The 57,671-nt window shown below is 57.9% G+C and carries 45 protein-coding genes and 3 tRNA genes; 28 read left to right on the top strand and 20 right to left on the bottom strand.

The genetic code is table 11. The features are described from left to right. Positions 1 to 499: 499 nt before the first annotated feature. The 7 genes from E1J53_RS06860 to E1J53_RS06830 all read right to left on the bottom strand — a co-directional run bounded on the left by E1J53_RS06860 (position 500) and on the right by E1J53_RS06830 (position 8,213). A complete protein-coding gene (locus E1J53_RS06860) occupies positions 500 to 1,486 on the bottom strand; it encodes a hypothetical protein (protein WP_134270965.1) in 987 nt (328 codons plus the stop codon). 489 nt (positions 1,487 to 1,975) lie between these two features. Continuing rightward, positions 1,976 to 3,724 carry a BatD family protein gene (locus tag E1J53_RS06855; RefSeq protein ID WP_134270966.1) on the bottom strand — a complete coding sequence of 583 codons (1,749 nt, stop codon included), beginning with the start codon at positions 3,722 to 3,724 and terminating at the stop codon, positions 1,976 to 1,978. Between the two features lie 46 nt (positions 3,725 to 3,770). Continuing rightward, positions 3,771 to 4,580: a tetratricopeptide repeat protein gene (locus tag E1J53_RS06850; protein ID WP_134270967.1), complete on the bottom strand. Its 810-nt coding sequence runs from the start codon at positions 4,578 to 4,580 to the stop codon at positions 3,771 to 3,773. Then, on the bottom strand, positions 4,577 to 5,602 hold the full coding sequence (locus tag E1J53_RS06845) for a VWA domain-containing protein (RefSeq protein WP_134270968.1): 1,026 nt from the start codon (positions 5,600 to 5,602) through the stop codon (positions 4,577 to 4,579). The genes E1J53_RS06850 and E1J53_RS06845 overlap by 4 nt, the downstream gene beginning before the upstream one ends. 45 nt (positions 5,603 to 5,647) lie before the next feature. After that, positions 5,648 to 6,199, bottom strand: coding sequence for a hypothetical protein (locus E1J53_RS06840; RefSeq protein ID WP_134270969.1), 552 nt, complete (start codon positions 6,197 to 6,199; stop codon positions 5,648 to 5,650). A 32-nt stretch (positions 6,200 to 6,231) separates the two neighbouring features. Continuing rightward, positions 6,232 to 7,239, bottom strand: coding sequence for a VWA domain-containing protein (locus E1J53_RS06835; protein ID WP_134270970.1), 1,008 nt, complete (start codon positions 7,237 to 7,239; stop codon positions 6,232 to 6,234). Beyond that, positions 7,236 to 8,213, bottom strand: a complete 978-nt coding sequence (locus E1J53_RS06830; RefSeq protein WP_134270971.1) for a hypothetical protein — start codon at positions 8,211 to 8,213, stop codon at positions 7,236 to 7,238. The genes E1J53_RS06835 and E1J53_RS06830 overlap by 4 nt, the downstream gene beginning before the upstream one ends. Before the next feature lie 269 nt (positions 8,214 to 8,482). On the opposite strand from E1J53_RS06830, the gene E1J53_RS06825 reads away from it, so the two are divergent. After that, positions 8,483 to 9,676 carry an AraC family transcriptional regulator gene (locus E1J53_RS06825; RefSeq protein ID WP_134270972.1) on the top strand — a complete coding sequence of 398 codons (1,194 nt, stop codon included), beginning with the start codon at positions 8,483 to 8,485 and terminating at the stop codon, positions 9,674 to 9,676. A gap of 85 nt (positions 9,677 to 9,761) precedes the next feature. Then, entirely contained in the window at positions 9,762 to 11,423 is a 1,662-nt protein-coding gene (locus tag E1J53_RS06820) for a serine hydrolase (protein ID WP_134270973.1), read from the top strand. Between the two features lie 422 nt (positions 11,424 to 11,845). Here the strand turns inward: E1J53_RS06820 and E1J53_RS06815 are convergent, their stop codons facing one another. The 6 genes from E1J53_RS06815 to proS all read right to left on the bottom strand — a co-directional run bounded on the left by E1J53_RS06815 (position 11,846) and on the right by proS (position 15,918). Beyond that, positions 11,846 to 12,694 carry a mevalonate kinase gene (locus tag E1J53_RS06815; RefSeq protein WP_134270974.1) on the bottom strand — a complete coding sequence of 283 codons (849 nt, stop codon included), beginning with the start codon at positions 12,692 to 12,694 and terminating at the stop codon, positions 11,846 to 11,848. A 44-nt stretch (positions 12,695 to 12,738) separates the two neighbouring features. Continuing rightward, a tRNA-Trp gene (locus E1J53_RS06810) sits at positions 12,739 to 12,814 on the bottom strand. 28 nt (positions 12,815 to 12,842) lie between these two features. Then, a tRNA-Tyr gene (locus tag E1J53_RS06805) sits at positions 12,843 to 12,953 on the bottom strand. 231 nt (positions 12,954 to 13,184) lie between these two features. Next, a tRNA-Pro gene (locus tag E1J53_RS06800) sits at positions 13,185 to 13,258 on the bottom strand. Positions 13,259 to 13,773: 515 nt separating this feature from the next. Continuing rightward, the gene (locus E1J53_RS06795) at positions 13,774 to 14,295 is read right to left on the bottom strand and encodes a class IV adenylate cyclase (RefSeq protein WP_134270975.1); all 522 of its coding nucleotides are present in this window, start codon (positions 14,293 to 14,295) and stop codon (positions 13,774 to 13,776) included. Positions 14,296 to 14,448: 153 nt separating this feature from the next. Further along, on the bottom strand, positions 14,449 to 15,918 hold the full coding sequence (gene proS / locus E1J53_RS06790; protein WP_134270976.1) for a proline--tRNA ligase: 1,470 nt from the start codon (positions 15,916 to 15,918) through the stop codon (positions 14,449 to 14,451). Positions 15,919 to 16,339: 421 nt separating this feature from the next. Between proS and E1J53_RS06785 the strand changes: the two genes are divergently transcribed. From E1J53_RS06785 to E1J53_RS06760, 6 genes are all read left to right on the top strand, one after another. Next, positions 16,340 to 17,617 carry a hypothetical protein gene (locus E1J53_RS06785; protein WP_154640151.1) on the top strand — a complete coding sequence of 426 codons (1,278 nt, stop codon included), beginning with the start codon at positions 16,340 to 16,342 and terminating at the stop codon, positions 17,615 to 17,617. A 370-nt stretch (positions 17,618 to 17,987) separates the two neighbouring features. Continuing rightward, complete coding sequence (locus E1J53_RS06780; protein WP_134270977.1) at positions 17,988 to 19,487, top strand: hypothetical protein; 1,500 nt, start codon at positions 17,988 to 17,990, stop codon at positions 19,485 to 19,487. Positions 19,488 to 19,567: 80 nt separating this feature from the next. Beyond that, the gene (locus E1J53_RS06775; protein ID WP_134270978.1) at positions 19,568 to 20,809 is read left to right on the top strand and encodes a metal-dependent hydrolase; all 1,242 of its coding nucleotides are present in this window, start codon (positions 19,568 to 19,570) and stop codon (positions 20,807 to 20,809) included. A gap of 155 nt (positions 20,810 to 20,964) precedes the next feature. Next, on the top strand, positions 20,965 to 22,680 hold the full coding sequence (locus E1J53_RS06770; protein WP_134270979.1) for a GMC oxidoreductase: 1,716 nt from the start codon (positions 20,965 to 20,967) through the stop codon (positions 22,678 to 22,680). A 137-nt stretch (positions 22,681 to 22,817) separates the two neighbouring features. Continuing rightward, on the top strand, positions 22,818 to 23,684 hold the full coding sequence (locus tag E1J53_RS06765) for a hydroxypyruvate isomerase family protein (protein ID WP_134270980.1): 867 nt from the start codon (positions 22,818 to 22,820) through the stop codon (positions 23,682 to 23,684). Further along, positions 23,681 to 24,256 carry a hypothetical protein gene (locus E1J53_RS06760; protein ID WP_134270981.1) on the top strand — a complete coding sequence of 192 codons (576 nt, stop codon included), beginning with the start codon at positions 23,681 to 23,683 and terminating at the stop codon, positions 24,254 to 24,256. The genes E1J53_RS06765 and E1J53_RS06760 overlap by 4 nt, the downstream gene beginning before the upstream one ends. Before the next feature lie 392 nt (positions 24,257 to 24,648). On the opposite strand, the gene lgt is transcribed toward E1J53_RS06760, so the two are convergent. After that, the gene (gene lgt / locus E1J53_RS06755) at positions 24,649 to 25,452 is read right to left on the bottom strand and encodes a prolipoprotein diacylglyceryl transferase (protein WP_134270982.1); all 804 of its coding nucleotides are present in this window, start codon (positions 25,450 to 25,452) and stop codon (positions 24,649 to 24,651) included. Between the two features lie 66 nt (positions 25,453 to 25,518). Next, a complete protein-coding gene (lysS, locus tag E1J53_RS06750) occupies positions 25,519 to 27,078 on the bottom strand; it encodes a lysine--tRNA ligase (protein ID WP_134270983.1) in 1,560 nt (519 codons plus the stop codon). Positions 27,079 to 27,591: 513 nt separating this feature from the next. Between lysS and E1J53_RS06745 the strand changes: the two genes are divergently transcribed. Further along, positions 27,592 to 28,146 (top strand): 2OG-Fe(II) oxygenase, encoded by a 555-nt coding sequence (locus tag E1J53_RS06745; protein WP_134270984.1) that lies wholly within the window; start codon positions 27,592 to 27,594, stop codon positions 28,144 to 28,146. A gap of 315 nt (positions 28,147 to 28,461) precedes the next feature. On the opposite strand, the gene E1J53_RS06740 is transcribed toward E1J53_RS06745, so the two are convergent. Continuing rightward, positions 28,462 to 29,220, bottom strand: coding sequence for an MlaD family protein (locus E1J53_RS06740; RefSeq protein WP_134270985.1), 759 nt, complete (start codon positions 29,218 to 29,220; stop codon positions 28,462 to 28,464). A 320-nt stretch (positions 29,221 to 29,540) separates the two neighbouring features. After that, complete coding sequence (locus tag E1J53_RS06735) at positions 29,541 to 30,887, bottom strand: aminopeptidase P family protein (RefSeq protein ID WP_134270986.1); 1,347 nt, start codon at positions 30,885 to 30,887, stop codon at positions 29,541 to 29,543. A gap of 376 nt (positions 30,888 to 31,263) precedes the next feature. On the opposite strand from E1J53_RS06735, the gene recG reads away from it, so the two are divergent. The 8 genes from recG (at position 31,264) to E1J53_RS06695 (ending at position 41,454) form a co-directional block, all read left to right on the top strand. After that, positions 31,264 to 33,396: an ATP-dependent DNA helicase RecG gene (recG, locus tag E1J53_RS06730; RefSeq protein ID WP_253930909.1), complete on the top strand. Its 2,133-nt coding sequence runs from the start codon at positions 31,264 to 31,266 to the stop codon at positions 33,394 to 33,396. Positions 33,397 to 34,287: 891 nt separating this feature from the next. Beyond that, positions 34,288 to 34,572: a hypothetical protein gene (locus E1J53_RS06725; protein WP_134270987.1), complete on the top strand. Its 285-nt coding sequence runs from the start codon at positions 34,288 to 34,290 to the stop codon at positions 34,570 to 34,572. Positions 34,573 to 34,671: 99 nt separating this feature from the next. Beyond that, on the top strand, positions 34,672 to 34,935 hold the full coding sequence (locus E1J53_RS06720; protein WP_134270988.1) for a hypothetical protein: 264 nt from the start codon (positions 34,672 to 34,674) through the stop codon (positions 34,933 to 34,935). 28 nt (positions 34,936 to 34,963) lie between these two features. After that, entirely contained in the window at positions 34,964 to 35,719 is a 756-nt protein-coding gene (locus E1J53_RS06715; protein ID WP_134270989.1) for a GLPGLI family protein, read from the top strand. A 286-nt stretch (positions 35,720 to 36,005) separates the two neighbouring features. Then, positions 36,006 to 38,588, top strand: a complete 2,583-nt coding sequence (locus E1J53_RS06710; RefSeq protein ID WP_134270990.1) for a hypothetical protein — start codon at positions 36,006 to 36,008, stop codon at positions 38,586 to 38,588. A 33-nt stretch (positions 38,589 to 38,621) separates the two neighbouring features. Beyond that, positions 38,622 to 38,843: a hypothetical protein gene (locus E1J53_RS06705; protein WP_134270991.1), complete on the top strand. Its 222-nt coding sequence runs from the start codon at positions 38,622 to 38,624 to the stop codon at positions 38,841 to 38,843. A gap of 324 nt (positions 38,844 to 39,167) precedes the next feature. Beyond that, the gene (locus E1J53_RS06700) at positions 39,168 to 40,754 is read left to right on the top strand and encodes an aryl-sulfate sulfotransferase (RefSeq protein WP_134270992.1); all 1,587 of its coding nucleotides are present in this window, start codon (positions 39,168 to 39,170) and stop codon (positions 40,752 to 40,754) included. Between the two features lie 7 nt (positions 40,755 to 40,761). After that, positions 40,762 to 41,454: a sulfotransferase family protein gene (locus E1J53_RS06695; protein ID WP_134270993.1), complete on the top strand. Its 693-nt coding sequence runs from the start codon at positions 40,762 to 40,764 to the stop codon at positions 41,452 to 41,454. A 166-nt stretch (positions 41,455 to 41,620) separates the two neighbouring features. Here E1J53_RS06695 and E1J53_RS06690 read toward each other — a convergent pair whose 3' ends face one another. Beyond that, positions 41,621 to 42,280, bottom strand: a complete 660-nt coding sequence (locus E1J53_RS06690) for a hypothetical protein (RefSeq protein WP_134270994.1) — start codon at positions 42,278 to 42,280, stop codon at positions 41,621 to 41,623. A gap of 307 nt (positions 42,281 to 42,587) precedes the next feature. On the opposite strand from E1J53_RS06690, the gene E1J53_RS06685 reads away from it, so the two are divergent. From E1J53_RS06685 to E1J53_RS06660, 6 genes are all read left to right on the top strand, one after another. Beyond that, a complete protein-coding gene (locus E1J53_RS06685; RefSeq protein WP_134270995.1) occupies positions 42,588 to 44,117 on the top strand; it encodes a T9SS type A sorting domain-containing protein in 1,530 nt (509 codons plus the stop codon). Positions 44,118 to 44,192: 75 nt separating this feature from the next. Next, a complete protein-coding gene (locus E1J53_RS06680; protein WP_134270996.1) occupies positions 44,193 to 45,032 on the top strand; it encodes a purine-nucleoside phosphorylase in 840 nt (279 codons plus the stop codon). 194 nt (positions 45,033 to 45,226) lie between these two features. After that, the gene (tsaE, locus tag E1J53_RS06675; RefSeq protein WP_134270997.1) at positions 45,227 to 45,673 is read left to right on the top strand and encodes a tRNA (adenosine(37)-N6)-threonylcarbamoyltransferase complex ATPase subunit type 1 TsaE; all 447 of its coding nucleotides are present in this window, start codon (positions 45,227 to 45,229) and stop codon (positions 45,671 to 45,673) included. Then, the gene (locus tag E1J53_RS06670; RefSeq protein ID WP_134270998.1) at positions 45,663 to 46,898 is read left to right on the top strand and encodes an alanine dehydrogenase; all 1,236 of its coding nucleotides are present in this window, start codon (positions 45,663 to 45,665) and stop codon (positions 46,896 to 46,898) included. The genes tsaE and E1J53_RS06670 overlap by 11 nt, the downstream gene beginning before the upstream one ends. Positions 46,899 to 46,995: 97 nt before the next feature. Continuing rightward, on the top strand, positions 46,996 to 48,321 hold the full coding sequence (locus E1J53_RS06665) for a helix-hairpin-helix domain-containing protein (RefSeq protein WP_134270999.1): 1,326 nt from the start codon (positions 46,996 to 46,998) through the stop codon (positions 48,319 to 48,321). A gap of 106 nt (positions 48,322 to 48,427) precedes the next feature. Then, a complete protein-coding gene (locus E1J53_RS06660; protein WP_134271000.1) occupies positions 48,428 to 49,114 on the top strand; it encodes a Crp/Fnr family transcriptional regulator in 687 nt (228 codons plus the stop codon). On the opposite strand, the gene E1J53_RS06655 is transcribed toward E1J53_RS06660, so the two are convergent. Next, positions 49,111 to 49,773 (bottom strand): MBL fold metallo-hydrolase, encoded by a 663-nt coding sequence (locus E1J53_RS06655; RefSeq protein ID WP_134271001.1) that lies wholly within the window; start codon positions 49,771 to 49,773, stop codon positions 49,111 to 49,113. The two genes, E1J53_RS06660 and E1J53_RS06655, sit on opposite strands and share 4 nt — an antisense overlap. A 102-nt stretch (positions 49,774 to 49,875) precedes the next feature. Beyond that, positions 49,876 to 51,786, bottom strand: coding sequence for a transcription termination factor Rho (rho, locus tag E1J53_RS06650; RefSeq protein WP_134271002.1), 1,911 nt, complete (start codon positions 51,784 to 51,786; stop codon positions 49,876 to 49,878). 503 nt (positions 51,787 to 52,289) lie between these two features. Between rho and serS the strand changes: the two genes are divergently transcribed. The 5 genes from serS to E1J53_RS06625 all read left to right on the top strand — a co-directional run bounded on the left by serS (position 52,290) and on the right by E1J53_RS06625 (position 57,502). Continuing rightward, positions 52,290 to 53,570: a serine--tRNA ligase gene (gene serS / locus E1J53_RS06645; RefSeq protein ID WP_134271003.1), complete on the top strand. Its 1,281-nt coding sequence runs from the start codon at positions 52,290 to 52,292 to the stop codon at positions 53,568 to 53,570. Positions 53,571 to 53,604: 34 nt separating this feature from the next. Continuing rightward, positions 53,605 to 54,279, top strand: a complete 675-nt coding sequence (locus E1J53_RS06640) for a zinc metallopeptidase (protein ID WP_134271004.1) — start codon at positions 53,605 to 53,607, stop codon at positions 54,277 to 54,279. Positions 54,280 to 54,416: 137 nt separating this feature from the next. Next, positions 54,417 to 54,980, top strand: coding sequence for a ribosome recycling factor (gene frr, locus E1J53_RS06635; RefSeq protein ID WP_134271005.1), 564 nt, complete (start codon positions 54,417 to 54,419; stop codon positions 54,978 to 54,980). Positions 54,981 to 55,377: 397 nt separating this feature from the next. Then, on the top strand, positions 55,378 to 56,877 hold the full coding sequence (locus E1J53_RS06630) for an amidase (protein WP_368671735.1): 1,500 nt from the start codon (positions 55,378 to 55,380) through the stop codon (positions 56,875 to 56,877). A 19-nt stretch (positions 56,878 to 56,896) separates the two neighbouring features. Continuing rightward, positions 56,897 to 57,502, top strand: a complete 606-nt coding sequence (locus tag E1J53_RS06625) for a hypothetical protein (protein ID WP_134271006.1) — start codon at positions 56,897 to 56,899, stop codon at positions 57,500 to 57,502. The last annotated feature ends 169 nt before the right edge of the window (positions 57,503 to 57,671 follow it).

Genomic DNA, 57,671 nt, shown 5'->3' with positions numbered 1-57,671 from the left:
TGCACCCACCGGAAAAGGCTTGCTCCGCAAGCCGGTCGTCCGGAAGGAGAAGAAGACTGAAGCCGAGGCGAAGTAAAACTAGGCGACCGCTGGCAGTGTAGCGACGCCTACCTGCGTCCGGGAAAGAAAAACAGCAGCTCCTCGAAGTGTGCCGGTCTGCCGCAGGCGAACGGTTCCTTTGAGTGTGCCGTCGGGAGGCCAAGAGGTTAAGGGAGAAGAATGAAGAAGGAAGTGGGAATGGCGATGAGCGCTCGGAAAGAATCCGCAACACATCGGATCAGCTCGCTGCACGCCGTCGCCTTCGGCTAGTCGCACAAGCGCTCGACGGATCCGATGAGCACTCATTCACTCCTCTACATTGCATCCCGGCAGAGCGCGAGGATTCCGTTTCACTGCACCTGCGGTGATCGCCCAAAATAGCCGCCAAGCCGGTCGTTCTCGTCCTCTCCGCTTCCGTCTTCTCCCTTCCTTCTTCCTTCTTCCTTCTTCTTTCTCCCCCCTACACCACCGACCACCACCGGTACACCATCAGCAATACCGCGGCCACCATCAAGAGGAAGTGATAGAATTCCGAGCGGCGGGTACTCTGCCGGATCATCACCAGGCCTACCAACATGCCGAGTGGGAGTACGGCCGCCTGCGCGTCGGCCGCCACTACGGGACCACCGATCACCACGACGAGGGAGGAAACCAGCAGCACCCAGAACAGAATGTTCACGTTTTTCTTGCCCTCGATGTTGAGCAACTGGGTGGACGCTCCGTAACTGAGCAGACTGACGACCACCAGCAGCCCCAGGACGCCCAATCCAAAGAGCTCGGCCGGGAGGGTGGGGCTTATGGTTAGGAGGCCCAGTTCCCCCAGCTGGGCGTCGATCAACTCCGGGAACCACCCCCGGAAGTAAGCGTAGGACCCGACGAGAAAAAAGATGATGACGGTACCCACGATCACCCGCATCAGATTGGTGGGGGAGGGCGTACTCAGGATGCCGACCCCGGCCACCACGGCGACGATCATGACCACGTAACTGGGTACGGCCAGTGCGGCCAGCGCCAGCCAGGCACCGGCGTTGAAGAGGGCCACGGCGGGCTCGTTGCGTTTGTAAATGCGACCGATGGACATCAGCGCGAACAGCAGAAAGATGTTGCCCAGCTGCAGGGGCGAAAGCCAGTGAAAGGCGGGCACCATCGCCCAGCAGGTAACCAGAAAGAAGCCGGGGAACTGCGAGGGGGTACGCGACAGGCGGTAACGATCCGCAATGACGTTGGCCAGCAGCGCCTGAAGGCCGACCAGCAGCGCCGCCACCGAGAGGTTCAACCATTTGGGGGCGTGGAAAAAATAGAGCAGCAATTCCCCGAGGACGCCCGCATCCGCCGCCACGGGCGGCGGGGCCGCCGGCAGCAGGAAAAGGGGAAGCTGGAAGGCCAGTGCGTACAAAAAAAGCAGCGGACTGGAATAAATCTGATTGGTACGGAAGAGTGATAGCACGGATACGGGGAGCGTAAATACGGGTGGTAACGGCCGGTTGCGAAGGATAATAGCCAGTGGAGTAAAGGTAGGGGAAGGATTTTGCCCGAAAAAGAAGATTTTTTTTCGCCGGATGTCCTAATCCGATAATCCGCCCGTCTTAGGGGTGAAAACCGGTCCTGGGAATAAGCGCACCTTATTAACGATTTGTCTTGCGCTTCTTCCTCTGAAGGCGGGTAACGGTCCTCACGCCGGTGAAATTGCCGTTAATTTTTTGCCCCCACCTTACAGAGGTCTATTTGCATCAATTGAATGTCTCGAATCAAGAACCAATAGTATTCTAGTTGTTGAATTTGTATCACCCATTAAACTTACCCTAGAAACATCCCTGGATATTCCCTCATCCCTCAAAGTGAACACCCAACTAAACCCTATTGCCATCTACGCCCGCGGCCCTTCCCATGAACCGCGGGCTTTTTTTGTGCCCACTGGGTCCAATCCGCCGGATCACTAGCCCCGCAACTCTTTTTCGGTATCCGTGATCACGGAGCGGGCCATCTGATAGGTCTCGGCCAGGTCGTCGGCCTTGTCCTGCCCGGCGTAGAGGGCCATCTCACAGCGCTGAAGCAGCTGGTTGTAGCGTTCGATCAGCCCACTCTCCGCGCCGGCCTCCCGTAATTTCTCGCCAATGACGCGCCGACTCAGGTCGGAGGCGGGCAGGTTGAGCTTGTCCCGCAGATACCCCTGGAGCGCATTTTCGATGGCGTCATAGAAGGACCGGGCGGCCACCTGCTCCTGATATTTCTTTGCCTCCTTGAGGTGCTGCCGCGCCATGGCGGCGGCCCGTTCCCGGGCAACTTCCACGGGATCGCGGTTCTCCTGCAACTGCCGGTAACGGTCCCAGCCAATGGCCCCGCCACTGAGGACAACCGGCAGCAGCAGCAGTAACCAGAACCAGGACTTACCCGTCAGGTCGCTGCCGTAGCGGCGGCCGCGAGGTAGCTCCGTAACGGACAACAGGGTAATGGCCGGCACCTCTACGGCGGAGGTGTCGATGTCGTAGGTGGGGGTTCCCGTACCGCCGGTCACGGCGACGGTAAACTCCGTAGGTGCTTCCAGCACGTAGGCGGCACTGTCGACGTTGAAGTAGCTCAGGCCGGGCTTGATGGTGAAGGTGCCCCCGCGCTTCGGGACGACCTTATACTCAAATATCTTTCTGCCCAGCATTCCCGTCGGACTGTCGAGAAATTCTTCCTGCAGGATCACCGGATCGTAGATGTCCCAGTCGTCCTCACTGACGGGCGGAAAGGACTCGATCCGCTCAATGTCGCCCTCCCCGGTGATGGCCATGCGCAGCGTCAGGGCGTCATCGGTGGTCATCTGATCCCGGTCGGCCTGTACCTGCAATTTGTAGCTGCCCACGCCGCCGCTGAAGTCATCGGGCCGGGGGGAGGGGAGCTCACTTACGTCGATGTAGAGCGTGTCGGTGTTCAGCGGCACCTGCTCCGTGAAGCGCCGACTGAAGCTGCTGTTACTGCGGTAGCGCACCGTCCCCAGCACCATGCGGTAGGGCTCGATCATGATCCGTCCGCTCTTGGTGGGGAAGAGGGCCAGGCTGCCCAGCGTCCGCTTCTGGTATTCGCGCCCGTTTTCAATGACGGGGCGCGGCCGTCCGTCGTACTGCCGGCGGGGGCGGGCGTAGAATCCGGAGAAGTCCGGCTCCTTCATCAGGTTGCGCGAAATGACGTTGGTGCTGGAGTAGAGGTTGAGGTCCAGAATGACTTGCTGCCCCACGAAGGCCGTGGTGGTGGAAAGCTCCGCGCGCAGGAAATTTTCGGGGGCGAGGGCGCCCGCCTCGGAGTCGGCGGGCAGCACCGTGACCTTCTTGGAATTTGTCCGGTAGGTGCGTCCCGAGGCCCGGATGCTGGCCGATTCGATGGTGAGCTCTCCCGTCCGCTTCGGCTGCAGCAGCCAGTTGAAGGTCAGGTAGCTGGACCCCACGCCGTTCACGATCGAGGTGCCCATCAGGCGGTTCGGACCGCTGAGGACGATGAAGTCGTTGAAGGCCGGGGCCTTCAGGTCCGCACCCTGGGCGTTGTTGAGGGTCAGACTGAATTCTACGGTACTGTTTTCCAGGGTCCGGGACTTATCCACTTTCGCGACGAAGCTGATGTCCTGATGTTGGGCGTTCAGCAGGGCGTCACCGCAGGTGCAGAGTAGTACCAGAAAAGCCAGCTTGGTCCAGATCGTTCGTGTCATCAATCCTTGGGTTAGGGGCGAAGATAAGCGTCTCCAGGTCCTCCGCCTACCAGTCTTTGTCGCCCGTGCAACCCGAGCGTTCTCCTTTTTGCAGCTTGCGCATGGTTTCCTTTTCCGCTTCGGCGGCAATGCCGAGCTGCCGCTCGGCCTCCTCCCGGCTCATCTTGGGCTGGTTGGGGTTGGCCTTCGGCTGCCCCTCGCTTTCCTGGGGCTCCCCGGCCTGCTGCTGCTCTTCGTCGGAGGGCTGACCGTTCTGTTGCTGCTGCTGCTGGTTTTGCTGCTGCTGTTGGTCCTGGTTCTGACTCTGGCCCTGCTGCTGATTCTGTTGGTCCTGCTGGTCCTGATTTTGCTGGTCCTGCTCGTCCTGCTGCTGCTGATTTTGTTGCTGTTGCTGCTGCTGTTGTTGCAGGCGCCGGATGGCCTTGCTCAGGTTATACTTGGTTTCGGTATCGTCGGGGTTGATACGGAGACTTTCCTTGTAAGCCTCAATGCTCTCGTCGTACTTCTCTTGCCGGTACTTGGCGTCGCCCAGGTTCCGGTAGGCCCGCGAGGTGATGGTGGGGTCATCGCTCAGGCCGGCGGCCTCCTCGTAGCGCTTGGCGGCCTCCTCAAAGTCGCCGCGCTCGTAGAGGGCGTTGCCCAGGTTGTAGTTGCCCTTGGCCGTATTGTCGTTCTCCAGCGCCCGGTTGTATTCCTGCTCGGCGGCGGAATAGTTCTTGTCTTTGTAGGCCTTGTTGCCGCGCCGCAGGGCGCGGTGGCTCGTCTGGGCGTCCAGGCTCACGGCCACGACCACCAGCACGGCCAGCAGTCCGAGCCGCACCGCGAGGCGGTGCCCAAAAAGTTTACCCTGCATCATAACTCAAAGTTTTTGGCTTTCCGTCGGTCTTTGCGTCCCAGCCCGAAATCCAGCAACAACAACAGAAAGGCCGGGGCCAGGAAGTAGTAGAAAAAACTATCGTAGGTAGAGAAAGCCTGGCTTTCAAATTCTTGTTTTTCGATCAGGTCCACCCGCTTGCGGATCGCCTCGGCCAGGGCCTGGCTGTCGCCGCTGAGGGGGAAGTAGGTCCCACCGCCACTGGCCGCTACGCGCTCCAGGGTGGCCGGGTCAGCGTTGGTGGTGGCGGGGCCACCACCGGGCGTTCTCACGTAATCCTTGCGCCCGTTGTTCAGCGTCACGGGCATGAAACTCCCTTCCTGCTTGCCCACCCCCACGGTGTAGATCAGCAGGCCGTCACCGTGGGCGGCCGCGGCCGCCGCGGCCGCCGAGCCGTCGTGGTCCTCTCCGTCGGAGATCAGGATCAGGGCCCGGTGGTTGGCGCTTTCTTCTTCGAAGGCCTGCTCGGCCCGGTCAATGGCCTCCCCGAGGTTGGTGCCCTGGGCGCTGATCTGGTAGGGCCCCGCCGCGCTGATGACGGACTTGACGAAGGCGTAATCCGTCGTCAGGGGCGCCTGCATCAGGGAGGTGCAGGTGAAAAGCTCCACGCCGATGTTGTTGCCCACCAGCTCGTCCACCAGGGCGGTGGCGAAGTAGCGGGCACGTTCCATCCGACTTGGCTGCACGTCTTCGGCGAGCATGGAATTGGAAATGTCCAGCCCGATGATGACGTCAATACCCCGCCGTTTGATCTCCTGCCGTTCGGCCGCCCACTGCGGGTTGGCCAGGGCCACCGCCAGGAGCGGGAAGCTGGCCAGCAGCAGGAAAAATTTTGTCCACGGCAGCCGCCGGTTGATGCCCGGAGCGAGGTGATCAATGAGCTCCCGGTCGCTGAACCGGTCCAGAGCCCGCCGCCGGCGGTTCCAGTACCAGAGGAATACCCCCGTGATCAGCGGGACGGCAAGGAGTAACCAGAGGTATTCGGGGCTTTGGAATCGAAACATAGCAAGCAATATCTGTGCGCTAAAATAAGGCGTGATCGGTCAAGCTTATTGTCTTCGCTTGATGTTCTCGATGATGCCCATGATCGACGGCGTCATTTCCTTGGGCATCTCGAAGGTCTCCCGGCGGTACTGCGACCAGGCTTCCTCCTCGGCCAAGCGGTGGTCGACCTCCTGCCGTAACCGCCGCACGTAGCCGCGCAGCGGCGGGAAGCGTTTTTTGATCTCGTCGAGAATTCGCTGACTTTCCTCCATGCTGTTGCTGGGATAGATGTCCGCCTGCAGCGCGATCTCCACCCGCCGGCGCTCCCGGCGGTAGAACCACTCCTGCAGCACCTCCGGGTCCACCCCGGCATTGTTCTCCGCCGACCACATTAGCACGTTGTACAGGGCGGCCACCCTGACGGTGTCTACGCCCTCCGACAGGCGGTAAATCAGCTCGGTGCGGTCACCATCCGGCGTCATGGCCAGGAAGGTCAGCAGGTCGTTGAAGGTATTTTCCCCGAAGGCCACTTTCTCGTAGCCGGGGCGCCCCTCCACGATCATCTGCTCGTAGACCAGCCGGAGTTGTGCGCGGGCTTCTTGGGGGGTAAAGGACATTGCGTAGCTTTTTACCCAGGTGATTAACTAACCTAGGGCACCGTTTTCAACACCGTATACCGCAGGGTGGTTTCGAGCAGCAAGACCAGGAAGCCGATCAGCAGGAAGCGCGCAAACTGTTCCTCGTAGCGCTTGAAGACCGTCGTCTCGATCTCGGTTTTTTCCAGCTCGTCGATGTAGTCGTAGATGCTGGCCAGCTCCTCCGTGTCGCGGGCCCGGAAGTAACGGCCGTTGGTGGTCTCGGCGATGTAGCCGAGCAGCTCGTCGTCCACCGTTCCGCGGGTGGGTTTGAAGCGGTAGCGCCCACCACCCAGCGGAGCACTGGGCATCAGGGTTTCCCGGCCGCTGCCCACGCCGATGGTGTACACCCGGATGTCAAATTCCTTGGCCAGTTCAGCGGCCAATTCCGGACTGTGATACCCGGCGTTGTTCTCCCCGTCGGTGAGCAGGATGATGATCTTACTGGCCGTTTCGCTGTCCTTGAGGCGGTTGACGGCCGTGGCCAGTCCCGTCCCGATGGCCGTCCCGTCGGTAATCTCGCCCATCTCCAGCTCGGCGATGAAGCGGTCGATGATGTCGTGGTCGACGGTCAGGGGAGACTTGGTGTAGGCCTCTCCGGCGTAGACGACCAGACCGATCCGGTCAAATTCTCGGCGGGAGACGAAGTCCCGCGCCACCTGTTTGGCTACCTCCAGCCGGTTCGGCTGGAAGTCGGTGGCGCCCATACTGGTGGAGAGGTCCATGGTCAGCACGATGTCGATGCCCTCGGCGGTCACGGATTCCTCACTGAGGTCCAGCCGGGGGCGGGCCAGGGCAAGGACGAAGAGGCACAGGGCGGCCACCCGCAAGAGCGGGAGGAAGGGGCGGATTCGGCTGCGCCAGCTCTCCAGTCCGCGAACCGACTGGGTACTCGGCAGGCGGAGACTGACCTGCCGGTCGCGCTCCCGCCGCCATTGCCACAGCCAGAGGAGGGGCGGCACGACCAGGAGGGGGAGCAGCCAGGGATAGACGAATTCAAACTGATTCCACCAACTGATCATTCTTCTTCGTTTTGCACTTCCGCAGCCGTGGGGGCCTGCTGCGCAGCGAGGACGGAGGGAAGTTCACCGGTGGTTTTAACGAATTCCCGCACGCGGGTCATGCCCGCCGCGTGGAGATTCTCCGCGGGCTCGGCTTTGGCAAATTTTACCAGATCCGACAGCTGGAGCAACTGACTGAGTTCCGCCCGCTGGTCTTCCCGCAGCTCGGCACGCTCCCGCAGCTTGTCGGTGATCTGCCGGGTGGTCATCTCCATGGCCGCCAGGCTGAAGCGGCCCTCCAGGTACTCGCGGAGAATGCGGGTGAGTTCGCTGTAGTAATGCTTGACGTCCCCCTGTTGCCAGAGGTTTTTGGCGTCCAGGGCGTCCAGTTCCCGCAGGGCCAGCACGTGGGCCGGTGGCGGCGGTGGTGGGGGCGGCGCGATCCGGGTTTTTCGTTTGTGGTTCAGCCAGAGGGCGTAGCCGATGCTGCCCAGGAGAACGGCCAGGTAGAGGGGCCAGAAATCCCAGACGTTCAGGGGCTCCTCGATGATGGGCTTGATCGGCCTTAGCTCGTCGTCTTCCGTAACGGGAAGGGCCCGGACGTGCAGGAGCAGGTCGTTGGTGTAGGCCGTGTCGCGGCGGCCATCGGCCGCCCGGAAGGAGTAGGCCAGGGGCGGGATGGCAATGTAGCCGGTGTCGAAGCTGGTCACCAGAAAGCGCTGCTGCAGCAGGAGTTCCGGCGTTTCGGCTACGGTGTTCAGGTCGCCGGGGGTGACGACCTCAATGCCGGGCAGGCCGTTGATGGCCTCGGGATCGAGGCCGACGACCTCGGTGGCCGGCGGCGCCGAAACGTTGACCTCCAGGTACAACTGGTCGCCAATGGTGATTTCCTTGCGGGCCAGTTCAGCGCGGACCAGCACTTGCTCGTTGGTGGACTGCTGCGCCAGCAGTACACCTCCCAGGCAGAAGCAAAGCATCAAAAGGATTCGGGGCATGGGGCTAAGGTCGGAATTTTGGGGGGAGTGTACAAAGGTAGGTGGCCACGGCAAATTGCCGAAATCTCCCCGATGATCAATGACCGCGGAGGCCCTGGCCGCTGCTGCGCATCGGCTGCAGACCCCGCTCCAGTAGGAAGACCCCTCCGGGGCCCTCCCCAAAAAACACGGCACCCCGGCTGAGCACGAGGGTTCCGTTTCACTGCACCCGCGCCCCGCCGCCAAATAAAAATTTGACCGTCTTTACCTACGCCATTTACCTTTATCCCATGGACTTCACCCTAGGTTCCAAGACCGCCCTATTGTCCCTATTTTTTATCCAGGGTCTCCTCTTCGCCGGCCTGTTGCTGGCCAAGGGATTGTCTTACCAGCACCGCCCCAGCTACTGGCTCAGTACGTTTCTGCTGCTGTGCTGCGGCTACATCACTCCCTTCATGCTGGGCTATAGCGGATGGTACGGCCGGGAGGGCTACGCGGACTTCCTCTTCTTCGTACCCTTTCAGCAACTCTTCTTCCTGGGGCCGGTGATTTACGGCTACACGCGATCCCTGCTCGGCGACGACGTCCGCATTCGCGGGAAGGAATGGTGGCATTTTCTGCCCGGAGGGCTGTACCTGCTGTACACCATCGTGATTTTCGTAGTCGATTACTGGGTGCTGGAGGAGTACTATTTCTACGCCGACGGACGGGATAAGGACCTGGCCGACTGGTACCAGTATTCGGGGCTGATTTCGGTGGCCGTTTACTCCTACTTCAGCCTGCGGCGGTACAATGAGTACCGGAAGAAAATTTTCGAAGAACTCAGTTACGCGGATACGGTGGTCTACGCCTGGGTGAGGCAATTTTTGGTCGTTCTCCTGGCCATCCTCCTCTTGCGGATCACCTTCATGATCCTCCTGCCCAACTTCGGCAGTTTTGGGGCCTGGTTTTGGTACTACATCGTGTTCTCCATGCTGTTCACCTTCATCGGCGTGGCGGGCTACACCAACGTCGTCAAGACCATGGCCCCCCTGCGCTGGCTGCGCGAGAAAGTACCCGCCGTGGAGGCCGTAACTCCGGAGCCACCGGCCGCTGCTTCCGGATCGGAACTGGATCTGGACAACTGGAAACCCCGCGTGGAGGCCCTCATCCGGGAAGAAAAGATGTACGAGAATCCGACGCTGACGTTGCAGGACCTGGCCGAGCGGCTGGGCGTCACCACCAAGCAGGTGTCGGGCATCATCAACCAGGGCTTCGGGATGAATTTTAACGACTTTGTCAATCACCACCGGGTGACCGCGGTACTGGAGAAATTCGATCGCGGGGAGCACAAGAAATTTACCATTCTCAGCATCGCATTGTCCTGTGGGTTCAATTCCAAGACCACCTTCAACCGGGCCTTTAAAAGGCAGATGGCGCGGACGCCGGTGCAATATTTGTCCGAAAAGGAGCAGCGCGAAGCCGGAACCGACCCCAAGCGGTAATCCAGACCCAAAACTGCGTGCCAGATCGTGATTTGGCCCGACGGAAGCCCGTCGGGGACCCCACTTTTGGGTCAAACCAAATGAAATGACGCACGACATGCTCCGCTTTCTCTTTCTTTTTCCCATCCTCCTGATTTCCCTACTGGTCTCCGGCCAGACCCTGAGTGACGACCAGCGGGCCGCCCTCACGGAGCGGCTCATGAAGTACATCCCCGAAGGCGGCCCCGGCGGGGCCCTGGGCGTGGTCATGGGCGGTGAGGTGGTCTACGCCGGCTACGGCGGACTGGCCGATCTGGATACCGAGACGCCCATCGGTCCCGAAACCCACTTCAACATCGCTTCCTGCGCCAAGCAGTTTACGGCCCTCAGTGTCTTGCGGCTCGCCCGGGAGGGTAAGCTGAAGCTGACGGACGACATCCGCCAGTACTTCCCCGAACTGTACCCCGAGGTCCGGGAACCCATTACGGTCAATCACCTGCTGACCCACACCAGCGGCATCCGCGACATGAACAGCCTCTGGAGCCTTCAGGGCGTCACCTGGTGGCAGCAAACCCTGAACAATCAGGACGTCCTCAAGCTGTTGCGGAGCCAGCAGGAGTTGAACTTCCCGCCCGGCAGTCAGCACAACTACAGCAACTCCAACTACGTCCTGCTCGCCGAGCTGGTGGCCCGGGTGTCCGGCCAAAGCTTCCGGGAATACACCACCGAACTGTTCACCGACCTGGGCATGACCAACACGGTCTTCATGGACGACCACACCATGAAGCTGCCCAACCTGGCCCGCCCCTACTTCAGCTTCGATACCTGGACGACCTACGAATGGCTCTCCGACATGGTCGGCGACGGCGCCCTGTTCTCCACCCTGCCGGACCAGTTGCGCTGGGAAGCCACCCTCATGCGGGGCCAAAGCGAGGGCGTGGCGAAAGAATTACTGGCGACCAGCCAAGCGGCCATCTTCCCGGAAGTAACGGGATACGGCTACGGCCTGGAACGCGGAAAGTACCGGGGCCTGCCAATCACCTACCACGAGGGGAGCACTGGTGCCTGGAAGGCGTCCTTCATCCGGTTCGTCGACCACGACCTCACCATCGTGGCCATGAACAACAGCGGTAAGTTTGGTACCCAGCGCCTGGTGTACGACGCAGCGGATATGCTGCTGGAAGAGGCGTTCACGGCTCCCCGCTTCCTGCAGGAACCCGCCAGCGTCGCGGAGGAAATTCCGGTCGACGACCTGCTGGGCACCTATCGCCTCCCCAGCGGCTTTTACTTCCGCTTCGCGAGCCGTGACGCTAAGGTTTTCCTGGAGCGCCACGAGCGTAATCCGGTGGAAATTGAACTGGAACGCGGTAACGTCTACCACGAAATTGCCGATCCGGCCTTCAAGCAGGAATTTACCCGCAACGAGCGGGGGGAACTCCAGGTTACGGCCTACTACTGGTCCCACGCCCCCTACACCCTCACCAGGTCCGAGATTGACCTTACGGACTACGACTTCCGGGCCATGAACGGAAGCTTCCAGAACGAGGAAACCGGACTGGCCTTCTCCGTCCAACATCAGGCGGAGGGCAAATACCAGATTCACCTGGGTGGCGAGAAACTAAAGGGGCGATTGCTGGGCCCGGATGAGTTACTCGTGCAAAACTACAAGCTGCGGGCCGTGCGGGCCGCAGACGGCAGCATTACCGAACTGCGCCTTGGCGACGGCAACCGGATCATGAACCTCCGCTGCGTGCGGGTGACTAAATAGTCGGACCAGGAAATAGGCTAGGTAATGCGTGAAACATAAGTCGTCAAGAATTTCCGTGATGGCCCAGTTGCCCGGAAATAATGCCTCTGCAAGTAATGGAGGTGTAGGGGAATAGGAGGACTGATTATAGGGCAAAAAAGTAGCGGCAAGGCATGCCTTGCCGCCTACTGAAGCCCCTAAGATGCCCGCGCGATTCCCCCGGAATCGCTGATCATCCTCCACGGCGCAAGCGGGAAATAACCAGAGCGGTACCGAGGCAACTCGGTACCGCTTTACGGATGTAGCGGGGCCATCATTTAGCCTCACATTGTTGTGGGCTCAAACTTCGGGATGGCGCATATTTCAGGGGTAATCAGCTCAGACTTTCCCGGAGCGGCGTGCGTGACCCGGAGGTTTTCATCCGGCGGACGAAGCCGATTGCGCTACATCCAGCGGATCTGGCCGGGGAGCTGCCGTACTGCATGGCGGTCGGTGGTGTAGCCCAGCATCATCCCGCCGCCCCCCGCGCCACAGATTTTGAGCACGTAGTCGTCGTGAAGCCAGTGGGCACGTAAATCCGGCGGGATGAAGGACGGCAACTCCCGCAACTGAAAGGCGCTCATGCGGCGGATCTGCCGCTCCAGCGCCGGGCGATCGGAAGACAGGATGGCCTCGATGGCGGCGTCGGCCGCGCCGCGCCATTCCGCGTCCGTGGCCGTGCGGAAGGCCGCTTCGTGGTCGTAGCGGTGGGTGAAGTGATCGATGAAGGTGGAGGCCTTGCGCTCCTTGCCGGTATCAAGGAGAAAGAAGCCGGAGGCCCAATGGTTGGGAAGCTTTACGGGTTCCGGTGCGCTGCCTCCCCCGAGCAAAACGGGCAAGTTGAGGTAACTGATCAGCGGGTCGGTGCCGGAGCTCGTGCCGTGGAAATACTTCTCCATCTTGGCCAGTTGGTGGCGCAGCGCATCCCCGGAAAGGGCTTTGCCCGTCTCGGTGGCGTAGACGTCCCAGATGGCGGCGCATACCGCGCCGCTGCTGCCCAGGCCGTAGCCGGTGGGGATGTCGCCCACCAGCCGCCAGTCGTTGAGCAGCGCGTCGGCCAGCCCTTCGACGTCCAGCAATTCCGGAGGGATCATGACCCGCAAGAAGTCACTGAACTTCAGCAGCCGCTCGTCGGGCCGCTGCTGCTGCCAGCGGAGGCTGAACTCCGGATAGGGGACCGCGAGCCCCCGACCACCCCGCAAGACGGTGTGCTCTCCGAACAAGAGGACTTTGGCGGGGTAGGTACGGCTCATGGTGGGTAAACTGTGAAATCAACCGTAAAGTTCCCTTTTTTATCTGGCACCTCCCGTAGGAATCGAACCCACAACGCAACGGGTTTGGAATCCGTCGGCAACCCCACTTGCTGGGGAGGTGAGGGGTAGCGCAAAAACGCTACCGGTGTTGATCGGGAGGGACTCGAACCCCTGTCCGACGGTTGTCAGGCCTGGCGGGCCCAAGGCCGAAGCACCTGATCTACAGTCAGGCCCGCTACCCGTTACGGTCTACCGATCAATTACAATAAAGTATCTATCAACGCTATCCTTAAACAGACCGGACGCTCGAAGGACCGCTTCGCGGACGCTTCGAGATCCTTCCCACTACCGTTATTTTTTGCCCTTCTCTTGCGTCAGCACCCCAACCTTAAAAGCAACCTATCCTACTACCCGCTCAACCGAAGCGGCCTGTACCTCATAACACCAATAATCATCAATACCACCCCTATTCACTCCTCCTCAAAATTTGTATGGGTAGTCCGATTCGAACGAACACCTCCTGCGGTCCAAGCGCAGCGCTCTGGCCAGTTAAGCTACACCCATAGAAAAAGGCCCTCCGGAACATCTCCGACGGGCCTTCGCTTACGCACAGCTGAGCACGCAAGATTCGTTACCGTCGGGTCGGCGGAGGATAAATGGGGTAGTTGGGAGTCCAGACGATGGCGGACATGGCGTTACATTTTTTTGTCGAGAAGAGAATGCGCCGACGTGCAGGAAAAGTTCCCAAAGGATGAGGCTAGCCGGAAAATTCTTGCCTGCCATTGCGCTAAATTCATCCGGCAACGGAATCCGCCGAGGATTACTTCCTGCCCCGACCGGACGCTCGAAGGACCGCCTTGCGGACGCTTCGAGATCCTCCTCGCTGCCGTTGTTTTTTGCCTTTCCTCCGGCGTCTGCGGCTCTAATCCCTTCACCTCAAGAGGCTCACTACCCACTACCCACTACTTGCTACCATTCTACCCTACTACCCGCTACCGTACTACCCCCCTTCCCCGCAGCAGGATCAACTTTCGGCGACTAGCCATCACCGCTAACCCCCTGATTGCTCCCTCAAAAAACTACCCCTCCCCCAGTAAATCACTATAACTGCGGTCAATCAAATCCTCCGCCTCCACCCCGAGCAGGGCGATGTAGTGATCACACTGCGTCCGCAGGGCGTCCTGTTCTGCCGCCGAATCGCCGATGGCTTCGATTTCGATGAATTCCCCGAGGCCTTCCACCCGATCGAGGTGAAACTTGACGTTGCCGATGAAGTAGATCTCGCGGTGCTTGTCCACGGTCACCCAGGTGCCGAGGGCGCGGCCCAGGGTACTGGCGAGGCTGTCGGCCACCGCCTGCCCGTCCAGGCGGGTAAGGGTAACCTCGCTGTTCTTGGGACCCGCCTGGTTGTGACGGCGGTAAAAGATCAGGCTTTGCTCGATGTTGCCGCTGCGGAGCTTCAGTCGCCCCTCCGGCACCCGGAAGTAGTGGTCAACCTGGTGGTCCGTACCCCGAAAGTCGGCACCCTGCGCCAGCAGGATTTCCCGCTGGGCGTCCGCCCGACGGGTACGTGCCTTTATCTCAACCAGATGCTTCTGCATGCTCCACCATTTTTATGACCAGCAATGGCGCCACGGCGCCACCAGCAACTTCTCCAATATCCGGTCGGCAGACGAACCAGCTCATGCCTCGCGTTTCGGCGGACGACCTGGCATCTTCCAGCAACCAGCAACCAGCAACCAGCAACCAGCCAACTAGTACGCCTTCGCAAACACCACCCGGCGCTTGCTCGGCTTACCCGTCAGGATGCACTTGCCGTCTTCTTCCGGCGCGTCGTTGGGGATGCAGCGGATGGTCGCCTTGGTCAGTTCCTTGATCTTGAGTTCGGTCTCGGTGGTACCGTCCCAGTGGGCGTAGATGAAGCCCGGGATGTCGCGGTTGAGGACTTCCTGGAACTCCTCGAAGGTGTCCACGTGGGTAGTGTGATCCTCGCGGAACTTCACGGCCGTGTCGAAGAGGTTCTGCTGAATCTCGTCGAGGAGGTTGACGACGTGGTCAACGATGCCTTCCAGCGGCTGACTTTCCTTGGTCTTGGTGTCCCGACGGGCCACCTCGATGGTGCCGTTCTCCAGGTCGCGCTTGCCGAGTCCGAGGCGAACGGGAATACCCTTGAGTTCGCTTTCGGCGAACTTGAAGCCGGTGCGCTTCTTGTCGTCATCGTCGTAGCTCACCCGCACGCCGCGGGCCTTCAGCTCGGCCATCAGCTCCTGGGCCTTGGCGTCCAGCGCTTCGTTGGGCTTGGGGATGGGTACGATGATCACCTGAATCGGGGCCAGCTTGGGGGGCAGTACGAGGCCTTCGTCGTCGGAGTGGGTCATGATGAGCCCGCCGATCAGGCGGGTGGAAACACCCCAGCTGGTGGCCCAGACGTATTCTTCCTTGTTTTCCTTGTTGGCGAACTTCACGTCGAAAGCCCTGGCGAAATTCTGGCCCAGGTTGTGGCTGGTGCCGGCCTGCAGGGCCTTGCCGTCCTGCATCAGGGCCTCGATGGTGTAGGTGTTGTCGGCACCGGCGAAGCGTTCGTATTCCGTTTTGTAGCCACGGATGACGGGCATGGCCATGTATTCTTCGGCGAAGGTGGCGTAGACCTCCTGCATCCGCAGGGTTTCTTCCTGCGCTTCCTCGGCCGTGGCGTGGGCGGTGTGCCCCTCCTGCCAGAGGAATTCGGCGGTGCGGAGGAAAAGGCGGGTACGCATCTCCCAGCGCACGACGTTGGCCCACTGGTTGACCAGCAGGGGCAGGTCGCGGTAGCTGGTGATCCAGTCGCGGTAAGTGTTCCAGATGATGGTCTCCGAAGTGGGACGTACGATGAGCTCCTCTTCCAGTTTGGCTTCGGGGTCCACCACCACGCCGCTGCCGTCATCGGCATTCTTCAGGCGGTAGTGGGTGACGACGGCACATTCCTTGGCGAATCCCTCGACGTGATCGGCTTCTTTGCTCAGGAAAGACTTGGGGATAAAGAGCGGGAAGTAGGCGTTGACGTGGCCCGTTTCCTTAAACATGTCGTCGAGCTGGCGCTGCATCCGCTCCCAGATGCCAAAACCATAGGGCTTGATGACCATGCAGCCACGCACGGCGCTGTTGGCCGCCAGGTTGGCGTTTTTAACGATGTCCAGGTACCACTGGCTGTAATCTTCTGTTCTCGGGGTTACGGCGCTGGCCATATAAACTATCGGTTGAGGTTCAACGTTTTAAATAGTAGATAAGGTGAACTACCAGCAGTAGTTGACCTTGGGCGCCGCAGCGCGGGTGCAAAGAACGCCGGAAAGGAGCAAAAAAGTTACCTTTTCACCTTGCTTTTCGTCATAATAATGCACCTGCGCTTCGTCGCAATATCAGAGCAAGCCCACAACGGTGGGAAAGCTCCCGTGCCAAAACTTGCCAAATCCGGGTTCACGAACCCGGAGAAACGAGTTTTAATTGTCATCCTGGGATCAGGAAAGCCCCAAAAACCGTCCGCAAGCCGCGATTTAACGCGCTTTTTAACGGCTTTAAGGCCACCTTAACCAAATGGAAGGCACAAAAATACTACTTTCGACCTTGTAATAAGTGGCAGACTCACGGATTACATCAAACTTATACATCATGCCCAATCAAAAGCTTTACTCGGCGGTCTTTGGTCTTCTGGCCCTACTCTTCTTCGCCGTGCCGGTAATGGCACAGTATGACGACGTGTATTATGACCCGTCTGATTACCAAAACGATGAGTATTCCAGCACGTACTATTCCTCAGATGATGGATACTACGATGATGACTACTACGAAGATCAGGCCGGTTACGATTACGATGATGACTACTACGATTACGAGTATACCAGTCGCATCCGCCGTTTCCGCCGCCCCCTGTCCGGCTTTAACTACTACGACCCCTTCTACGTCGACGTAGCGTACTACGATCCTTTCTTCCGTCCCTTCGGCACCACCGTGCTGATTTACGACAGTGGATTTGGTTTCGGCCCCCGACTGGGAGTTGGCTTCAACTCCTGGAACCGTTGGAATCGCTTCAACCGTTGGAACCGCTGGAACCGTGGCTTCAACAACTTCGGCTGGAACTCCTGGAATGCCTGGGGACCCAGCTGGAACCGCGGCTTCAACTCCTGGAACGCCGGTTGGGGTAACGGATTCAACCGCTTCGGTGGCTTTGGCGGCGGCTTTGCCGGTGCCGGTTTCGCCGGTGGTTACGCCTGTCCTCCTCCCTTCGGTGGTGTAGGCAGCAACTTCCAGTTCAATACCGTCAACAACGTAAACAACGTTGTCGTCAACAATCGCAATACCTCCACGCGTCCCCGTGGTGCCACGACGTCGATTGCCGATCGCATCAGCCGCACGAGTGCTCGTCAGCAGCAGACGGCCGGCACGCCCTCGAAGTCCGCATCACGCTCCGCTACCCGCAGCACGGCCACGCGCAGCAACCGTCCCACGGCCACGCGCACCGCTACGACCGGTCGCACGACCCGTTCTTCCGCCGGAAGCCGGATCGACCGCAGCCGCACTACGGTACGTCCCGCCACGGGAAGCCGCAGCCGCGCCGTAGCCCCGAGCCGCACCGGAACCAGCCGCAGTGTTAGCCCCAGCCGGAGCAGCACCCGCAGCTACACGCCGAGCCGCTCCAGCAGCCGTGCCGTAGCTCCGAGCCGTTCCAGCCGCAGCTACACGCCGAGCCGCTCCAGTAGTCGTAGCCGTAGTGTAGCTCCCAGCCGGAGCAGCACCCGTAGCTACACGCCGAGCCGCTCCAGCAGCCGTAGCCGTAGCGTAAGCCCCAGCCGCTCCAGTGGCAGCCGTAGTGTTAGCCCCAGCCGGAGCAGCACCCGCAGCAGCGCTACCCGCTCTTCCAGCAGCCGTAGCGGCCGCGGAGGTGAATAAACCGAACACGCCACCGATCGCGGGCAGCGGTCGGTAAGCTGATACCTTGAAGGGGAAGTGCCACGGCACTTCCCCTTTTCTTATGTCCGGTAGGCAGCGAAGGGGAATCCTCTTGCGCTGCCGGGGCCTAACCTGACGTTACCTATTTTCCAATTCTTCGCCGCTCATGATGGCGAGCATGATCGTGCGGTCGGGCCTGCCGGAAGCGTTCCGTGTTACGGAGCGGTCACCCCTGGGGCAAACGTCAACACCCTACCCGGGGACATTAGGGGCAGAATTTTCCTACCAAAACGTTACCGTTCCCCTCCCCGCTGAACTCCGTTGCCGGATTTTTCTTTTCTTGAGTACTACTTCCCAGCTTCACATGACCATGACCAGATTATTTGCCATTACCCTGCTGACTTTCCTGGCCTTTTCCGGCGACCTGCTCGCTCAGGTGCTACCCGCCGTTTTACCCGCGCGGGTGGAAGACGCCCTGCGCTTTTCCACGACCTTCCCCGTGGGTACCGCCCGCTTCATGGGCACCGGAGGCAGCATGAGTTCCATCGGCGTTGACCACAGTACCCTGAGCACCAATCCGGCGGGTATCGGTTGGAACCGTTACAACAGTTTTCAGCTGAGTCCGGGGCTGTCCTTTTCCTCCACGGAAACTACCCTGACGGGCGACGGCTCTACGGCGCCCCTGTCGGAATCCGTCTTCACGCCGGCCCTGCCCAGCCTGGGCATCGTCTGGGCGGGAACCACCCGGTCGCTAAACTGGCCCACGCTGAACTTCGGGATTGCCGTGAACCGACTGGCCGACTTCAACGAAACAATTGCCTTTGACGGCAGGGGAGAGGGCGGCGTCATCGACGCCATCGTCGAAGACCTCAACGACAACATCGGCGACCCCTTCCGCGCCGACCTCATCTTCGATATTCCCGGAGCGATCCAGGAAGACGACCTCGGATTTTTCTCCGATTTCGACCTGGCCGAAAGTGCCGGTGGCCAAATCCGCCGCCAGGGACGGGTGGAGCGCAGCGGAAGCATCAACGAACTGAGCCTGGCGCTGGGCGGCAACTACCAGGATAAGGTTATGTGGGGCTTTAGCCTCGGCATTCCCTTCCTCAATTTCGAAGAAATTAAGGTCTACGACGAGGTGGACGACCGGGACGAAATCATCTTTTTCGATGATGCCGGATTCGACGAAACACTGGAAATGAGTGGGAGCGGGGTTAACTTCAAGTTCGGCCTGATCGGCCGGCCGACCGAGCAGCTGCGCATCAGCGCAGCCGTCCACAGCCCCACCTTCTGGAGCCTGGATGAGGTGTACTTCACCACCCTGGAATACAATTATACCGACGACGGCCAGGCCCTCGGTGGCGTGGGCCTCAGCCCCCGCAGTGAAAGTGTGGTCAACCTGCAGACGCCCTGGCGATTCATGGGGGGCGTTGGTTACCTGATCGGCCGCAATGGCTTCGTGACGGTAGACGTAGACTACCAAAACTTCGGCAGCAATAAGTTCAGCTTCGATGATTTTGCGACCCTGGACGAGGCCGCCAACTCCGATATCGAAAACTCCCTCGGCGGGGCCCTGGGCCTGCGTGCCGGCGGAGAGCTTAATCTCAAACCCGTCCAACTCCGGGCCGGCGTCAGTTACCGCCAGCTGCCGATGACGGACTTCCGCTTCGGCGAAGACGAAGCCATCCTGGGCTTCTCCGCGGGTGCGGGCTACAGCAAGGGTAAATTCTTCGCTGACTTCGCCGCCCGCTACGAGGGCTACCAGTCCTTTTACGCGCCCTACCGCACCTTCGCTTTCCAACCCCAGGTGGTGGAGACCAACCGTACCCTCGTGACGGCCGTGCTGACGGTGGGCTTCCGGGGCTTTTAGAAATTAACCGTAATTCTAGCCCGCCTACAGAACTACCCTACTAAAATCCAACCATCCACCCTGCCGCGCGTTCCCGGCGTATGGACTCATTAACCCAGATCGTTTTAGGGGCCGCCGTCGGGGAAGCGGTACTCGGCCGGAAAGTTGGAAATCGTGCCATGCTCTGGGGGGGTATTGCGGGTACCCTGCCGGATCTGGACGTGATGGCCAACGTCGTCAGTGACCCGATGAGTGCCCTTGCCTACCACCGGGCCTTCACCCACAGCCTTCCCTTTGCTTTCCTGGCCGCGCCGCTCATCGGCCTGGCCATCCACCGACTGTATGGCGGAAGTGCCTGGAAGGATAAGGTGAATAACCTTGCGTTGTATCCGCTGCTCATCCTGGCGTTCTACGTCATGCTCACCGTCGGTTCCTTGCTGATGCCGGTAGAGATCAGGAACATTCCGGCCATCACGGCGGCGGTGACGGCCGCCTTCGTGGGGATTTGCCTGGTCATCGCCCTGCTGCGTTGGATCCGGGGCTTCCCGAAAAAGAACGCCAACGCCGACTGGCGGGGCTGGACGCTACTCTTCTTCTGGGCCATCGTCACCCACCCCCTGCTGGATTGCTTTACGGCCTACGGCACCCAGCTGTTGGAGCCCTTCAGTAAAACGCGGGTCGCCTGGAACACCATTTCCGTGGCCGATCCTCTCTACACCCTCCCGTTCCTGATCTTGTTAATCTGGGCGCGGACGCAGGTGCAGGGTTCGGCCTGGCGGCAGCGTTTGAATCGGGCGGGACTGGTGGTTAGTTCGGTCTATCTGGGCCTGACGATCATCAATTACTTCAACGTCGATTACGTCTTTGAGCACAGTCTGGAGCAGGCGGGTATCACCGCTGAAGACCGGGTGATCTCGCCCAGTATTCTCAATAATGTCCTCTGGTCGGGGACCGCCCGCAGTGAGGGAGATCAGTACCACTTCGGTCAGTACAGCCTCCTGGACGAGGAGCGGATATTTGATGAGTTTACGCCTATCAACGGTCATCACGACTGGCTGGCGCCCTACGGCGAAGACCGTGACGTAGCCATTCTGCGGTGGTTCACCCAGGGCTATTATGGCGTGGTTGCCCGGGATAGTGGCTACCTGCAGGTCAATGACCTGCGCTACGGCCTCATCAACGAAGATCCCGAAGACCCGGCCAGTTATATCTTCAGCTGGAAGGTGGACACCTCGGTGCATCCCGTGCGGGTTGTCCGGGAATTTGCCGGCCCGCAGGAAGACGAGAATGACCTGTTCGGTCGCCTCTGGGAACGGTTGAAGGGTAGGAAACGCGATTTCTGAGGAATCATGGCCGGTAAATTGGTGACAGGGCATGCAGCAGAGACAGGGCATGCCCTGTCTCTACCGTTATGTTTTGACGGACAAATCATGGCGTTGGCCGATGGTCAACGTCCTATTTGGGGTACCTTGGACGTTTACCCCGGATAAGAAAAATCATGCAAGGAAAAGAAGCGGATACGTACGACGCCATCGTGGTGGGCACGGGCATTAGTGGTGGCTGGGCGGCAATGGAACTGTGTCGGAAAGGACTGAAAACCCTCGTGCTGGAGCGGGGCCGACTGATCAAGCACGGCGACTACCCCACGGCTACCCTCGACAACTGGGAGCTGCCCCACAACAACCAAATTCCCGAAGAGGTGAAGCAGCGGGATTATCCCGTCATCAGCCGTAAGGACTACATCACCCGGCAGAGCGACATTCACCACTTCGTGAAGGACCGGGAATACCCCTATGAGGAAAAGCAACGTTTTGACTGGATTCGGGCCTACCAGACCGGCGGACGAAGCCTCGTCTGGGGGCGGCAGTGTTACCGACTGACCGACCTGGACTTTGAGGCCAACGCCCGCGAGGGCATCGGGGTAGACTGGCCGATCCGCTACCGGGACCTTAAGGACTGGTACGACTACGTAACCCGCTTCGTGGGGGTCAGCGGCCAGGCCGAAGGCCTGGCGCACCTGCCCGATGGCCCCTTTCAGCCGGCCATGCCCCTGAACTGCGTCGAGGAGGTACTGCGCGACCGGGTGCACGCCCGCTTCCCCGACCGGCGGGTCACCCCCGGGCGGGCGGCGCACCTGACGGCCTACGACCCCGAGGTGCATCTGGGGTCTCGGGGAAACTGTCAGTACCGCGATCGCTGTCGGCGCGGCTGTCCCTACGGCGGCTACTTCAGCAGCAATTCGGCCACCCTGCCGGTGGCCGAAGCCACCGGAAACATGACCCTGGTGCCCGGGGCGGCCGTGCGGGAAATAATTTACGACGCCGATGAACGGCGCGCCGCGGGCGTGCGCGTGAAGATGACCACTACGGGGGAAGAAGTGGAGTTCTTCAGTCGGGGGGTAGTTTTCTTGTGTGCTTCCACGCTGAATTCGGCGGCGATTCTCCTGGCGAGTAAGTCTGCGGCCCAGCCGAACGGACTGGGCAACGACAACGACGTGGTGGGCCGCAACATCATGGACCACCACCACCGAATCGGGGCTAGCGCCCAGTTTGAGGGCTTTGAGGATAAGTACTACAAGGGGAGGCGCCCCAATGGCTTCTACATTCCCCGCTTCGTGAACATGGGGCCAGATAGCCAACGCGACTACCTGCGGGGATTCGGCTACCAGGGCGGTGGGTCCCGGGAAGGGTGGTACCGCACGGTTCGGGAACTGAGTATCTCGCCGGGGCCGGAGCTCAAGGCGGCCCTGGCGGAGCCGGGCGGCTGGAGCATGGGCATGACGGGCTTCGGAGAATGCCTGCCCAACCCCAACAACCGCGTCACCCTCAACGAAGATCGCCTCGATCAGGACGGACTGCCCACCCTGATCATGGACGTGGCCTTTGGGGAAAACGAACGGGCAATGCGCCAGGACATGAAGGCCTACGCCGCCGAGATGCTGGAAGCCGCGGGAGGAAAGAACGTTACGCCCTACGAAACGGAAGCCCATCCCGGGTTCTCCATCCACGAAATGGGGGCGGCCCGCATGGGCCGCGATCCGAAGACCAGCGTGCTCAACAAGCACAACCAGGTGTGGAACTGTCGTAACCTCTACGTCACGGACGGCGCGGCGATGGCCAGTGCGGGATGCGTGAACCCGAGCCTGACCTACATGGCCCTGACGGCCCGGGCGGCCGACCACGCCGTGAAGGAATTAAATAAGCGGAATCTCTAGTCGGCATGGCCCTCCGGAAAATTCTCGGCACCTGCGGCTCGTCGCATTCAATTTGAATCGACGATCCCGACGAGGTTCGGAACTCGGGACTGGCACCGCCGCAAAATTTCCTAACTTACCCCTAAACCAACGTGTCTATGAATCGTCGTAAAGCGCTACAATCGGCTGCCCTCGGACTGGGCGCCATCTCCATGAGTCGTCAACTCCGGGCAACGGAGGCGGCCGACCGGCTGGTCAGCCCCACCGCCCAAACCAACCACAGCGCTTGCTACTGGTGCTACAGTGATATCCCCTTTGAGGCGTTCTGCGAACGGTCCAAGGAAGTTGGCCTGAAAAGCGTGGAACTGACCACCGTTGACCAGTGGCCCATCCTGAAAAACTACGGCATGACCTGTGCGATGGGTACGCTGAGCACCTTCAGCATCGATCAGGGCTGGAATGACCCCAAGAACCATGCGTCCCTGCGGGAGAACTACACCCAGGCCATCAAGGATGCGGCCGACCACGGAATCCCCAGCCTGATCGTGATGAGCGGTAACCGCCGGGGCATGAGCGACTACGACGGGATGCGCAATTGCGCCGTGGGCCTGCGGCCCATCGTGAAGCTGGCCGAAGAGGCGGGCATCCTGATCCAGATGGAACTGCTCAACAGCAAGGTGAACCACCCCGACTACATGTGCGACCGCACCTCCTGGGGCGTGGCGCTGGCGGAAATGATCAACTCCCCGAACTTCAAGTTGCTCTACGATATCTACCACATGCAAATCATGGAAGGGGACGTCATCGCCACCATCCGGAAGTACGCCGACTACATCGGGCACTACCACACGGGCGGCGTGCCCGGTCGCCACGAGATTAACGACAGCCAGGAACTGAATTACCCCGCCATTATCCGGGCGATCCACGAAACGGGCTTTACCGGTTACGTGGCCCAGGAATTTATCCCCACTTACGAAGACAAAATCCAGGCCCTCAACGAAGGTCTGCGGATTTGCGAAGTATGATGAAGCACCTGGCACCCTACCAAAAGATTGGCATCGTTGCGGCCCTCCTGGTCGTGATCCTGGTGATCTGGATGTACCAGTTCCGGACGGAGCTTCCCGCGTCCTGGATGCTCTGGACGGCGGGCATCCTCTCCGGCATGGCTTTCCTCAGTGGTGCCCTGGAAGCGGGCGTGTTGTACCGGGATTATCGGCGGGGGCACCTGTTCCCCATGCGCAACGCCACCTTCTTCATGGCCGCCTTCACTCTGGTAGCCTATCCGGTGGTCCTGATCTACCAGCAAGTTGGCCCCCAGCTGCTGCATCCGGGGAACCTGCTGTTGGTCCCCGTGTTGTTTCTGTTCCTGCTGCGCGGCCTCTTCAAGATTCGCCTGGACGACGTGCAACTGGAAGCCAAAACGGGCTTCCGGGCTCCCTACCGCGTGCCGCTGTTCCGCATCGCTTCCGTAGACGCCACCGACCGCCGGATCGTGGTTACGTCGGACGAGGGCAAGGAAGTACACCTACTCCGGCCCTTCTTCTTTGCGCAGCACTGGGCGGTGTTGCGGGAGCGGTTGGAAGGGTTGGGGAAGTAGGAAGAATGAAGATGGAAGAATGAAGTGAAAAGAGTAGCGCTCCTCGGCTGTCTCCGGAGCGAAGCGCCGGGTCATCCGAGGTGTCGCGGGATTAGAAAAACCTACCCCGACGCGACGCTCAAAGGTCCTGCGGACGCTTCGAGGACGCAGGGAGTCGCTGGCCAATGATCATTGTCGTTTCAGTAGCGCCGGATTTATCCGGCGAAAGGCATCCGGTCAACGGATACGGCCGTTGCTACGGAAATGATGAACCGGGTGAGGTGCTGTGATAATTTTTATTCAGCGATCAGGCATACTATTGCAACAAGGCATGCCTTGTTGCAACGGCCACGCCCAACAATCAGCCGCGATTCCTCAGGAATCGCCTCCCCTTGATCCTCAATCCTAAAACCTCAAACCTCCGCATACCCCCGGTCCTTACTGGAGTACATCATCCAGGCGCCGATGAGGACAAGGGGGATGCTGAGCCACTGCCCCGTGGTGAGGGCCACGCCGAAGCCGCCCTGGTCGCTTTTGAAGTATTCCCAAACGAAGCGAGTGCCGAAGATGCCCACAAACCAGAGGCCGGTGAGGTAGCCGGGCGCTTTCCAGGCGTCCCGTTTCCAGTAGAGCCAGAGCAGGAGGATGAAGATGCCAAAGTAGCCCAGTAGTTCGTAGAGCTGGACGGGGTGGCGGGGCACGTCGGCGAGGCTTTCGCGGGCGGCGTTGACGAAGTGGAAGGCCCAGGGGGCGTCGCTGGGCGTGCCGACAATCTCGGAGTTCATCAGGTTACCGAAGCGGATCATGGCGCCGACCAGGGCGATGGGGGCAGCGACTTTGTCGCTGATCCAGAAAAAGGATTTTTTACTAACGTATTTGCTGAATACCCACAGGGCGGTAACGACCCCAATGACGCCGCCGTGACTGGCGAGTCCACCCTCCCAGATTTTGAAGATGTCGCCGGGGTTATTGAAGTAGTATTCCGGCTGGTAGAAGAGGACGTGACCGAGGCGGGCGCCGAGGATGGTGCCGGCGATGAGGAGGTAGAATACGTAGTCCAGCCACTTTTCCGGGGCGCCTTCGGCCAGAAACATCCGTCGCACCAGACTGAAGCCGATCATGAAACCAAAGGCGAACATGAGACCGTACCACCGCAGGGAAAGGGGGCCGAGCTGAATGATTTCGGGGGAAACGTCCCAGGTAATGTAGGCTAGCATAGGCGTTACTTGGTGCAAAAGCAACCGCCCGACTACTCGGGGCAATCGGGCGGCTCGGGGAAGTAATTAATCGTCGTCGTTGTCGTCATCGGCTTCGGCCTGGCCGTCACGTTCGGGCTTCATCTGGGGGAAGAAGAGTACTTCCTGGATACTCGTCTGGCCGGTGATCATCATGACCAGGCGGTCAATGCCGATACCAATGCCCGCCGTGGGGGGCATGCCGTATTCCAGGGAGCGGAGGAAGTCTTCGTCCATGGCCATGGCCTCATCGTCGCCGCGCTCGGCCAGCTTGAGCTGGTCTTCGAAGCGTTCGCGCTGATCGATGGGGTCGTTGAGCTCCGAGTAGGCGTTGGCCACCTCCTTGCCGTTCACCATCAGTTCAAAGCGCTCCACGAGCCCTTCTTCGCTGCGGTGCTTCTTGGTCAGCGGTGACATCTCGATGGGATAGTCGATGATGAAGGTGGGCTGGATCAGGTGCCCCTCCACCTTTTCGCCGAAAATCTCGTCGATGAGCTTGCCGCGGCCCATGGTGTCGTCCACCTCGATGTGCAGACGCTTACAGATGTCGCGCAGGGCGGCTTCATCCGCTCCGCGGATGTTTTCGCCGGTGTACTCCATGATGGCGTCCGCCATCGTCAGCCGGCGGTAGGGCCCCTTAAAGTCGATCTCGTTCTCGCCCACCCTTACCTTGGTGTTGCCGTCATTGACGGCACCCACGGCGTGTTCCAGCAGGTTCTCGCAGGTGGTCATCATCCAGTCGTAGTCCTTGTAGGCCACGTAGAATTCCACGGCGGTGAACTCGGGGTTGTGGGTGCGGTCCATGCCCTCGTTGCGGAACATCTTGGCGAACTCGTAGACGCCGTCGAAGCCGGCGACGATGAGCCGCTTGAGGTAAAGCTCGTTGGCGATGCGCAGGTACATGGGCACGTCCAGCGTATTGTGGTGCGTCTTGAACGGCCGGGCGGCGGCACCCCCGTGGATGGGCTGCAGGATGGGGGTTTCCACCTCCATCAGCCCGAGGTCATCCAGGAAGGAGCGCATGGCCGTGATGAGGCGACTACGCTTGCGGAAGATTTCCTTGTACTGGGGGTTGACCGTTAGGTCAACGTAACGCATCCGGTAGCGCAACTCGGGGTCCGAGAAGGCATCGTAGACGTTGCCCTCGTCGTCGGTCTTCACCACCGGCAGGGGGCGCAGGCTCTTACTCAGGAAGGTGAATTCCTTGACGTGCACGCTGATTTCTCCGGTGCGGGTCTTGAAGACGAAGCCGGAGACGCCGATGAAGTCACCGAGGTCCAGATACTTCTTGAACAGGTCGTTGTAGAGGGACTTGTCCTCGCCCGGAGCGATGTCGTCGCGGGAGACGTAAAGCTGGATGCGTCCGGAGCTGTCCTGCAGGTTGGCAAAGCTGGCCTTTCCCATCACCCGACGGCTCATGATGCGGCCGGCCAGGGTAACCTCCTGGAAGTTAGTCACCTTACCTTCGGCGTCCTCCTGGACGTTGGCTTTAATGTCGGCGGCCAGATGGGTGACGGGGAAAGTAGCCGCGGGATACGGCTCGATGCCCAGGTCACGAATCTTTTGCAAGTTTTCCCTACGGACGAGTTCCTGCTCGCTGCGTTCCATACAATTTTGCGTTTTAGCACCGCGAAGGTAAGCCATGCGGCGGTAGTACGGGAATATCTCCGGTCACCAGCATGTCTGGATGGATCAGGGCGACGGGGCGCGGGTGCCGAAAACATGTCCAAGGGCAATGGTTGGCGGGGAGAAAAAGTTTCGGCCGATGGCCGAAAGGAGAGGTTTGAGGATTTAGGATTCAGGAGGGCGATTCCTTCGGGAATCGCGGGGGAGAGAATTGGTGTGCCCCGCAGAGACAAGGCATGCCTTGTCTCTGCGGTATTCACGAAAATGGTTTCAATAACCCACCAGCGCTCATCGAATCCGTCGAGCACAGCGAGCTGATCCGATGCGTCGCGGTCATTGATGGAATTAGCTTTTGCGGGGAACCCGCGATGCCTCGGATGACCCGTCGCGTGGCTCCGGAGACATCCGAGGAACGCTTCGCTGGTCAGGCAACCAATTGACCTTAACGGGACGTTATTTTTAGGCAACTCTTTATTACCGATTAAAACCTTTTCCATGACACCTACCCTAAAAACCATCGCTCCGGGAATCTGGACGGTCAAGGATTTTTTCACCCCCGAAGAATGTCAACACTGGATTGATTTCAGCGAGGCGCGGGGCTACGAAAAGGCGAAGATCGGACCGGGTAGGGTGCAGCACCTCAACCTTAGTGTCCGCAACAACGATCGGGTGATTTATGACGCCCCGGATTTAGCCGATGCGCTTTGGCAGCGCGCGCAAGATTTCGTGCCCGCGGAGTTGGATCGGGTTGTGGCAATGGGCATGAATACCCGTTTCCGTTTTTATCGTTACCATCCCGGTCAACAGTTTCGGATGCATCAGGACGGGTCCTACATCAAGAACACCAACGAGTGGAGTGAATTCACCTTCATGGTCTACCTCAACGAGGGCATGAAGGGTGGGGCCACGCGATTCCGGGAGTATACCATTGTTCCCCGAACGGGAAAGCTGCTCATCTTCAATCACCAGTTGTCCCACGAAGGAGAACAACTTCGGGAAGGCATTAAATACGTCCTGCGTTCCGACGTGATGTACCGGAGGAAACGGTGAAGGTCTGGGTTGTAGGCTTGAGGATTTAGGCTCCAGGATTTAGGTGGGCGATTCCCTCGGGAATCGCGGGGGATTGTTGGGTGCGTCGCGTAGAGCCAAGGCATGCCTTGGCTCTACGGGGTATTCACGAAAATGGTTTCAATAACCCACCAGCGCTCATCGGATCCGTCGAGCGCAGCGAGCTGATCCGATGCGTCGCGGTCATTGGTGGAATTAGCTTTTGCGGGGAACCCGCGATGCCTCGGATGACCCGTCGCGTTGCCCCGGAGACATCCGAGGAACGCGACTTCCCTCTTTATTCCTCCTTCTTCCCACTTAGTTCCGCTCCTTCAGTTCCCGCAGTGCCTTCCGCACTTCTTTCTTCCAGCGGTTGGAACCCACTTCGTGTTTTTCGGAAATCCGCTCCAGTTCCTGGCCGAAATCTTCCATGTCTCCTTCGAAGTCTTCGGCCCACTCTTCCATTTCGCGACCGAACTCTTCAAATTCTTCCTCGTTTTCCTCGGCCCACTCTTCGAGTTTTTCTTCGAGTTCCTCAAAGGTTTCTTCGTGCTCTTCGGCCCACTCTTCGAGGCTTTCGCCGAGACCTTCCAGCATTTCACCCAGTCCCTCAAAAGCCCTTTCCAGGCGGTTACCGGTGCGCTCGGAGAACAATTGGTCGCGATCTTCGTCGTCGAGCTCAAAGGCGGCCCCTAAAGATTCTTCCAGTACTTCCCCCAGACCATTCAGTAGGGCTCCTTCCACTTCCCGCTCCCGAAGTGTGCCGCCGTTGGGCAGGGCTTCGGCCTTTACGTTGGGTGGCCCGAACTTGACCACCGTTTCTCCGTCCTGGCGCCCGAGGTGGAATCGCTGGCCTTCGTAGACTTCTTCGTCCACGGAAACCTCAATGGCCACCATGTCGTCGTCAAAATCCACGTCCTTGACTTCTCCGATGATCACGCCCTGGCGTATGACGTCGGCACCGGGGCGGATGCCCTCCGCATCACTGGTGTTCAGGTAATAGGTCTTATTGCCCGAGCAGGCCACGAAAACTAGAGCCAGGCAGACCAGAAGGCCATAATTGAGTACGCTACGCATGGTGCATCTTTTGTTACGCTGGCGAAGGTGGGGGAAGTACGAAGGCCGGGAAACTTCCTTCGACTGAATGGGGGGAGGGATCGACTAATTAAGTTTACTGTGGGGTTAGGCTCTTCCATCAACGATGCCATGTTTTCGCGTGAAAGGATGTTTTGTCTGGTGAAAGCTCGCCAGTCACGGAGATGGTTAATATTCCTGCTTCATTGATTAAATCCGTCTAGAGAGCCAAAAAGGCTTTCAATTTTTGCCAATAGATCTTGCGACCGGCTTGCGGAGCAAGCCTTTTCCAAAGTATTTTCCCCAGCCTACCAAATGGCAAATTACCCCAGCACCCGGTGACCACCCTCCGTCACCGCCACGTTGTCTTCGAGGCGGATGCCGCCGAAGTCGCGGTAGGCGTCCAGGGCGGCGTAGTTGATGAAGTTGGTGAACTTGCCCTTCTCCCGCCAACGATCGATGAGGGCGGGGATGAAGTAGATGCCGGGCTCAACGGTGACCACGAAGCCGGTCTCCAGCTTGCGCCCCAGGCGCAGGCTGCGGGTGCCAAACATACAGCTGCGCTTGACCTCCTCGTCGTAGCCGACCAGGTCCTCCCCGAGGTCTTCCATGTCGTGAACGTCAAGGCCGATCATGTGGCCCAGTCCGTGGGGGAAAAACATGGTGTGGGCGCCGGTGGCCACGGCGCGCTCGGGGTCGCCGGTCATCAGGCCGAGGTCCGTCAGGCCCCGGGCGATGATGGTGCTGGCCAGGTCGTGCACCTCCCGGAAGGTGATGCCGGGACGGAGGGCCGCAATGGCCTCGCGCTTGGCGCGATCAACGATGTCGTGGATTTCCCGCTGCTGATTCGTCATTGGGGCGCCTACGGCGAAGGTGCGGGTGATGTCGCCGGCGTAGCCGGTGTCGCTTTCGGCCCCAGCGTCGATGAGCAGTAGATCGCCTTTTTTTAGCACGTTGCCGTGGTAGTGGTTGTGGAGGATTTGCCCGTTGCGGGTGACGATGGCGGGGTAGGCCAGGCGGCCGTTGGCCTGGATGGCAATCCCCTCGATCAGGCCGGCCACTTCGGCTTCCAGCATGCCCGGAGCGGCGTGTTCCTGGGCGGCCCGGTGCATGGTCATGCTGGTGGCCACCGCCCGGTCCATCTCGGCCAACTCTTCGGCGCTCTTGACGGCGCGCAGGGCAATGACGGCCCGGATGAGGGCCTCGCTGGGGGTAGCTTCCGGACCAAGGTGCTCGCGCAGGAAGGTGCGGCGCTCTTCGCGGTAGGGGGGCAGATGCAGCACCGCATCGGCGCGGAGTTTCAGCAGGTCGGATAACTCCCGGCGGGTGCCGCCGCGCTTCGCGCCGATGCGTTCGGCCAGCTCCGCGACGCTGGGTTGCTCGCCCATCCAGACGATGTGGTCGATGCTGATGTCGTTGCCCCACAGGAGGCTGTCGCCGGTAGCGGTGTCGATGGTCAGGGCCAGTCCGGGCAGGTTGTGGCCGGCGAAGTAGCGGAAGTTGCTGTCCTGACGAAAGGGGTAAATATTATCCGCGTAGTTCATCGGCGCGTCGTGGTTGCCCGGCAGAAACAGTAGCGGCGCAATATTTTGCGTCTCCGAATTTTGGGCTTCGGCCAGGCTGGCGGCAAGACGTTGACGGCGTTGTGCGTAGGTGTCGGCGGAAAACATGGTCAAAAATTTTGGGTAGGGCGACGGTCCCGAATTCCGTTTACTCGTCGGGATCGTCGATTCTATTAGCAGGCGACGGGGCGCAGGTGCCAGGGAGATTAGGATCAAGGATTTAGGATCAAGGATTCAGGATCAAGGATTCAGGATCAAGGATTCAGAATTTAGCAAAATGGATAATTCCTTAAGCCTAAATCCTAAGACCTCAATCCTAAATCCCCGCTCCACGGCACCTGCGCTGCGCGCCCAAACGGGCGAACGGAAATGTACGCACCAAACCCCAACGCCCAAAATGATGGCATCGGATTATTTTCCTACGAAAATTTTCCAAAGAGGTAATATCTTGCGTCTCTGCCGCAAATTGTTTGAAAACCACGTTTTGCCTACGCCACCCTCACCCGCTGTTTCGGTCCTGGACCGCCCGGTTGCCTTCCTGAAGGGGATTGGCCCGGCGAAGGCGAAGCTGTTGTCCGAAGACCTGCAGATTCATTCCCTGGGCGACCTCCTGCATGCCTACCCCTTCCGCTACGTGGACCGTACCCAATTCCACCGCATCATTGAGATCATGCCCAACCAGGGCGCGGTGCAGGTGAAGGGCAAACTGACGGTGCTCAACGTGCGCGGCGACGGCCGTAAAATGCGGCTGACGGGCCGGTTACGCGACGACAGCGGCGCCGCGCTGGAGCTGGTCTGGTTCCGGGGCATCAACGTCCTGCAGAACATGCTGGTCGTGGGCGAGGAGTACGTGGTGTACGGGCCGGTGCAGGAGTTTAACGGCCGCCTGAGCATCACCCACCCCGAGATGGAGCTGGCCGCCAAGGCGGCCACCGAGGAGGCGGCCACCTTCGAGCCGGTGTATTCCAGTACCGAAAAGCTGAACCGCCGCGGGCTCGACGCCCGCGGGCGTCGCAAGCTCATCCGGGCACTCTTCGCGCAACTCTCTCCCGCCGACCTGCCGGAAATCCTGCCTCCCTACCTGATGGAGGAGCTGCGGCTCATGCCGCGGGCAAAGGCCCTGCACGCCCTGCACCTCCCCCCGAACCAGGAAGTGCTCGACGCCGCGCGGCGGAGAATGAAGTTCGAGGAGCTGTTCCTGCTACAATTAAGGTTGTTGCAGCTTAAACTGGTCCGGGAAAGCCAGATCGCCGGTTACGCCTTCGGAGCCATCGGGGAGTACTTCAACCGCTTTTATCGCGACCACCTGCCCTTTGAACTGACGGGCGCCCAGAAGCGCGTGTTGAAGGAAATCCGCCAGGACCTGGGGCGCGGCATACAGATGAACCGTCTCCTGCAGGGAGACGTGGGCTCGGGCAAGACGATGGTGGGACTGATGTCCATGCTCATGGCCCTCGACAACGGCTTTCAGGCCTGCATGATGGCGCCCACGGAGATCCTGGCCCAGCAACACTACGAATCCATTCAGGAATACGTGGAGGGGATGGAGCTGCGGGTGGCCTTCCTGTCCGGAAGCATCAAGGGAAAGGCCCGGAAGGAAATCCTGGAAGACCTGGCCAACGGGGAGATTCACATCCTCATCGGTACCCACGCCCTGATTGAGGCCCCGGTAGTTTTCCAAAACCTCGGACTGGCCATCATCGACGAGCAGCACCGCTTTGGGGTGAAGCAGCGGGCCAAGCTGTGGAAGAAAAACAAGCCGTATCCCCCGCATATTCTGGTGATGACCGCCACGCCCATTCCCCGGACGCTGGCCATGACGGCCTACGGAGATCTGGACGTGAGCGTCATTGATGAACTTCCTCCCGGGCGTAAACCCGTCACGACCGTGCACTTTACCGAGCATCGTCGGGAGCGGGTCTTCGGACGCATCCGGGAAGAAATTGCCAAGGGGCGGCAAGCCTACGTCGTATATCCCCTCATTGAGGAAAACGAGAAGCTGGACCTGCTGGCGCTGGAGGAGGCTTATGACGAAATGCTGCAGCGCTTTCCCCGCCCGGACTATCAGATCAGCGTCGTGCACGGAAAAATGAAGGCGGAGGTCAAGGACCAGGAAATGGCGCGCTTCAAAAATGGGGATACGCAGATCATGATGGCCACGACCGTGATTGAAGTGGGCGTAAACGTTCCCAACGCAACCATCATGGTGATCGTGCATACGGAGCGTTTTGGCCTGAGTCAGCTGCACCAGCTCCGGGGTCGGGTGGGCCGCGGGGCGGAAGAGAGCTTTTGTATTCTGCTGTCCAGCGTGAAGCTGAGTAAGGAAAGTCGGGAGCGCATCAAGACGATGGTGGACACCACGGACGGCTTCAAGATTGCCGAAGCGGATTTACGCTTACGCGGGCCGGGGATGATTGATGGTACCCAGCAGTCCGGTCTCCTTCAGATGCGGATCGCTGATCTGGCCAACGACGGTAAAATTCTGGGCGTGGCCAGGGATCGGGCCAAGAATTTACTGAGCCAGGACCCCCGCCTGCAACGTCCCGAGCACCACGCGCTGGGAAATCATCTGGCCAAATACATGCAGGGCATCAAGGGGTGGGGGAGAATATCCTAGGTTATGCAAGGGTAAAAGGTTGTTTGCCAGTGGGTTGAGGATCATTGGGTGGCCAAAAATTCAATTTTGGCGGGAACAATGAATGGATATTCGTCTTTGGTGAGGACGAGGGAAGGCCGGACATTTGAATTGTCAATAGTTAATACCGAATCACATGAAATACTATAATCCAGATACGGAGAATTAATAGAAATATCCACGGTAAAGTATATATACCAGAATATTCAAAAAAAATAGGTGATAGTTGGAATAGGTGAAATATAGTAAGCATTTAATTCCATATTGATGAAGAAGCGCACGGCCCCCCGGTTGTGCGCTTTTCTTTTGGGTCCAGGCTGCCGGAAAGGCAAGTGGGGAATCGTGAAGAATGGCCCGGAAAATAGCGAATAAAACTCCTGTATGCTGGTGAATTTCGCTTGAAAAGAGGGTGTGTACTTGCTTAAGATTAAATTAATAAAATACTGTAAATCAATTATTTAAAAATAAGTTGTGCTGGTTAAAAGGGTTTTTATGGTAGAACAATGGCTTTTGGCTTGTCCTTTGAGTGCCCTGGCTGATCCCCCCATATTTGAAGTGTCAACAACGGGAAAGGAATTTTCCAATCCTGGTTGACGAACCATTTTATCATTTATTTAAATTTTTTCACCATGAAGATCCAACATCTTCGCCTTCACCAGGTCAAAAATATCATTGGAGGAAACCCTGATTGCTGGGATGATCCTAACGACGATGATGACGGATGGCCAATCGGTGGCTCTACGGGTCCTTATAACCCCTTTCCGGATACCATTCTGGGAGGCAAAGGATAATCCTTTAGAGTAATTCGAACTGGATGGTTCGCACGAAGTGGAGGTCAATCATTTCTTCATTTCTTTTTTAAATCCATTTATTATGAAATTCAAAAATTTCTTTCTCGCACTCGCACTCGCTCTCGTTTCCACTTTCGCTTTTGCCGGCGACGTAGCTCCTCTGGAGGACACTCCCAAGGACACGGTAGTAGTATACGACAGCAACAACGTTCCTCACACCATCACTTTCATCAGCACCACCCTGGGTGACGATGCCGAGTGTACGGTTACGGCTACCATCAGCATTCTGGGCCAGGAGGCTACGGTTTCCGCTACGGCTGAGACCTGCTCCGAAGCTCGCCGCATGGTACAGGAGGTCTTTGAATAATCAGAATTTCTCAACCACTTTAACCACACGACTTCGGTCGTAAATCACCGACCATAAACGACGTGTGGACCATCCTTTCATCGCTAAAAAAATATAATCATGTACAATTCTTTCTTCGCCGTGGTAATCGGGTTTTTTACGGTATCTCCCATGGCTTCCACTGAGTTGCCCACCACCGAATCGCTAAGCACCGAAACCGTGGAGGTGCTGACCCTCGAATACACCCAGGTCAATAGTGATTTTTCGGTTACCGTCAACCTGCAGATTGACCAGTCAGTCCACGCCGTAACGTCTACGGCCAACTCCTACTACGAAGCCACTCAGCAGTTGAAGCGCGCCGTAGCAGAATTGACGGAAAAGTAATATCGCACACCAATAATATCTGATAGTCATGAAAAACTTTATTCTTACCGTATTTAGCCTGGTCTTTTTTGCCGCCAGCATATTCGCACAATCGGGCGTTGAGGTTACCTATCTACAGAAAACGAACCCCCGCCCGAACCAACCCAACGGAGATTTCTTCAGCACGGATTACTACGCTCAACTGGTATCCAATGGTGTGGAATCCACCTACCGATTCGGACAGGGCGGCGAAGGCAAGCAGGTTTTCCGGGGAGACAACAACTCCGTAAAGATCATTTACAGCGACGCTCGGGGATACGTCTTTTACCGTAATCAGGACGATAAATCCATCGTCTCCCGGGACATGATCAAAGACCAACCCTTCATCATCAAGGAGGATATTCCCCAGATCAGCTGGGAGATCAAAGAAGAAACGAAAGAAATCGGTGGTTATCAGTGTCAGCTGGCGGTTACCACCTTCCGCGGCCGCGTATACGACGCCTGGTTCGCTCAGGAAATTCCCCTCAACGTCGGCCCCTGGAAACTCGGCGGACTGCCCGGCCTGATCCTCGAAGCGAAGGCCCGTGACGGAATGATCCAGTTCATTTTTGCCGGACTGAAGCAGGTTGACCCTGCCACCATCGCCTGGAATAAAGCCCCCCGGAACGGGATGAACATCAGCTTTGAAGGCTTCTTCGATACCCGCGTGCGCAAGGACGAAGAATGGGTGAAAAAGATTTCTGCTCACCCGGGGGTAACCGTACGCCCCGCGAAGAAGAAGAGTTACTTCGAGATCGCTAAATAATCAAATAGTACGATCCTTACCTGATGGTATCATCAGTAACCTAATGAGTAGATTTTAATAGATAAATATCCAATTCTTTCGGTGCGTAATAATGAACCGGATAGTATATAAACCGGCTGAACAGCGAGGGTTGTCAATGGACAAAAGGACAACCCTCGCTGGGAGCCACAAAGAACATATCATGTGGCCTCGAAATAAACAATTCAATTTAGTTAGCTGCTCTCTTATATTAGTTTTTAGCTTTTTCGCCGGAAGTGTTTTTGCGCAACAAGCGCTGACTGGAATCGTGCAGGATGAAGAAGGAACCCTACTGGCCTCCGCACAAGTCATCCTAAAGCAGGGAGACGCCATCAAGGGATATTCCCTTGCGGATTTAGACGGAAATTTTTCCATTGAAGTACCCGAGGAGCCCGCGGAATCCATGAACATCGAAATCAGGATGTTTGGCTACGCAAATTATACCCTGCCATTATGGACGCCAGGAGTCTCCAAAAAGATCGTCCTGAAAAATGCGGCCATTGAAATTGAAGAAATTGTGATTTCAGCCGAGGCGCTGCCCCTGGCCATGAAACAGGATACCCTCATCTACGATACGGATTCTTTTACGGACGGGACCGAAGAAAAAGTGGAAGACATGCTGAAAAAGCTTCCCGGGGTAGAAGTAGACGAGAAGGGACAAATCAGCGTCCAGGGAAAATCCATCGACCGGGTACTGATCGACGGCGAAGATGCCTTCGGGTCGAATTACCGACTGGCCACCCAAAACATTAATGCCGGCTTCATTGACCGGGTAGACGTCATCAGTAATTTCAAGGAAGATGACCTGACGGGAGACCTGAGTAATGACGAGGAACTGGTGCTGAACCTCAATCTGGAAGACTCCAGAAAGAAACTGATCTTCGGCGAGCTTACCCTGATCCACGGCACGCCGGACGTCTCCATGAACGACGCCAACCTCTTCATGCTGTCCGGTAAAACAAAGTCGATTCTCTTCGCCCAAAACAACACGGCCGGATTTGAACCGACCAGCGGACTCGATCTCGCCTACCAGATGGATGGAAACATCAGCGCCTTTTCTGGTCAGCGGACGGGGCTTCTGTCTTCTCCTCGTGGTAGCCGTCCCAAGTCAATCGGCTCTCAGGAGTATCTGCAGAACGAGGTGTACGCCACCGCCGGCTCGCTGCTCTTTAATCCCAGCAAAAAGGTGAAGAGCCGGACGATATTCTCCCTGGATAACAATTTATTCCGGCTGGATAACCTGGAACGGCTGAATTTCTTTAACCAGAATTTCCCCGTTACCGTGGATAACTTCAAGCTCTACCGTGAATCCCTGGGCAGTGCGTGGATCGATAACGAAAGTAAAATCGTGTTGGGGAAGAAGAGTCGCCTGGACCTGGACCTCAACGCCATGCTGAGCAGATCGGATCTTTCGGCGGAGTTGAGCTCCCAAACCGCGGAGCGGGTAAACGCCCTGGGCACCTCCCTGGAGGGGACGCCCGTCGCGCTCCAGGGAGACCTTCGGTATACCCTGCGGGCCACCGACCTGCTCGCCTTTCGGTTCATCCTGACCGGTAACCTGAACACCAATGACCAGGTGGCGGACTACGAAAGTGACCGGTATCAGAGCCTGTTCCCCCAGGCCGCGCTTGGCCTGCGTCAGCAGGCCGCCGAATCGACCCGCGGAATTGATCCTCACGTGGAAGTCCTCTACAATTATAAAGGATGGTTCCTCAACGGTACGATCGGACATCGCATCACCGGAGGGGACGTCAATACGCTGCTCACTTCCCTGGCCGAAGAACCCACCGACGCCCTTCCGCAGAACGCCAATGACCTGCACTACAAGTTTGACGAAACGTACCTGGAAAGCACCGTCTCCCGTACGTTCGGAAAACTGGAAACGAACGGCGGCCTGGCCATCTCCATGTCCAACCTGTGGTACACCCAGGGAGAAAACGGAGGGGACCGTAATTTCCGCAACCTGCTCTTCCTTCCCTACGCTCAGGCAGAATACGAAATCTCGTCCCGCAGTCGGATCAGCGCAAGCGCAGAGCTGAAGCAGGAACTACCGGGCGTGAACCAGTTGGTATCGGTACCCTACCTGTCCGATTACCAAACCCTGATGACGGGACTGGATACGCTGTACCTGCAAAAAACCAGCAGCTTTGGGTTGCGCTACAATTACAACAATACCTTCCGTCAATTATCCTACTACGTAGGCCTGCAACGGACGCGCATTCCCAACGGCCTTCAGCGGTCGCTTTCCGTTGAACCCTTGTTTACCCTGCAGCAACTGGAAGCCGGATTCCCCTCCAGTTCATTGCAACTCCGGGGCGGCATCAGTAAGTACATTCAACTGATCAAGGGCTCCGTGGAGGTGAAATTCAAGTTGATCCGGTTCGACAACCAACTCAACCTGAACCAGGAACTTACGCTAAACCGCTATCAGATATTTGCCGGAGACCTCCGCTATCTGAGTACCGTAACCGATTGGCTGAAATTCTCGGTAACCCTGGGATACCGTTCGGCGGAAAATAGTCAGATTGGAGGTCCGGAACTGGGGCGCAATGGCCACTACACCTATACCTATAACTCTACCATGACCCTTCAGCTGGCCAAGCAGACCAGCCTGGCGCTGAGGGCCAGCGGATTCATCTGGGAACAGGGCGGGCAAGCCACGGACGTGCAGCTGCTTTCCTTCAAATTCCGTTGCCCGATCAGTGATCGCTTAAAGCTTCACGTCGACGGCCTGAATCTCCTCAACCAGGGAGAATTCTTCCAAAACCTCGTAAACAGCTACCAAATCTCTCAGCGCAGTTTCGTCCTGCGTCCGCGCACCTTCATGGGGGGAGTTCGGTGGTCTTTCTAATAAATATATCACTAATTATAAATATTTAATATCATGAAGTTCAAATCCATTATCCTTTCTTTCTCTCTTTCTCTCGTGGCAATTTTTGCCATCGCCAATAACGCCATGGCCGGCGGCGAAGTAATGCCCGCGGTACCTGCTGATCTGACCGCTGATTGTTCCGTAACCGTTCAGGTTGATGGCGACGACGTGACGGTAACGGCCTCCACCTGCGCCAAGGCCGCTCGCCTGGCCCGCTCGCTCATTGAAGAGTAAGCCACTCACATTGCCGAGCCTTCGGGCTCCGAATCGATAGTAGATTAGCCAATAATCTTTTTGGGCCGGACACTTAGGTGTTCGGCCCTTTTTGCGATCACCGCAGGTGCCAGGAACCGGGAGCCTGCTGCTTTTCGGTATGCCGGTTTTTGGGGCAAAAAAAATGTCCGTAAACAAGTAGCTTTTTGTCTGCGAGGCGGCGAAAGCCTGACCGTCGCCGTTCTAGCTTTGTAGTTTGCTGATCCCCCCCCACATTACCAAACCTGCCCGCTGACTTACCCTGACATTTTCCGAAGTTTTTAGTCACGTGCCCAATCATGCCAAATGAAACAAACCCTTAAGGGGTTAACCATTTACACCCTATGCTTTCTTTTTCTGGTTGGTTGCAACCAGGACCCTCGCTCCATTGATGAGGTGTTACTTGGTCCCATTGACGCGGTGGTCAATCCCTACGGAAGAGTTCCGCTGGGAGCAGAACTGACTTTCCGCACCGAAGAGCCCTGCTGGGTATCGATTACCGTGCCCGGAGACATCCCGGTAACCCGGGAATTCCCCCGCCCGGCAAAGAATCACTCCGTCCCGGTACTCGGGCTCTATCCCGGACAGGACAATCCCGTAGAAATTACCCTGACCACCGAATCGGGCACCGTCTATACCGGAACGACAAATCTCACCACGCAACCCCTGCCGGCCACCTTCCCCGAAGTGGACGTCACGGTGGTGAATCGTGAGCGGATGGAGAGTGGTTTTCACCTCATGGATTTGCTCATTGCCAACGACGGCAAATTCCTGCCGTATACGGTGCTCTTCGATGACCGGGGCACCGTCCGCTGGTTCATGGACATGAGCGAAAACGGACAAATCACCTACACCACTCATCGCCTGAGCAACGGCAACTGGCTTTACCTGAACTGGATCGACATTCTGGAGGTCGATGACCTGGGCAAGACCATCCGCCAGGAACAGATGTGGGGGAATGCGGGCAATCACGAAGTCCTCGAAATGCCCAATGATCAGTTGTTAATGGGAGGGTCTAAAAAGGACAGCTACGTCATCCGGGACGGCCAGGAAGTTCCTACCCGTTTCGATCACGTGGTGCTTTGGGACCGAAAAAATAACCGTACGGTCAGGGACTGGGACATGCGCGAAGTACTCGACGTGGACCGTTCCATCTTCCCCGGGGATTACGGAATGAACCCCGCCACGGACTGGTTTCACGTAAACTCCATTACCGTTGATCCGGCCGATAATGGCATCCTGGTCTCCGGCCGCAACCAGGGGGTCGTCAAAGTCAATCAGGATAACCAGCTTCAGTGGATTTTTGCCCCACTGGTAGCCTGGGATAAGGCCGGCCTGGACGGCAAGGGGCTAACGACCTCCGAATACCTGCTGCGGGCGGTGGATGCCAACGGCAACCTTTATCCTCCTGCAGTCCAGCAGGGCGTCGAATCTGCCGAAGATTTCGACTGGCCCATGGGCCAGCACGCCCTCAATGTCCTCCCGAACGGTAACCTGCTGCTCTTCGATAACGGATTGCGCCGGAATTACCAGCCGGACCCCAGCTATTCCCGCGCCGTGGAATACCAAATCGACGCCGCCCGCGGAACCGTTACCCAAGTCTGGGAGTACGGAAAGCAACGGGGCCTGGAAATGTATTCCCCCATCACCAGCGACGTGGATGACCTGCCCGTAACCGGCAATCGGTTGATTACTTCCGGGAACGTACGGAAGGGCTCCCTACCTCCCCACGCCAAAATGGTGGAGGTGACCTATCCCGATAATGAAGTCGTCTTCGAGGCGAATATTTTCTTTAAGGATGCGCTGGGATCCGGGGAGGCAGATTGGGCGCAGTTTGACCTGGTCTTCCGCGGAGAACGCTACGACCTTATTCCGCCCACCGCAAAAAAATAAACTACCTATGGCCCTGGAAATCCTTGCCGTCGGTGTCCCGCGCACCGGCACCTCCTCCCTGAAAGCCGCCCTGAATACTCTCGGTTTCGGCGGTTGTATGCACATGGACGAGCTGTTCAACCAGCCTCATCTCGTCGATTACTGGATTGAGCTCTACGAAACGGGAACGACCGATTTTGACGCGCTCTTTGACGGTTACCGGAGCAGCACCGATTTTCCCGGTTGTTTCCAGTACAAACCTCTCCTGAACCAGTACCCCGACCTGAAAGTTATTCTCAATTACCGCGATCCCGCATCCTGGTACGAAAGCATGATGAAAACCGTGTACCCCACGGTGCCCAAAACCGCAGAGGCCAAGGCCATGCTCGCCGAGAAGGGGAAGGACAATCCGCGCTTTCTGGGCATCGCGAAGACCCTGGCGTTGGTGGAGGTATACCTGCTCAACCGCCACTACGGCGGAGATTTCCTGAACCGCGAAAAGACCATCGCTACCTATCTGGACCACTGCGAACGGGTCCGACGGGAGGTGCCGGCCGGTCAGTTGCTCGAATGGGAGGTCAGCCAGGGGTGGGAGCCCCTCTGCGCATTTTTGGGCGTCCCCGTTCCGGAAGAAGACTTTCCCTTCAAAAACAAGCGCGCCGACTTTCAGGCCCAGTTGGGCAAAATGCTGAGTGGCGGCGGGAAGCTTACCATTAAGTAGTAGGCTGTTCAGTGAGGTTTCATCAGCGATTCCTGCGGAATCGCGGCAGTTCAGAGGGGCAAATGGTAGCGGCAAGGCATGCCTTGCCGCTACTAGTAAATTCAATAACTTGATGGCCAAAGGGTTAATTCACGGAACAGCCTACAATAAGTAGTACTCGCGGGCATCATTTCTTGCTGCCCTGACCGAAGGCCTTGGTAAAACCAATGCTGAACTGACCGAAACTACCCATTTCACCGGGGTTGTAGAGCCGGCCATATTCTGGCCGGATGGCCCACTTCGTGACGTCACTACTGATGGCAGCCCCCAGGTTAAAGGCCAGTAGGCCGTCCACGCCTTCTTCGAGAACGATAATGTATTTCGTTCCCAGGGTAAGGTCAAACTTCTGGGGAACCAGCGGCGCGGTGAGCAGTACCGTGGGGTGGATTTGCCAGGGCGCATCTTCCACATCTTCTCCAAAGGGTTTTCCCACGGGAAGAAAGAAGGCGACCCGATCTTTGACGAGGCTGAATTTAGGCCCGGCGGCGAGCACGTGGACACCATTTTCAAAACTGTCGTCTCCCTTCGCCCAGATGTACTCGTAGCGGAGCCGGAGATCCACCTTGTCGGACAGGCCGAGGGCATACTGCAGACCGAGGTGATTTTGCACGCCCTGGGTTTCTCCGTCATTGGAGGCGGAAACGGAAGAGTAGCTGGGGGTGAGCTCGTGGTTGCCCTGGCCTACGGTACGGGCGCTTTGCAGGTCCGAAAAAACGGGGGCGCAGGAGGGGGCAAAAAGGATCAGAAGAAAAGCGAGGGAAAGGAAATAACTGGTATAGGTTTTCATCGGTGGTGTACGCTAGGAGGTGTAACAAATAGGGAGGGTCTCTAAAATTAGGGGCATTCTCAGAATTTTTGGCGGGGATGCCTGAATTCAGACAAATGCTTGTCCTGGCAACTAAGGGGAGGGCGACCAACTTTTGTCCTCAATTTTTTAGCACTGCCCTTGCAATCTTCAAAAGGCGGTTGTCGGAGTTTGATTATTGATGCCTGATTGCCTTCCTCCCCCCCTAATCAGCGGGATGTTTGAAACCGGACAAAAAGAACCTTTGGGAGCCTTTATCTTACGGGGACAGTAGAAACACCCGCTTCCTATGCTTACCCGTTTATTCAAAATTCTCTACTCCACATTGTTGTTGGGGTGCCTGACCATCCCGGCTAAGGGACAAATAGCGTACGCACCGACGGCTCTGGAGGGGGCTAATTGGGTGCAAATCAACACCCGGGCCAGCGGTTCCGAAAACTACGGTTTCGTCCAACGCCTGGAGGGAGATACGGTAGTCGGTAATTATACCTACAAAAAACTCTACCGTTACCGGATGTACCACGACTGGTGGAATATCTTCGATACGGATTCTCCCGCACCGCCCTATTACGTCGCGCAGGAAAGAAAACTGGTAGCGTTGCTGTGGGACGATGTGGCAGGAAAAAGGGTGTTGGGCAGATATTGGACCCTGGCCGACACGTTTTCCTCGGACACCCTGCTACATGATTATTCTTTGGTGGAGGGAGATATTATGCAGGGGGCATTCTTCAAGCCGGAAGCGTCTCCGATTGAGATTTACTCCATTACCGAAGAAGAGCGTTGGGGACAAATCCGCAGGGTTATTGAGGGAGACCGTGAATACATTGAGGGTGTTGGGTCATTGAACTATGGTCCACAATCCGGGGGGCTTCGTTATCGTACCCAAGATGGTGTCACTTTGGTGCTCGATTACTGCGTGGGAGAATTATCGGACTGTAACATTAACGTGGTGATACCCGAAGCAACACCCTATCAGCCCCTGGCCGTGGAGAATGCGAATTGGGTAGTCTGGGATAATCAACCGGAGGGCCTATTGACGGGACATCGGATTATGAGCATCCGGGGAGATACTATGGTGGAAGGAAATATGTACAAAAAGTTATTCCGCCGCCAATATTTACCGGTCAATCCAGATTATCCGTACCCAAATGATGTGCCGCCCTATTCCACTTCCGGACCGACGAAGTTATGGGCTTTACTACGGGACGATACGCTGAGGCAACGGGTGTATGCCCGACTGATTGATCCGGATTTCGCGACGGCTTATCCCGGTGAGATTCTCCTTTATGACTTTACCCTGGCAGCAGGAGATTCATTGCCGTTCGATTCACGGTGTAATACCGGTGGAATTGACCTGGTTCGTTGGGTGGAATATGGTGGTGCTTTGAGAAAATACCAGGTGATCAACCGAGATGTAATGGTATCCGGTATCGGAAGGTTGAGGGGCCGCTTTGCCGGGGTTGTAAACCTTGACGCAGATTGTGAAAGTCCGATTATCCGGGCTTACGTAGCCAACTACTGCGTTGGCGATGATGCCGACTGTGGCATCACCCGCCCCAATGCAGTGAGCGCGATTTTTCCCAACCACGAGATTTCCCTATTTCCGAATCCGGTGCGGGACCAGCTGCTGATTCGAGCTACTCCGGCATTTCTGCACCCGGTGACCCTTACGCTCCACAATGGGCGGGGGCAGGTCTTACGAAAAGACCTTCTGACGGGCCATCAATCCTTTGATTTGTCCACTTACCCTGCTGGCCTTTACTACGTCGCCCTAACGGACCAGCATCGCACGGTGACGCACAAGGTGGTCAAACAGTAACCACTGCCAACCATTTTTCTGGCTCCGCATTTCCTTGATACCCTTACCTTCGGACTCCGAAAAATCAAATGTTGCATGGAGAGTACCTACGAGCAAGTTCAGGAAACCGTCGCCTTTATCCGTCAGCGGTCAAAGACCCAGCCCCGGGTGGGGATCATTTTGGGGACGGGATTGAGCACGCTTAGCGAAGAATTCGTGGTGGAGCGGGAGTTCAACTACGGACTGCTGCCATTTTTCTGCGCCTCCACGGTGGCCTCCCACCAGGGGAAGTTGATCCTGGGCACCTTCCGCGGGGTGCCCATCGTGGCCATGGCCGGCCGCTTGCATTACTACGAGGGCTACTCCATGCAGGAGCTGACCTTCCCCGTGCGGGTGCTGGCCGGCCTGGGCATCGAACACCTGATCATCTCCAATGCCTCCGGGAGTGTAAACGGCGACATTGAGGCGGGTGACATCATCTTCCTCCGGGATCACATCAACATGCAGCCCGAGAATCCCCTGCGGGGACACAACGATCCCCGCCTGGGGCCCCGCTTCCCGGATATGCTCCACGCCTACGACCGGGAGCTGAACGTGTGGGCCATCGAACGGGCAAAAGCCCACGATATACGCGCCCACGAAGGAGTATACCTGGCCCTACCCGGACCCAATCTCGAAACTCCGGCGGAATACCGCATGGCCAACATTTTGGGCGCGGACTGCATCGGGATGAGTACCGTACCCGAAGTCCTGGTGGCCCGCCACATGGGCCTGCCGGTGTTCGTGGTTTCCGTGGTGTCGAACAAGTGTTTCCCGATCGCCGAAATACAACCCACTACGGTAGACGACGTGATCGCTACCGTGCAGGCCGTGGAACCCAAGCTACGGAAGCTAATGGGCGATATCGTGGCCCGTCTTGACGAGCAGAAGAAGTAATGCAGCGAAGCTGATAATGGCGCGGGCGCAGGTGCCATGCGGTGGGAACCGAGCCATAATATTTTGGTCCCCATTTTCCGGCTACCACCACGAACCTGGCCACACCATAGGTCTTTGCACCTGCGCGCTTGCGCCCGATTAAACGGTGACCCTAATGAACAACCCCGCTCCGTCCACCGGAAAATACATCCACCATGATTAGACGGTATACGCTTGAGGAGGTGCCCGCCGTGGCCGCCGAGTTACTGGAGCAATTTGGCCCCGGGCGAGTGTACGCGCTGGAAGGTGACCTCGGCGCCGGGAAGACTACGCTGGTGGCCGAGATGTGCCGGCAGCTGGGCGTTGAGACGCCCACCAGCAGTCCGACCTTCAGCATTGTCAACGAATATCCCGCCGGTGACCGGACAATCTACCACATGGACGCCTACCGCCTCAAAGACATCTACGAGGCCCTGGATGCGGGACTGGAAGAATTATTTGCCGAAGAGCAACCCACAATATTTGTGGAATGGCCGGCCGTGATACAACCGATTTTGCCGACGGACGTTGTTTATCTGCGGCTTTCCCATGCGCCCGACGGCGGCGCCCACCGCGAACTCACCATTTCTACCGGCTACCCGACACCCAGCGATGAGCAGTAAGGACAAAGAAAAGATATCCGTTCCGTCGGAATTAACGTCTGGCTACGGGCAGACCCAGGCCGAAACACTGGCGGTAGAGCGCAAGCAGGAGGAACTGTTCATCGGTATTCCCAAAGAGATCACGCTACAGGAAAAACGGGTTGCCCTGGTGCCCAGCGGAGTTGCCACCCTGACCAGCCACGGTCACCGGGTGCTGATTGAAACCCAGGCGGGGAAGCACAGTAATTTTTCCGACCATGCCTACAGTGAAAGTGGTGGAGAAATTGCCTATTCGGCCAAGGAGGTCTACCAGAAAGCGCGCATCATCCTGAAGGCGGCACCGCCCACGCTGGAAGAGATTGAGATGATGCAGCCGGGAACGATACTGATCTCGCCCCTTCAGCTGCCCATCATTACGGCCGATTACCTGTTCCGGTTGAAGCACAAGCGGATCATCGCCCTGGCGATGGAATACCTGCAGGACGAACAGGGGAGCTTCCCCATCGTGCGGATCATGAGTGAGATGGCCGGTATTTCCGCCGTGCAGACGGCCGCAGAGCTGTTGAGTACCACCCGCGGCGGACCGGGAGTGCTCCTGGGGGGCGTATCCGGGGTGCCGAGCGCCAAGGTTGTAATTCTCGGTGGTGGGGTTGTCGCGGAGTTCGCTACCCGCGCTGCCCTGGGCATGGGCGCCGAAGTACGGATTTTCGATGACAACATTCACAAGCTGATGCGGCTGCAAAATTCCGTGGGCCGTCAGTTGTATACGAGTGCCATCAATCCGCATTACCTGCGGAGGGAGCTGGTCACGGCCGAAGTGGCCATCGGAGCCATCCACGCCGAGCACGGCCGGGCGCCCATCGTGGTGAACGAAGATATGGTCCGGGCCATGCGGCCCGGCTCCGTGATCATTGACGTAAGCATCGATCAGGGGGGCTGCTTTGCCACCAGTGAACTTACTTCCCTGGACAACCCCACCTTCAGTAAGTACGACGTTATTCATTATTGTGTCCCCAACCTGGCCAGCCGGGTCGGACGGACGGCCAGCATTGCGGTGAGTAACATCATCGTCCCGCTGCTGTTGCGGGCCGGTGGCGCACGCTCCTTCGAGCATTTTATCCTGCACCGCCCCGGACTACGGCACGGGGTGTACACCTTTAAGGGCTGCCTGACCAATCAGTATCTGGGGAAGCGTTTTGATATGCGGAGTACGGACATCGACCTGTTGATGACCAGTGGAATGTAGGCGCTCCGTGCCCCGCAGGAAAGCCCTCCCTGGCTACATTTTCGTCTTTGCGGCCCGGCAGTGCGTTTGCTAACGTTTACTTCCTTATTTTTCGGGCATGAACTTTTTCGATCTGCTCCAGAACTTCTTTTACGAACGTACGAATGAAGAAACCATTTTGCTTGGTTTCCTCGGACTACTGGTTTTCCTTTTCGGAGTAATCGTAGGGTGGATTGTGCAGGGCAGTAAAACCCGCCGCTACAAGAAGCAGCTGATGCTGGTGCAGCAGGAACGGAATGACTTTGAAATGCATTACCGCACCTCCGAAGAAAAGCAAAAGGCACTGGCCCGGGAGCTCGAAATGGTGAGCCGGGAGAAGGTGGAAGCCATGGAGAGGATCGAATCGCTCAACGGCGCGCTGGAGGAGCGGGACAAGACCATTAATGATCTGTTGGCCCGTCAGGAGGAGCTGACGATTTCTAACCAGAGTTTTTCGGCCACAATCGAAAGCCTTAATGATCAGGTGATTGGCCTGAAGACCCAAAACGAACAACTAACGGCGAAGGTCGGTCAGGGCGTTGGGGACGGCGCCGGCGAAGAACCCGGCCATGCGGGTGGTTCTCTGGAGGCCCACATTGCGGCCACCGAATCCCGTTTCAGATTATTTGAAGAGCGCTTGCAACGCCTTACGGAAGAGAATGCTTCCCTCCGGGCGGGCGCAACTACCGTCGGGGACGGGGGAGCTTCCGGCTTCGTCGGCCACCAGCCGGTCATCGGTAGCCCCATGCCCACCGATGAGCGGGGCGAGCCCCTGGTCATCCGGGCGGATACGGCCGCACCCGGGGTGCGGACGGGACAAAAATCCGGGGAAACGGAAGTCATCGTGCAGACAACTCCGTCCATACAGGTGCCGGAAATGGTGGATGCAGAAGGCGCTCCCGGGCACGATGACCTGACCAAGATCAAGCACATCGGTCCCTTCCTGGCCAGAAAGCTCAACGAAGCGGACATTTACAGCTACGAGCAAATCGCCAACTGGAATGCCGCCGATATTGCCACCTACACGGAGCTGATCGGCTACCTGCCGGGGGTCATTGAGCAGAACGACTGGGTGGGACAGGCCAGGGCGCTGGCCGCCGCGAAGGGGAGTGAGGAAGCTCCGGCGAAATCCGCCGATGTTTATGGCGGGCGGGATCCCGAGGACCTGAAAATCATTGAGGGCATCGGGCCCAAAATCGAGGGGGTACTCAAGGACGCCGGCATCGACTCACTGGCCACGCTGGCCGCTACCAATGCCGACCGCCTGCGTGACGTGCTGGAAGCCGCCGGATCACGCTACAAGTCTCACAATCCCGAAAGCTGGCCCGAGCAAGCCGCACTGGCCGCGGATGGACTCTGGGAACAGTTGGAAAAATGGCAAAAGAGTATGAAGGGCGGGCGTTGACCCGTTTTGTTGTTTCCGCGTCAGTTCCAACCCCCTAAACCCACGATGAGGATAAAACAGCGGGCTCCCCTGGGGCGTCTGTATTACAGCAAAAGCGCAATCCATTATGCCTGATCAGCAACTCTGGTACGTAGAAAATATCGACCTCTCCAACATCTTCTGCCCGAAAAAAATCGGAGCGGGAGCACTGGAAGCTAAGGACCACCTGGAGTTTGGCGCTAACCAATACATCTACCTCCCCGAAGAACCCGCCCGGCGAATTTTTTTGATCAGCAGCGGGCGGATCAAAATTGGCACCTACGGAGCGGACGGCAAGGAAGTCACCAAGGCCATCCTGAATCCGGGAGAGGTATTTGGAGAGTTGGCCCTCATCAGTGAAGATGCCCGCCGGGATTTCGCCTACACCCTCGAGCCCACGGAACTGTGCGTGCTGGAAAAGGAGGACCTGAAGGATATGCTCAAGGAGCGTAATGACCTTCAGCTATTTTTCATGCGCCTCATCGGTAGCCGGACGCTTCAGCTGGAACAACGCCTGGAAAACCTCATGTTCAAAACCAGTCGTAGCCGGATCGTGGAGTTTCTCCACCATCTGGCCGAAACGCGGGGCAGGGTAGTTGGCTACGAACGCGAAGTGCGCAACATGCTTACCCACAAAGAAATTGCGGACCTGACGGGCACCAGCCGACAAACGGTAAATGCCGTCCTCAATGATTTACGCCGGCAGAATATCCTCACCTTTGACCGCAAGCGGATGCTGGTGCGGGACATGGAACAGTTGGCGGCCGCCGCCTAGGCGTCCAAAAATTCTCTGACGAAAGGATTGTTTTTCTTCTCGTATCCAATAGTGGTGCTGGAGCCGTGACCGGGGTATACGACGGTTTCGTCCGGGAGCGGAAATAACTTGGTAATGATGGCCCCCATCAGGGTCGGATGGTCGCCTCCGGGAAGGTCCGTTCGGCCGATGCTGTTGCGGAACAATACGTCGCCACCGATGACGAAGCCCGCTTCCGGCTGGTAAAAGCACAGGCTCCCCGGAGAGTGGCCCGGACAGAGCAGCACTTGAAATTGGTACTGGCCCAATTTGATGTCGTCGCCCTCGTTGATAAAATAATCTGGTGGCGGAGAGGCCGTCATGGGCGGCATGCCGTAGGTGGAGACAATCAGCGGAGCCATTTCCAGGATGGGCTGTTCCAGGGGGTGAATGCCCAACTGGAGGCCAAAGGTCTCCTTGACGAAGGCATTGCCGAAAACGTGATCGAAATGGCAGTGCGTATTGATCAACTGCGTGGGCTTCAGCCCGCGTTCCTCGATGACGTCCAGCAGGCGTTGTTCCTCCGCGCGGGAGTAGCAGCCCGGATCGAAAATGATGGTCTCCAGGCTGTCGGTGTCGTAGACCAGAAAGGTATTTTCCTGAACGGCATTGAACGTGAGGGAAAGGACTTCAAGGGGCACGGTGAAAGATTTAGGGGGAGGCGAGGGCAAAATTGCGGGAAAGAAAAACGGCGGCGATGAAACCCGTTCATCGCCGCCGGAGGCGTTTGCGCGCTTGCGCGTTTAGCTATTCATCGTAGCGATAAACTCGCTGTTGCTCGTCGTGCTCTTCATGTGGCGCATCAGGAACTGGAAGGCTTCTTCCGGCTTCATGTCCGCCAGGTGATTGCGGAGCACGAACATCCGCTGGAGAACGTCCCGGTCAAGGAGGAGGTCATCACGACGGGTGCTGGACTTCGTGAAGTCGATACTCGGGTACATCCGCTTGTTGGCCAGGCCGCGGTCAAGCTGAAGCTCCATGTTACCCGTTCCCTTGAACTCTTCGAAGATTACCTGGTCCATCTTGGAGCCGGTATCGATCAGGGCGGTGGCGAGAATGGTCAGCGATCCACCGCCATCAATGTTACGGGCCGCACCGAAGAACTTCTTCGGCTTTTGCAGTGCGTTGGCTTCCACACCACCGGAAAGTACCTTTCCGCTGCTGGGCTGGACGGTGTTGTAGGCCCGCGCCAGGCGCGTGATGGAGTCGAGCAGGATGCATACGTCGTGTCCGGTTTCGACCAGACGCTTGGATTTTTCCAGGACGACGTTAGCCACCCGAACGTGGTTTTCGGCGGGCTCGTCAAAGGTAGAACTGATGACCTCCGCGTTTACGCTGCGCTTCATGTCCGTTACTTCCTCGGGACGCTCATCGACGAGCAGCACGATGAGGTAGGTCTCGGGGTGATTCTTGGCGATGGCGTTGGCCACGTCCTTGAGCAGGAAGGTTTTACCGGACTTCGGCTGGGCCACGATCAGACCACGCTGCCCCTTACCGATGGGGGCGAAGAGGTCGACCAGGCGCATGCCGTAGTCTTTACCGTCCGGACGACCGGAAAGGGTGAACTTCTCGGTGGGGAACTGGGCGGTCAGGTAGTCGAAGGGCACCCGGTCCCGTACATTTTTCGGATCGAGGCCGTTGATCTTCTCCACTTCGAGCAGGGCGAAATATTTTTCCCCTTCCTTCGGTGGTTTGACGGGACCACGAACGGTGTCTCCCGTCCGGAGGCCGTGCTGCTTGACCTGCTGCGGACTTACGTATACGTCGTCTGGGCTGGTCAGGTAGTTGTAGTCGGCGGAACGGAGGAAACCGTAACCGTCGGGCATCATTTCCAGGATTCCGGTCACGGAAACCAGTCCGTCGAGTTTGTATTCCGGTACGCGGGGACGGGTTTCCCGTTCCTCCCGATTACCGCGGCCGCGGTTGCGGTCGTCATTATTACGGCTGTCGTTGTTGCGGTTGTTGTTGGGGCGGCGATCATCCCGGTCGTTGCGCTGCTGGCCACGACCGCGGTTGTCGTCCCGCTCATCGTAGCGGCCCCGGCGTTCGTAGCGATCGTTGCGGGGGGCATCATCGCTGCCGGAATCGCCGCGCTGGGCGCGGCCCCGGCCGCGGTTACGACCATCGTCGTCACCATTGTCGCCGCCGCGGGGGCGGTTACCGTTGTCCTCGGACTGCGCGTCGCGGGTGCGGCCGCGCCCACGGGCACGGGCGGCCTGAGCGCTTTCTTCCTCTTCACCCTTGCCCCGGCTCCGACGTCCACGAGAGGAATTGTCCTCGTTCTTGGCGTCCTCGTTCTTGCTGCGGGTGTTGCGGGTGTTGCGGCCGGATGGTTTTTCGTCGTCATCCCGGTCCTTACTGCGGCGGCTGCGGCCGCGGGTGGAACGGGATTGCTTGGCTTCTTCTTCCTCATTATGACGGCGAGCGGCGGCAGCAGCGGCTGCGGCGGCGGCACGTCGGTTGGGGACACGGTCGGTATCGGAAGCTGAGGGGGGCTCGGCAACGGAGCTGGTGCCCTGAACGGCTTGCTGATCCAGGATCTTCAGAATCAGATCCTGTTTGTTTAGCCGCTTGTAGGATTTGAGTCCCATTTTTTCGGCCAGGTCCCGTAATTCGGGGACCAGCATGGCCTTTAATTGCGCTATACTTAACATTAAAAAGGTAGTGCTAGTAGGTATAAAAGTAGGATAGGAGCGCAGAAACAGATGCGCGCTGATGGGTGGGGGTTAATGCCATGCATTAGGGACGGCCTTCCAGAAAGGATGGCAAGCGTTCAGAATGAAGTCCGTAAATGGCAAAGATTAACGTGGCGAAAGGCAAGCAGAATGGTTGGCTTTCGTTATGCAAGTTGTTTTACTCGCCGGGCAAAAGTAAGGATATTATTTCGTTTGACGAACGAAAACGGGTATTACCTTTGCGGCGTGCGGTTGACTTGCACTTTATGAGTACAGCAACTTCTACCTATTTGTTTACCGTTGTGTGAAAATATTCATCACCCGGCTCAACGGAAGAACGCTGCACCTGCACGCCGTTGCCTTTAAATTAGATCAACGATCCCGACGAGCCTAGCGGTACTCGGGGTCGTTGCCCCCCATCAGGGCCTTCGATAAACGAAAGCCCCGATACCAAAAGATTTTAATCCGCAGACGATTTTCATATGCTTTTACTTCAAACCCTTCGCGACGAAAAAGAACGAGTGCTGGCCGGACTGGCCAAGCGACAGGTTGCGGACGCCGCCGAATTAGTGGAACGGGCCATCGCCCTCGACGACCAGCGCAAAGCCCAGCAAACCGCCAACGAGCAACTCCTCAGCGAGCGCAATAAGCTGAGTAAAGAGATTGGCGGACTGATGAAGTCCGGGCGACACGAAGAAGGACAGGCGCTGCGGGATAAGGTCAACGCCATGAAGGAAGAGCTGGCCGTGGGGGAAGAAACCCTCAAGACCGTCAAGGCAGATCTGGAAAACCTCCTCCTGCAGCTGCCCAACGTTCCCCACGAGCTGGTGCCCGCCGGGGTCAACGAGGAGGACAACGAAGTTTTTCAGGCCTACCCGGGGGAACTCCCCCAGATGCCCGAAGACGCCAAACCCCACTGGGAACTGGCCGAAGAATACGGCATTTTTGACCTGGAACTCGGCGTGCGCACCACGGGCAGCGGTTTCCCCGTCTTCACCGGACAGGGCGCGCGTTTGGCCCGCGGACTGGTCAATTTCTTCCTCGACCGCAACACTGCCGCGGGATACACCGAGTACCAACCTCCCCTGCTGGTCAACGAAGACACCGCCCGGGCGACGGGACAACTCCCCGATAAGGAAGGACAGATGTACCACGTTACCGGAGACGACCTGTACCTGATCCCCACAGCAGAAGTCCCCCTGACGAACCTCTACCGCGGAGCCCTGCTGGACGCAGAAGATTTCCCCATCAAACTGACGGGATATACGCCCTGCTTCCGCCGGGAAGCGGGCAGCTACGGCGCTCACGTACGCGGCCTCAACCGCGTGCACCAGTTCGACAAGGTGGAAATCGTCCAACTGGCACACCCTGACAACAGCTACGCCCTGCTGGAGGAAATGGTGGCCCACGTGGGAGGGCTACTCGACGAACTGGGGCTGCCCTTCCGGATTCTCCGGCTTTGTGGTGGCGACCTGGGCTTCACGAGCGCCATGACTTTCGATTTTGAGGTATGGAGCGCCGCCCAGCAACGCTGGCTGGAAGTGAGCAGCGTCTCTAATTTTGAAACCTTCCAGAGTAACCGCCTGAAACTCCGTTATCGGGGAGAACGGGGCAATGATCTGGCCCACACGCTCAATGGTAGTGCGCTGGCCCTCCCCCGTATAATTGCTGCCCTGCTGGAAAACAACCAGACGGCCGAAGGCATTATATTACCAGAAGTCCTGCATCCCTACCTCGGGCGCACCAGGCTGGAGCGGGTTTAAGCCGGACGCAAACAAAAACGCAAGCTAAAATCAAATGGGTTATCTCATTATCGTAGGCTTCTTTGGCCTGATTGGTATGCTGGTCAGCAATCGCCTGAAAAGTAAGTTCAAGCACTACTCCCGGGTGCCGATGACCAACGGATTGAGTGGTGCCGAAGTCGCCGCCAAAATGTTGGAGCACTACAACATCCGCGACGTGAAAATCGTCCAGGGACAGGGCTTCCTGACCGACCACTACAACCCGCAGACCAAGACCATTTCGCTGAGCCCCGAGGTGTTTCAGGGCCGGAGCGTATCGGCCGCTGCGGTGGCCAGCCACGAGTGTGGACACGCCGTGCAGCACAAGGAAGCCTATTCCTGGCTGACCTTCCGGAGCAAAATGGTGCCCGTCGTCCAACTCGCCAGCCGGGCGCAGAGCCTGCTCTTCATCCTGGCTTTCGGGGGCTTCGCCAGTGGCGTGGGCGGAGGACTGCTGTGGCAGATTCTTATTGCCGCTTTTTTCATCACCACCCTCTTCGCGGTGGTTACGCTGCCGGTGGAATTTGACGCCAGTAAGCGGGCCCTGGCGTGGTTGGACCGGAGCCACGTCGCTACCGGGGTGCAGCACGAAGGCGCCAAGGATGCCCTCTGGTGGGCGGCCATGACCTACGTCGTCTCCGCCCTGTCGGCCATCACGATTTTCCTCTACCTCTTCCTGAGCAGAGACTAAGTGAGCGCTATTAGCGCGAAGTTTATATTTTTGGGCCGCTCTCGCTTTTATTTGGGCGAGGGCGCAGGTGCCCAGATTTGCCCGGGGGCAGTCGCAGCACCCAAGCATGGTTTTCACCCTTAACTGCCTTACCAATCATGGACGAATTACTGGACGAAATACTGGAAGAAATCAAAATGCAGATGGAGGAATCCATCGAGCACCTCGAACGGGAATTGATCAAGGTCCGCACGGGCAAGGCCAGTCCGGCCATGCTTTCCGGACTGCTGGTGAGCTACTACGGGGCCAAGACGCCCATTCAGCAGGTCGCCAACATCGGTACGGCGGATTCCCGCACCCTCACCATCCAGCCCTTCGATAAGTCGGCCATGGGAGACATCGAGCGGGCCATCTTCGAAGCGAACCTGGGCGTTACGCCCATGAACGACGGGGAAATGATCCGGATTAATATTCCCCCCCTGACCGAAGAACGCCGTAAGCAACTGGCAAAACAGGTGGCCGCCGAGGGTGAGAACGCGAAAGTCTCCGTCCGTAACGCCCGGCGCGAGGCCATGGATGCCATCAAGAAGGAAGTCAAAGATGGCTACCCCGAAGATGCCGGCAAGCGGAAAGAAGACGAAGTAGATGGCTGGGTAAAGGGCTACTACAAGAAGATCGAAGAAGTCGTGGCGAACAAAACCCGCGAGGTGATGTCGATTTGATGTAGGTCATTGAAGTATTAGGATCGCTTCATCATCGTTTAGAAACGCATTGCTACGGGTCAGTTGGTCCTTCAGCTTTTCATAGTTGTTGGGGTTCAACCCGTGACTGAATTCATGGGCCCGCTGCATCATTCTGACGTAAGCGCTTACGTCTCGTTTCCTGGTAAGCCTGCGGAGGTTCAACAAGTAGTCTGTGGGCAGCATTTCGGTGCTTTAGGCCCTCTTTTTGAGAATAATGCGCCATTTTTAGTGCATAAGCACCATTTTTCAACCAAAAACGGTGCATAAAAACCAATTTTAACGCATAATGAAGCTAATGAACCCTCCCGTTATCTCACTTTGGTTATGCATTATATTCTTTCAATGTCAATCGCCTCCAGGTGATACGTCAGCTGAAGTGAACAACGATTTCCCCTACCTGGAATACACCATTCCCCAGTTTCAGGAGGGGTACCGCAACGGTGACTTTACGGTGGCGGAGGTAGTGCAGGCGTACCTGGACCGGATCGAGTCGATGGATCAGTCCGGGCCCGAGCTCAACTCCATGATTGCCCTCAACCCCGATGCGCTCGAGATCGCGGCGGAACTGGACCGGGAACTGGCGGACGGCAAGCCCCGCGGCCCGCTCCACGGTATCGTGGTGGCCCTCAAGGACAACCTGGACACCCACGACAAAATGCCCACCACGGCGGGCTCGCGGGCCCTGGCCAATTCCTTTCCCCTCCAGGATAGTTACGTGGCCGCCAAGCTACGGGAAGCGGGGGCCGTCATCATCGGAAAGGCCAACCTGAGCGAATGGGCCAACTTCCGGGGAGAACCCTCCAGCAGTGGCTGGAGTGGGGTGGGCGGACAGACCCGGAACCCCTACGACCTGAGTCGCAACCCCTGCGGGTCCAGCTCCGGGTCGGGGGCAGCGGTGTCCGGCAATATGGCCACGCTGGCCATCGGGACGGAGACGAACGGATCCATCGTTTGCCCCTCCCACGCTAACGGCATCGTGGGCATCAAGCCCACCGTGGGACTGGTGAGCCGCAGCGGCGTCATTCCCATTTCCTTTACCCAGGACACCCCCGGGCCGATGGCCCGGACGGTCCGTGATGCGGCCATCGGACTGGGCGCCATCGTCGGGGTGGATTCCAGCGACCGCAAAACCCTGGCCAGCGCCGACAATTACTTCACCGACTACACCCCCTTCCTGAAGGAAGACGGACTACGGGGCAAACGCATCGGTTACTACACCGCCCCGCGGGGCCGGAACTACAAGGTGGACTCCCTGACGGCCCGGGCCATCCGGGACCTGGAAGCTGCCGGTGCCGAAGTGATCGAAATTGACCGGATTTCCCGGGAAAATATGGGGGGCTATTCCTTTAACATCATGCTTTATGAATACAAGGATGGCCTGAACAAGTACTTTGCCTCGCTGGGGCCGGACGCCCCGATCAAAAATTTGGCGGAGCTGATTGCCTTCAACGCCAGTGACTCCATTGAACTCCAATACTACAACCAACGGTACCTGGAAATGGCTCAGGAAAAGGGACCGCTTACGGAAGAGGAATACCTGAACGCCATCGAAAAAATGCGCGTCGGCACCCAGGAGCAAGGAATCGATCGGGTGATGGAAGAGCACAATCTGGACGCCCTCATCGCTCCCACGGGTGGCCCCGCCTGGAAGACGGACTGGACCAACGGTGACAGCTTCGGCCTGGGAAGTTCCTCCCCGGCCGCCCGGGCGGGTTACCCCAACATTACCGTTCCCATGGGCTACGTGGATCATCTACCCGTTGGCCTGTCGTTTTTCGGCCGGGCCTGGACGGAACCGCTGCTCCTGGAAATTACCTACGCCTACGAGCAAGCTACCCAACACCGGCGGGCACCGCAGTTTTTGACGGGGGAGTAGGGTTGGTGATGATGCTGGGATGATGAAAGTAGAGAAAGTCATTAGTGAAAAATCACTAGCTAGGTACGAGCTCGATGAATATACAAGTCAGTTTGGTTCGCTGATCTTTGACGGATCAAGGGGTGGAAGCATTAGCCATGCCTATTCTTTCAGATTCAATAAAACCGTAGCGGTCTACCGGGATAAGCAAGGAAGAAAAACGGCGGAACTCGCTAGTTTCATTTATTTCTACATCAGCAAAAATGATCGGTGGATACAGCACATTGATTTTGTTTCTCTCCAGCAATTTTCCGTGGTGGAAGAGGCAATACCTTTTGAATCTAACGAAGAGTTCCAAATACCGATCATTGACGTATCTACCTTTGTGTCCTCCTTCGGACTGGCGCGTGGAATGGACTACGACGAAACCCGGTATCTGATCACTGAACATCAGGTAGACGTACTGGTGGCCCACAATGGACGAGATATCGCCGAATTCCGATTTGGGGAGAAGGTTGCTTGTTGTGCGTTAAACTCAACCGTCCATTTCTGGTTGGATCAGCATTCTAATCTTGCTGCGATTACTATTCGTGATGTCGCATCGGTGCCTAAACTCATCCAGGAACTGAGGAAAAAGGGAGCATAAGGAGTATCACGGTTAGACCCTGGTAAACAACTTGTTTTATCACTGTCATCACATATTTCCTTTACGCCCGGCTTGCGGAGCAAGCCTTTCCCGTAAAGATATTCGGCTCCGGGAATGGCTCGGCGTGAAACGCCTCGACCGGTTTGGGGTGCGCTTCCCCGGGGCCTTG

The sequence above is a fragment of the Lewinella sp. W8 genome, from assembly GCF_004375085.3.
In the GTDB taxonomy this organism is placed as follows: domain Bacteria; phylum Bacteroidota; class Bacteroidia; order Chitinophagales; family Saprospiraceae; genus Neolewinella.
The sequence above is the reverse complement of the archived record's forward strand: the minus strand, read 5'-3'. Positions and strand labels throughout refer to the sequence as shown.

What these genes read in the sequence shown, in the direction of transcription:
- E1J53_RS06855 (WP_134270966.1), bottom strand. Translation starts at nt 3,724, where the DNA reads ATGACACGAACGATCTGGACCAAGCTGGCTTTTCTGGTACTACTCTGC.
- E1J53_RS06850 (WP_134270967.1), bottom strand. Translation starts at nt 4,580, where the DNA reads ATGATGCAGGGTAAACTTTTTGGGCACCGCCTCGCGGTGCGGCTCGGA.
- E1J53_RS06845 (WP_134270968.1), bottom strand. Translation starts at nt 5,602, where the DNA reads ATGTTTCGATTCCAAAGCCCCGAATACCTCTGGTTACTCCTTGCCGTC.
- E1J53_RS06840 (WP_134270969.1), bottom strand. Translation starts at nt 6,199, where the DNA reads ATGTCCTTTACCCCCCAAGAAGCCCGCGCACAACTCCGGCTGGTCTAC.
- E1J53_RS06835 (WP_134270970.1), bottom strand. Translation starts at nt 7,239, where the DNA reads ATGATCAGTTGGTGGAATCAGTTTGAATTCGTCTATCCCTGGCTGCTC.
- E1J53_RS06830 (WP_134270971.1), bottom strand. Translation starts at nt 8,213, where the DNA reads ATGCCCCGAATCCTTTTGATGCTTTGCTTCTGCCTGGGAGGTGTACTG.
- E1J53_RS06825 (WP_134270972.1), top strand. Translation starts at nt 8,483, where the DNA reads ATGGACTTCACCCTAGGTTCCAAGACCGCCCTATTGTCCCTATTTTTT.
- E1J53_RS06820 (WP_134270973.1), top strand. Translation starts at nt 9,762, where the DNA reads ATGACGCACGACATGCTCCGCTTTCTCTTTCTTTTTCCCATCCTCCTG.
- E1J53_RS06815 (WP_134270974.1), bottom strand. Translation starts at nt 12,694, where the DNA reads ATGAGCCGTACCTACCCCGCCAAAGTCCTCTTGTTCGGAGAGCACACC.
- E1J53_RS06795 (WP_134270975.1), bottom strand. Translation starts at nt 14,295, where the DNA reads ATGCAGAAGCATCTGGTTGAGATAAAGGCACGTACCCGTCGGGCGGAC.
- proS (WP_134270976.1), bottom strand. Translation starts at nt 15,918, where the DNA reads ATGGCCAGCGCCGTAACCCCGAGAACAGAAGATTACAGCCAGTGGTAC.
- E1J53_RS06785 (WP_154640151.1), top strand. Translation starts at nt 16,340, where the DNA reads ATGCCCAATCAAAAGCTTTACTCGGCGGTCTTTGGTCTTCTGGCCCTA.
- E1J53_RS06780 (WP_134270977.1), top strand. Translation starts at nt 17,988, where the DNA reads ATGACCAGATTATTTGCCATTACCCTGCTGACTTTCCTGGCCTTTTCC.
- E1J53_RS06775 (WP_134270978.1), top strand. Translation starts at nt 19,568, where the DNA reads ATGGACTCATTAACCCAGATCGTTTTAGGGGCCGCCGTCGGGGAAGCG.
- E1J53_RS06770 (WP_134270979.1), top strand. Translation starts at nt 20,965, where the DNA reads ATGCAAGGAAAAGAAGCGGATACGTACGACGCCATCGTGGTGGGCACG.
- E1J53_RS06765 (WP_134270980.1), top strand. Translation starts at nt 22,818, where the DNA reads ATGAATCGTCGTAAAGCGCTACAATCGGCTGCCCTCGGACTGGGCGCC.
- E1J53_RS06760 (WP_134270981.1), top strand. Translation starts at nt 23,681, where the DNA reads ATGATGAAGCACCTGGCACCCTACCAAAAGATTGGCATCGTTGCGGCC.
- lgt (WP_134270982.1), bottom strand. Translation starts at nt 25,452, where the DNA reads ATGCTAGCCTACATTACCTGGGACGTTTCCCCCGAAATCATTCAGCTC.
- lysS (WP_134270983.1), bottom strand. Translation starts at nt 27,078, where the DNA reads ATGGAACGCAGCGAGCAGGAACTCGTCCGTAGGGAAAACTTGCAAAAG.
- E1J53_RS06745 (WP_134270984.1), top strand. Translation starts at nt 27,592, where the DNA reads ATGACACCTACCCTAAAAACCATCGCTCCGGGAATCTGGACGGTCAAG.
- E1J53_RS06740 (WP_134270985.1), bottom strand. Translation starts at nt 29,220, where the DNA reads ATGCGTAGCGTACTCAATTATGGCCTTCTGGTCTGCCTGGCTCTAGTT.
- E1J53_RS06735 (WP_134270986.1), bottom strand. Translation starts at nt 30,887, where the DNA reads ATGTTTTCCGCCGACACCTACGCACAACGCCGTCAACGTCTTGCCGCC.
- E1J53_RS06725 (WP_134270987.1), top strand. Translation starts at nt 34,288, where the DNA reads ATGAAATTCAAAAATTTCTTTCTCGCACTCGCACTCGCTCTCGTTTCC.
- E1J53_RS06720 (WP_134270988.1), top strand. Translation starts at nt 34,672, where the DNA reads ATGTACAATTCTTTCTTCGCCGTGGTAATCGGGTTTTTTACGGTATCT.
- E1J53_RS06715 (WP_134270989.1), top strand. Translation starts at nt 34,964, where the DNA reads ATGAAAAACTTTATTCTTACCGTATTTAGCCTGGTCTTTTTTGCCGCC.
- E1J53_RS06705 (WP_134270991.1), top strand. Translation starts at nt 38,622, where the DNA reads ATGAAGTTCAAATCCATTATCCTTTCTTTCTCTCTTTCTCTCGTGGCA.
- E1J53_RS06700 (WP_134270992.1), top strand. Translation starts at nt 39,168, where the DNA reads ATGAAACAAACCCTTAAGGGGTTAACCATTTACACCCTATGCTTTCTT.
- E1J53_RS06695 (WP_134270993.1), top strand. Translation starts at nt 40,762, where the DNA reads ATGGCCCTGGAAATCCTTGCCGTCGGTGTCCCGCGCACCGGCACCTCC.
- E1J53_RS06690 (WP_134270994.1), bottom strand. Translation starts at nt 42,280, where the DNA reads ATGAAAACCTATACCAGTTATTTCCTTTCCCTCGCTTTTCTTCTGATC.
- E1J53_RS06685 (WP_134270995.1), top strand. Translation starts at nt 42,588, where the DNA reads ATGCTTACCCGTTTATTCAAAATTCTCTACTCCACATTGTTGTTGGGG.
- E1J53_RS06680 (WP_134270996.1), top strand. Translation starts at nt 44,193, where the DNA reads ATGGAGAGTACCTACGAGCAAGTTCAGGAAACCGTCGCCTTTATCCGT.
- tsaE (WP_134270997.1), top strand. Translation starts at nt 45,227, where the DNA reads ATGATTAGACGGTATACGCTTGAGGAGGTGCCCGCCGTGGCCGCCGAG.
- E1J53_RS06670 (WP_134270998.1), top strand. Translation starts at nt 45,663, where the DNA reads ATGAGCAGTAAGGACAAAGAAAAGATATCCGTTCCGTCGGAATTAACG.
- E1J53_RS06665 (WP_134270999.1), top strand. Translation starts at nt 46,996, where the DNA reads ATGAACTTTTTCGATCTGCTCCAGAACTTCTTTTACGAACGTACGAAT.
- E1J53_RS06660 (WP_134271000.1), top strand. Translation starts at nt 48,428, where the DNA reads ATGCCTGATCAGCAACTCTGGTACGTAGAAAATATCGACCTCTCCAAC.
- rho (WP_134271002.1), bottom strand. Translation starts at nt 51,786, where the DNA reads ATGTTAAGTATAGCGCAATTAAAGGCCATGCTGGTCCCCGAATTACGG.
- serS (WP_134271003.1), top strand. Translation starts at nt 52,290, where the DNA reads ATGCTTTTACTTCAAACCCTTCGCGACGAAAAAGAACGAGTGCTGGCC.
- E1J53_RS06640 (WP_134271004.1), top strand. Translation starts at nt 53,605, where the DNA reads ATGGGTTATCTCATTATCGTAGGCTTCTTTGGCCTGATTGGTATGCTG.
- frr (WP_134271005.1), top strand. Translation starts at nt 54,417, where the DNA reads ATGGACGAATTACTGGACGAAATACTGGAAGAAATCAAAATGCAGATG.
- E1J53_RS06625 (WP_134271006.1), top strand. Translation starts at nt 56,897, where the DNA reads ATGATGAAAGTAGAGAAAGTCATTAGTGAAAAATCACTAGCTAGGTAC.